The organism is Caulobacter sp. P1_D6 (assembly GCF_056406095.1).
In genome coordinates, this window is record NZ_JBFUAW010000011.1 from 112808 (window position 1) to 168783 (window position 55976).

The window sequence follows — 55976 nt, forward strand, 5'->3', positions numbered from 1 at the left end:
GGCGTCGTCGCAGAGCGGCGGGGGCAGCACGACGGCGCCGACGCCCGCGTCGATCAGCTTGGCCACCGCCCTGGCCGAGGACGGATGCGCGGCCGTGGGCTCGATCAGCAGCTGGCAGCCGATCTCGCCGGCCTTGCGAAAGGCCCCCATCAGATAGGCGCTGAGGTTCGACGAATTGGGATTGGAATACAGCACCCCGACCTGGACCACGCCCGTCCGCGTGGCGCGCGCCACCGCATTGGGTCGATAGCCCAGTTCGGCGATCGATTTGCGCACCTTGGCGCGCGCGGTCTCGCTGATGAACGCATAGTCGTTGATCACGCGCGAGACCGTCATCGAGGACACGCCAGCGTGCTTGGCCACGTCGTGAAGGGTCACGCTGGGTCGTCGTTGTCCGCTCAAGAGGGTCTCCCATGAACCGCGTTCGCACGCGCGGTTGTCGGGAACCATTCTAGCCAAGATTTGCCCGTCGCCGACTAGGCTAAATCGCCGGGCCGCCCGCCCCGACGCCGGCTCCCCGTCGACGGCTCGGGGTCAACACTGTTGATATCGATAACATAACAGCCCTAGAATGACCTCGAAACCGCCCCGCCTCGAAGGGCGAGACAGGACGCGAGGACAGCCATGGACATCCAGCACGCCGTCGCCCCGACGAGTCCGCGCGTTGGCCCCGCCCGCGCCTGGGCGCGCCGAGGATCGGTCACCCAGGACGACATCGCCCGGGCCCTGGGCGGCGAGATCCTTTCCGGAGTCCATGCGCCCGGCCAGGCCCTGCCCTCGGAAGCCACGCTTCTCGAACGCTTCGGGGTGTCCCGGACCGTCTTGCGTGAGGTGCTCAAGACCCTGGCGGCCAAGGGATTGGTCTCGTCCCGCGCGCGGGTCGGGACGTGGGTTCAGGACCCCAGTTGCTGGAACCTCCTGGATCCGTCCGTCCTGGCCTGGAAAGCCGATGACGGTCCCGAACCGCACTTCCAGCGCCAGCTGATCGAACTCCTGCAGCTCGTGGCGCCGACCGCGGCGGGACTGGCGGCCTCGCGCGCGGATTCGGCCCAGATCGCCGAAATGCGCCGTTGCCTGGAGCTGGCGCAAAGCGTCGGCGGATCGCGCCGGCTGCAACGCAAGGCCGCCGCGGACTTTCAGCGGCTTCTGGTCCGCGCGTCGGGCAACGATCTGATGGCGTCGCTGTCGGGCGTGCTCCAGGACGCCGCCGGCCTGGACGCGAGGGGCGAGGATCACGCCCGCAGAGAACGCCTGGTCGACGCCATCGAGGCTCGCGACCGCGATCTGGCGGCGCGGCTGGCCCTGGAGCTCGTCACCGGCTGAACGCGCGCTATGCCTCGGCGGCTTGGCCGCCCGGCGGGCGTGAGGGACGAGCAATGGCCAGGGGCGCCAAGCGCACCATCGACCAAGGTGCGACGGCCACGGCCGAAGGCTCGACAAAGACGCCCGCGCCGACGCGCCTGCGCAGCGGCAACCGAAGCGCCAGGGCGTCCAGGGCCGCCCGGACGGTGATGCGAGACACGCCGAACATCGCGGCGAGCTGCCGCTCGGGCGGGAGGCGCAATCGACGCTCGCCGCGCTCCGGCGCGTCGAGGACGCCCGCCTCCAGCAGGTCGGCCAACTGCAGGTAGAGCGGCGCGGCCTTCGGCGACGAACCGGGATTCGCGGGCGCCGCTCGCGCCGCCCTGGCTTCATCCGGCCGGTCTATTTGAACGACAACCCGCTCACATGGGGCCCGATCTCAAGAACTTCGGGCTTTGGCCCCGTCAGCTTGCGGCCCGCGATCGTGACGTTGTCGAAGGTCACGTTGCGCACGGGCCGATCCGCGGCGTAACCGGCGATGATCGAGGGCGCGGCCCAGCCCGATCCCGAATAGCTGACGTTCTTGAAGTGGACGCCGTCGATCAGCAGACCCGGGCTCGTGCCGTACTTGGCGTTATAGACCACGCGCAGATTGATCAGCTTGCCCTCTTCGACGTGATCGACCCGGATGTTGCTGAAGGTGACATTGCGCACGGTGTTGGTGTCGCCGGCGCTGATGGCCATCGCGCCCTGATATTCGGGATCGTCCTCGTCGAGGGACAGGACGTCGATGTCGTCGAAGACGATGTCCTCGAGGGTGTTGGGCTTGGCGCTGTCGCCGTGCAGGCCCACGAACATGGCGTGCGCGACGTCAGGCCAGAAGATCGAATGGCTGACCCGGATGCGGCGCGTATCGCCGACGCCGTTCTTGCGCGTGGCATAGACAGCGACGCTGTCGTCCGAGGTGCGGATGAATGCGCGATCGATGTCGACGTCCTGGCAGGCGAAGATGTTGATCCCGTCCGACCACGCCCCCTTGCTGAACGTCTTGATGTCGCTGAACCGCACATGGCTGGAGGAGCTGCACGCGATCGTGCCGTGCGCGGAATTGAGGAAAAGCAGGCCCTGAACCGTGACGTTCGTGGAATCGTGCACGACCAACTGATCGGCCTGCTCGTTGATGATCCCGTGGCCGATGATCTTGAGATTCTCGACCTTGGTGGGCGCGAACGTGCCCTGCATCACCGCCCCGCCGGCGATGTAGATCGTCTGGTTCGAGGCGGTCGGGAAGAACTTCGCGCCCTCGGGCGGAACGTGCAGGCCGGGGCCATAGACCACGACGTCGGGGCCCGGAGCCGGCGGCGCGATGGGCTCTCCGGCCAGGATATGCAGGTTGCTCAGGGTGTCGCCGTCGAACTCCACCGAAAGGTTCTGAGGCTTGTCGAGAGTGAAGTAGACGACGCCGCCCTTCACCGTGGTCTTGATCGCGTTCTGCTTGGGGCGGACCTCGACCCGGCTGAAGTCGCCGTTGTTCTTCTGGACGGCCACCTCGACGGCGCCGCGGAAATCGAACTGGACGACCGCGGCGTCGCGCGGGCGGTCCTGATCGAGCTTGACATTGTACTCATAGAGATCGCGCCAGGGGCCGCCCGGACGTCTCACCCGCACGGTGAAGTCGTCATTGTGCAGGGCGTAGACCAGCTTGGCCGGCGGCGTGGCGAAGATCTGCAGGTCGGGATCAGCCTGGACGGCCACGCTCTGAGCGGCGGCGACGCTCGACAGGCCCAGGAACAGGGAAGCGGCGAGCACCTTGGCCGTCGACCGGGAAACACTGTGTTCGCGCATGCTTCGCTCCCTGGGACGGCTGAAGCGCCGTCATCTTGATATCGTTGTGTCGGCCTCCTCCAAGCGCGTTCAACGGGGCCTGATCCGCCGGTTCGGAAAAGATCGGGGCGCCGGCCGTGCCTGGCGCCCCGCCTCGGAATAGGGAGGAATTGATCCGAGAATTCGCAGGAAGGAGCCATGCAGGCCCGTCAAAAGTGATATCGATATCATTGTTGGCGTGCAAGCCTTTTCCCGCGTGAGCGTGGATCGCGAATTTCGGTTGGTATCGATATCTGTTTCGATTATCACAGATTCACCCGAGCGGCTGCAGAGCCGCGCCGCCGGCTGGCGTCAATCGGGGGGAGGAGTCGCTTAAGCCATGAAAAAGAAGAACTACGCGCTGCTGAGCGCCTTCCTCTTTCTCTACTTTTTCGCCCAGGCGATGAGCATCTCCCTGCTGGCCCTGTGGCTCAAGCGCACTCTGGGCCTGAGCGGCGTCCAGACCGGCGTGGTGTTCTCGGCCAATTTCATCTTCGCCATGGCCTCCCAGCCGATCTACGGCTTCCTGTCGGACAAGGTCGGCTTCAAGAAGACCATCCTGTGGGTCATCGCCGGCATGGTGACGCTGTCGGGCGTCTTCTTCGCCTTCGTCTACGGTCCGTTGCTCAAGATCAACCTTCTGGCGGGCGCGGCCCTGGGCGGGCTCTATCTGGGCGTCACCTTCATCGCCGGCAGCTACGCCCTGGAATCCTACGTCGACCGCGTCGGCCGCAAGGACGGGTTCGAGTACAGCCGCGCGCGGCTCTGGGGCTCGCTGGGCTTCGCCTTCGCCGCGTTCTTCTCGGGCCGGCTCTACAACATCGATCCGCTGATCAACTTCTCGCTGGCCTCGCTGGCGGGCCTGCTGCTGCTGCCGATCCTGGCCATGACCCGGGTCGAGGCCAGCGTCGAGGAGCAGACCCGCTCGGAAAGCCTCAAGCCGCTGGACGCCCTGGCGATCCTGAAGCTCCCCAAGTTCTGGGGCTTCATGGTCCTGATCCTGGGCGTGACGAACCTCTACCTGGTCTTCGACCAGCAGTTCCCCGCCTACTACGCTTCGCAGTTCGCCGACCCCAAGCACGGCGCGGCGATGTTCGGCTATCTGAACTCGGCCCAGATCTTCGTCGAGGCCGGGATGCTGTTCGTGGCCCCGTTCATCGTCAACCGCACGGGCGCCAAGAACGGCCTGCTGCTGGCGGCCGCGATCATGATCTTCCGCATCGCCGGTTCGGGCCTGGTCGAAGGGCCGGTGGCGATCTCGGCGATGAAGATGCTGCACTCGCTGGAGCTGCCCATCCTGGCCGTCTCGATCTTCCGCTACATCGCCGCCCACTTCGAAACCCGGCTGGCCTCGACGCTCTACCTGGTCGGCGTCAGCTTCGGACACTCCCTGGGCCTGGCCGTGCTGTCGCCGATCGTGGGCAAGTCCTACGATCTGATCGGCTTCCCCCACACCTACCTGCTGATTGCCGTGGGCGCCGCGCTGTTCTGGGCCGCCTCGCTGTTCACCCTGTCGCCGACGCCCGGCCAGCCCCGCAACGCCGACCGGGCGCTCAAGACCGCCCTCCCCGACGCCGATCTAGCCAAGGTCGACTAGTTCATGTCCCAAGCTTCCTCCATTTCGACCGCCGGGCTAGCGGCCCGCGAGCCGCTAGCCCGGCGCAACGCCCTGCAAGGCCGCAACGCCGACCGCGCGACCCTGGACGCCATACTGGCGGCCGTGCTCGCGCGCATCGACGCCAACCTGGCGGTGTTCACCGACGCCTTCCCCGCCCCGTCGAGCGTCGACGGGGTCTATCCCGCCATCGACAACGTCGAATGGACCAATGGCTTCTGGACCGGAATGCTGTGGCTGGCCTACGAGGTCAGCGGCGAGGCGCGCTATCGGCAGGCCGCCGAGCGGCAGGTGCGAAGCTTCAAGGACCGCGTCGAGCGCAGGATCAACGTCGATCACCACGACCTGGGCTTTCTCTATTCGCTGTCCTGCGTGGCGGCCTACAAGCTGACCGGCGATCTGGATGCGCGCGACGCCGCGCTCGAGGCGGCCCGCCTGCTGCTGGCGCGCTACCTGCCGCAAGCCGGCATCATCCAGGCCTGGGGCGATCTGAGCGATCCCGACCAGGCGGGGCGGATGATCATCGACTGCAACCTCAACCTGCCCCTGCTCTACTGGGCCAGCCAGGTGACCGGCGATCGTAGTTTCGCCGACGCGGCCGACAGCCATATCAGCCAGGCCGCCCGCTACATCGTCCGACCCGACAGCTCGACCTTCCACACCTTCTTCATGGACCCGGTGACCGGCGCGCCGAGAATGGGCAAGACCCACCAGGGCTTCAGCGACAGCTCGTGCTGGGCGCGCGGCCAGGCCTGGGGGATCAGCGGATTTCCGCTGGTCCATCGCTACAAGGCCGACCCGTCGCTGCTCGACCTCAGCGCCCGCCTGGCCAACTACTATCTGAACCGCCTGCCGCCCGATTGGATCTGCTGCTGGGACCTGGTGTTCACCGGACCGCCGCACGAGCGCGACAGCTCGGCCGCCGCCATCGCCGCCTGCGGCCTGCTGGAGCTGGCCCGGGGGCTGCCCCTGACCGATCCCGATCGCGCCGCCTATGAGGGCGCCGCTCTAGCCACCGTCGAGGCTCTTGGCGCGCGCTACATGCTGCCGCCGGGCGCGGCGGGCACGGGCGTGCTGGCCCATGCGGTCTACCACATGCCCAATCGCGTCGGCGTCGATGAGGCCTGCATCTGGGGCGACTACTTCTTCCTCGAAGCTTTGGTGCGGCTGACCCGCCCGTGGGAGCCCTACTGGTGATTCAGGTCGGTATTGATTTTGGCGGCACCAAGGTCGAGGCCGCCGCCCTGGACGCACAAGGCAACTATCTGGCCCGCGTGCGCGCGCCCAATCCCGGCGCCTATGACGCGGCGATCGAGACGGTCCGCGATCTGGTCGCCCAGGTCGAACAGCAGGCCGGCGGGCGCGGCACGATCGGCGTCGGCTCGCCCGGCTCGATCTCGCCGAGCACGGGCGTGATGCGCAATTCCAACTCGGTCTATCTGAACGGCCGCACCTTCCGCGAGGACCTGACCGCCGCCCTGGGCCGCGAGGTTCGCCTGGCCAACGACGCCAACTGCCTGGCGCTGTCCGAGGCCGTCGACGGGGCGGCGGCCGGCGCGCGCGTCGCCTTCGCCATCATCCTGGGCACCGGCTGCGGCGGCGGCCTGGCCGTCGACGGCCGCCTGGTCGAAGGCCCCAACGGCATCGCCGGCGAGTGGGGCCACATCCCCCTGCCCTGGCCGGCGCCGGAGGAGAACCCCGGCCCGCAATGCTGGTGCGGTCAGCGCGGCTGCCTGGAGATGTGGGTCTCGGGGACCGGCCTGCAGCAGGACTTCGCCGCCGCCACCGGCGTTCAGGCCACGGGCGAGGCGATCATCGCCCGCTTCCGCCAGGGCGAGCCGGCCGCCGTCCAGGCCTTCGACCGCTATCTCGACCGGCTGGGCCGCGCCATCGCCGTCCTGGCCAATATCGTCGATCCCGACGTGCTGGTGCTGGGCGGCGGCCTGTCCAATGTCGACGAGATCTATGAACGCCTGCCGGGCCTGATCGCCCCCCGGGTGTTCTCGGACCGCTGGTCGGCCAGGATCGCGCCGGCCCGTTGGGGCGACGCTTCGGGCGTACGCGGCGCCGCCCGTCTCTGGAACGATGTTTCCGACGCCTCCGCCGCCTTGCGGGCGAGCGCCTAGGGCGTCCGCGCGGGTCGGCGGCGCGGGGCGGCCTTGGTCGGCGCCGGGCCCGACGAGCCTCGCTTGACGAGGGTGAACTTCATCAGATGGTGGGTCGGCGGCGGCGTCCCCCCGGCCCGCTCGGCCTTGATCTCGTCGACGATCAGGGACACCGCGGCCCGGCCCATGGCGCTGATCGGCTGGTGGATGGTCGTCAGCTCGGGCCAGACGGTGCTGGCGATCGGCGTGTCGTCGAAGCCGACCACGGTCAGCGCCTCGGGCACGGCGATCTGCAGCCCGTGGGCCACCGCCAGGGCGGCGGCGGCCATATCGTCGTTGCTGGCGAAGATGGCGGTCGGCCGCTCTTGCGGGCTCAGCAGCAGTTCGGCCGCGGCCAGGCCCGAGCGATAGGTGAACTGGCCCTGCACCACCCAGTCCGGATCGATGGGCAGCGACGCGGCCGTCATGGCGTCGACGAAGCCCTCGTAGCGAAGCTGGGTCGGGGTGTGCTGCGGATCGCCCTTGATGAAGCCGATCTTGGAATGCCCCAGCTCGATCAGGTGGCGGGTCATGGCCAGGGCGCCCTGGTAGTCGTCGATGCGCACCGACGAGACGTCATGCATGGGGCGGGCCGTGGCCAGGGCCAGGACCTTCACCCCGGCGGCGTGCAGCATGTTGATGGTCGGGCGGGAGTCGCACAGCGGCGGCGGCAGGATGACGCCGTCCACCCCCTGGTCCAGCAGCCGCCGAACGGCCGCCTTCTGGCTGGCCAGGCCGGTCGAGCGTTCCAGCACCAGCTGGGTGCCAAGCTTGGAGCTCTGCTCGATGCCGCCCAGCATCACCTCGCTGAGATACGAGGCGCTGGGGTTGCTGTAGAGCACGCCGATGCGCGGCCCGGCGCTGCCGGCGCGGGTGTTGCGGGCCGAAAGGTTGGGCGAATAGTTCAGGGCCTTGATCGCCGCCTGCACGCGCTCGCGCATGGCGTCGCTGACATAGCTGTTGCCGTTGACGACGCGGGAAACGGTCATCGATGCGACGCCGGCGTAGCGCGCCACGTCGTGAATGGTCACCGCCCGTCCCGTATCCGGCGGCTGGGGCGGTTCGATGGTGTCTTTGCCCTTCGCCAAGCCCGGCTCCCTGAGCGTTGTGGACGACAGCTCGCGGCAAGGTCCGGCCGCATCGCGCTGTCGTCACGATTTGGCTGTCCCGCGCGTCGAAGGATCGGCGGCGCGAGACCGCCAACCGATTCGAAACCCCCTCGTCGGTTATCGATAACTTCTCAGTCTGGAAAGGGATTGGCAAGGTCGTTGCGCCAACCCCGGGGCGGCTCAACGCGGCGCGGTCGATCGGCGCGCCAGCGCGACGCCGCGCTCGCAGGCCTTGGCCGCCCCGTCCACCGTGATCGATCGCGCGCCGTCGCAGGCCAGACGGATCGCATAGGTCGGCTGGCCCTCGATGTTGGCATGGACGCCCCCCACGCCCGTCGTCTTGACGACGAAGGCCTTGGACAGGGAATCCAGCTCGACCCGGCCGTCGCGCCGCAGATAGCTGCCGTCGGCGACGAACCATCGCTTGGGTTTTCCCGCGTCGCCGCCCTCGGGATAGGTCAGGGCCAGGATGTAGGCGTCGGTCTCCCAGCCGCCGAGACTGGCGTTGGCGTTGCGGTGCCGGATGCGACCGTCGGCCAGGAGGTTGAAATAGACCTCGGTCACCTCGCCCTTCTGGCGGATCCTGACCAGCAGGTAGTCCTTGGTCTCGACCCGCTCGATCCGGGGCGCGGCGCCGCCGTTCGGCGTCAGGGCGACCACGAACTTGGTGCGGTCCGTCACGCCCGGCGCCTGCAGACGCAGGTAGGGCTGGGCCTCGTCAGGGGCGTGATCCTTCAAGCCCTTGCCCTCGGCCAGGCGCAGCAGCTCGGGATAGTCGGTGGGCAGGCCCGCGTCGGGCAGGGTCTCGGGGAACAGCGGACGCACCGCGACCTCGGCCTCGCCGTTCTTGACGGTGATGACCTGGCCCTGGCGCTTGGCCTCGCCCTCGTAGTGCAGCAGCCATTCGAACTGGCCCGGCTGCCAGCCCTTGAGGTCGTCGATGACCAGGATCGTGTCGCCGACCCAAAGGAAGCTGCGGTACTTGCGCTCGAACGTGCTGGCGTTGGGGCCCGTGGCGTCGGCCCAGACGAAGCGCAGGTCCCCGGCGTCGACGAGATGATCGACCCGCCCGGGGAAGTGCGAGCCGTCATAGGTGTTGCTGGCGGGCTCGGCCTTGCCGTCCAGCGTCACGACGTTGTGGGCGACGCTCTGACGGTAGTAGCCGTCGTATTCGGGCCGGGCGTAGCTGGCGTTGCCGGAGTCGATCAGCAGCTGCTTGCCCTTGTGCCACAGGATGAAGCTGCCGGCGTCGGCGTGATTGTGGTTCCAAGCGAAGCCCGAGCGCACCGCCAGGAACGTCGCGTCCGGAGCCCAGGACGAGCGCATCGTCGCCGAGCCCAGGTCGCGGTCGATCCAGCTGGTCGCCAGCCCCGGCCCGCGCCCCGCGCCCGCCCGCGCCTTGGCGGCGGGCCACCGCACCATGTTTTCGGGCTCGTCCCAGACGTCCTGGCCCGGATTGGCTTTGACCGTGTCGAGGTACCAGAGATAGCGCGGCTGCTGGTCGCCGCTGGCCCAGAGGTTGACGATGGCGTGGGCCCCGCTAGCCGTCGGATTGCCGTCGCCGAAGTTGGTCGACAACGCCCCCGCGCCGGTCGGGTAGAGGTTCTGGATGAACAGGTCCGCGACGCCCGCCAGGCGCGGCGTCGGCGCGGGCTTTTCGGTGAAGGCGTCGAGCCAGGCGCGGCGGAACTTCAGGTAACCTTCGACGGCGAAGTCGGCGTAGTTGATGCTTTCGACGAACGCGCCGTTCGATCCGAAGTGCTGGGGCTTGGTCTCGATCGCGCTGCCGTCGTAGTTGGCCCATTCCTCGGAGGCCTCGTCGATGCGCCGGATCCAGGCGTCGGCCTGGGGCTCCTCGGTCTTGACGGCGATGGCCGCGACGCCCGCGCCGAACACGATGTGGCTGAACCAGTTGTGGCCCATGGTGTCGAGGCTGTGGATCCGCTCGGCGCCGTCGATCCAGTCGTTCAAGGTTGGTTTGATGGCGCCCTTGACCAGGGCCTGGGCCAGCCGCTGGCGCTCGGCCGGGCTGAGCGTGTCGTGGATCGCATCGAACGTCTGGCCGTAGACAAAGGCGCTGGTGCCCATGCCCAGGTCGGAGCTCCAGACGGGCGATCGGGCCAGAAGCGGCTTGTCGGTCACCCAGTTGGGCCGCGCCGCATAGATGTCGAGCAGGCCCTTGGCGCGGTCGGCGTAGCGCCGCTCGCCGGTCATGCGATAGGCCAGGGACAGATCCATCAGGGCGGCGTTGAGCTCGCGATCATTGGCGGGCTTGCGCGTCAGGGCCTCGTCGGCCTGGGCGTGGGCGCGGGTCCAGGCAGCCTTGGCGTCGGCGTCTTCGGCCACGCGCGACTTGAACTGCGCCACGTTCTTGTCGCTGAACGAGAGGTACGGATGCCCCGAACGCAGCGTCTGGGCCTGGGCCGCTCCGCCGATCAAGCATGCCGCCAGGGCCAGGCAGGAAACCCGCCGCATCAAACCACGCACCAAGCGCCTTCTCCCCGTCGTTCTCGTTGTACGCACCGTGCCGGTTCGACGATCCGGCGCGTGGTGACATGATATCGATATCAGCGATGATCGCAAGGCGCCGGCGGCGCCGCCTCAAACCAGCGACAGATTGACCGCGAAGCTCCGGCGCACCCCGGGACTCTTGAACGGATAGACGCAGTGCAGCATCCAGGAGGGCCACAGGTAGAAGTCCCCGACCACCGGCTTGACGGTGAACAGGTTGCGCACGCCCACGGCGCTGCGGCTGTCGATGAACTGCAGGCACCCAGCGGTGTTCTGCCGCGCCTTGTCGGCCAGGAATTCGGCCTCGTAGTCCGGCGGAACGCGCAGGAAGCCGACGCTGCTGAACAGACACCCCTGATGGAAGTGCGCCGGGTTGTAGTCGCCGGCCACCATGTCGTTGACCCAGCCTTCCTTGATCTGGATCTCCAGCTTCTTGTCCGCCAGCTCCTCGGTCCGCTCATAGTCGCCGTAATGCATGAGCGCGTTTTCGCAGCGGTAGCTGTAGGTGCGGGCCACGTCGTAGAGGAAGTCGGACAGGTCGCTCATCTCGCCGATCACGTCGGTGAGCCGGATCTCCGTGGTGACCACCCCGGCCAGGTGCTTGGACCAGTCGCGTGCGGCCACCTCGTCCCGTCGCGCGACGATGTCGTCCACGCGCGCGTTCAGGCGATCGACCACGCTTTGCGGCATGGTGGCCTTGATGATCGTCGGGCTGAACGGCGCGACCAGCCGCAGATCGTAGGGGTTGCTCATCGCCGCTCCCGTCGTCGAGCCTATCGCCCGGGCGAGTAGATCACGGCCGTCTGGCCGGGCGCCAGGGTCAGGACCTTCGCGTCCGTCGCGATCCGGCGCTTGGACACCAGATCGATCCGCTCCCCGTCCGCCTTCGGCAGATCCACCGCCACCGACTTTTCGGCGTCTGCGTTGATGGCGATCAGATACGGGCCGTAGCGGGCCTCGTAGTAGTCGCCGCGGCCGGCATAGGGATTGTCCTGGTCGCGATAGCGCGCCTCGGGCGGCGTCTTGGCCACGGGGAGGGCCTCGCCCGCCAAGGCGGCCGGGGCTTCGTCTGGATAGACGACGAGCGGGATCGCGCCGGCCGAGAAGTGCGGCGAGGCCGGACGTACGCACTGCTTGCCGCTGGGCGTGAAGTCCACGCGCGACGCGATCGTGGCGATCCGGTCCGTGGTCGGGGTCTGGTAGTGGAAACGGGCCAGGCGGTTGACCCCGCAATTGGCGCGCCAATAGAGCTCGGCGTAGAGGATCTCGTCGCCGTTCTTGACCGCCACGACCCCGTCCTCCGGATCGGCGAACACCACGTCGGGCTGGCCGGGCGTCATCGGCAGCCGAACGTCGGACCTGGGCCAGTCCTTCACGGCCAGCCACTCGTCATAAGCCTCGAGCAGGCCGATCGTCGTGCGCTGGCCCTTGTCCTTGAGCCGATCGCGCAGCACCGCGAAGTACTGGCCGTCGTCCAGCATCTGGCGCGCGACCGCCATCAATTGCGGGTCCTTGGTGGCCACGGCCGTATGGAACGGCGTGTTGTCCCAGCCCGACTTCTGCACGTAGGTCGTGACGCCCGGATAGACCGGGTCACGCCAGCCGATCGGCGCCTCCAGCAGCATGGTGCGCGCACCTTCGGCGTCGATGCCCGGATAGCGGAAATAGGTCCGCGCCCGAGCCATCTTCAGAAGCTGCGCGCGCAGCACGGGATCGCCCTCGGCGCCGGGCCCCGGCGCGGTCGCCAGATAGATGCCCGTCGCCCAGTCGAGGATCTCGCCATAGCTGCCGACGAAGCCCAGCTCCTTGGACAGCCCGGCCTTGGTGAAGAGCCTGTAATCGTCAGCCGACCGGAAGCTTCCCGTGTCGGTCGCCGAGCTGGAATAGGTCGGCGCGCCCTTGTCGTCGAGGCTGCCGGTCCAGGGCTGCAGGCCCATCGACTCGTACAGCAGGCCACGCATCCGAGGCTCGGGCCGGGCCTTGTCGCTGCCCAGCGCCCGCAGGCCCTCGTTGCTCCAATAGATGCCCTGCAGATCGACGATCATCGACTGGTTGGTGTAGAGCCGCCGATGGGTCAGGCCGTAGGTCAGCCCCAAATCCAGCATCCTGGCGTAGGCCTCGCGACGGCTGATCGACGCGCCCTCCCCCGCCGGGATCGGAGCGTCGAGATAGGGCGCGATATCGGCGGCGGTCAGCTTTAGCGCCTTGCCGAACGGACCCAGCGCCTCCCAGTCCGGATTGGTGCGCGAGGCGTCGACATAAACCGTCTTGGGATCGGCCAGGAACTTGGCGAAATAGGCGTCGCCGCTCTGGACGAGCTTCCGCACGGCTTGCGGGTTCCTGTAGGCCCGGGTCCAAGTCAGGCCGTAGGCGCGGGCGATGAACTGCGACTCCAGCACCTCCAGCGGTCCTGGTCGGGCGAGCTCGCGCTCGATCTCCAGGTTCACCCGCGCCTTCAGGTTCTCCAGGATCTCGGGCCCCGCCGAAGGCCCCGCCGCCGCGATCGGCGGCGCCCGGCCCGCGGCCTCGTTCGTCTCCAGGAAGGGATCGGCGTGGACATACAGCGCGTAGATCGGCCGCGACGGCTGGACCATCGGCTTCTGGAAGGCTTCGAACCGGTTGGTGTAGACCGCGTAGGGGCCGCTGGCGCGGATGGCGCAATCCAGCTGCGCGCGCCCCTTGGTCAGGGTCAGGGGCAGCGGAAACGTGCGGTAGGTGAAGCGCCCGGCGAAGGGCGGAGCCTGGGTTCCGATGTCGAGAATCTCGACGTCGCCCAGATGGCGGTAGCCGACCTGCTTGCCGTCGCAGAACAGGGTGAGCTTGTTGTCGTTGGCGTCGCCGCCCCAGAGGCGGACGGAAGCATAGTTCTGGATCGCCGGATCGACCGCGAGCTTGAACGTGAGGTCCCCGCTGAAGCGGGCGCCTGGAGACGCGGGCGGCAGACGTCGCGCAGGCGCGCCCAGACCGCCCATGACACGCTCGGAAGCCTTGGCGTCGACCGCATGCCGGGCCTCGGAATCGGCGTCGCCAAACACGATCTTGTCGATCAGCGGCGTGGCCGCCTGGGCGGACGACGCGAAGAACAACACGGCGGTCGAGACGATCAATCCCTGCCTGGTCATGCGGGCGGCCTTTTTGGGCGAAGGTCTGCTTTCAGTTGGAAGCGAGGGGGCGATCGCCCGCCCCCTCGCTCGTCATGCGGCAGGACGTTGGAGGCCGGAGGCCTAGAACTCCCGCCGGACCGTCAGCCAGACCGACCGCGGCGCGTTGCGCTTGAGCAGGTAGCCCGACTCCGGCAGCTGATCGACCACGTCATAGACCTGGACGTTGGCCGGGAGGTTGCTGCTGATCATCGGATCGTAGGCCGAGATGTACTGCGTATCGAACACGTTGCGGACATCGAGGGTCATCTTGGTCTTGGCCAGACCCTCGTACTGCACCGAGACGTCCACATTGTCCTGCTTGGGCAGGAAGCGGTGGTCCAGCGAGTTGGTGTTGAGCTTGCGCACATCCATCCAGCGGTGGCGGACGTTGAAGCGGAAGTCCTTGTACGTATAGGAAAACGTGTTGCTGACCGTCCATTTGGGCGACCGCGCCAGAAGGCCCGAGTCGACGCGGAGGACGTCGTCATCCGCGCCCTGGCCGTTGGCGCCGGTGTTGAGCCAGTTATAGGCCTCGGTCGTCTTGCCGTTCAGATAGGTCACCGACGGCGACCACTCCAGGCTCCGCGTGATCCGCCACTTGGCCCACCCCTCGACGCCGCGGGTGAAGTACTTGTTGAAGTTCTCGGGCAGCAGGTAGGTCGAGACATTGTCCTTGTCGACCGCGGTCGGGTAATCGTTCACGGCGAAGTTCTGGTAGAAGTAGGTGATCTGGCCGTTGAACTTGCGGTCGCCGAACGTATAGGCGACCTCGTGGCCCTTGATGAAGGCCGTGGGGCCCAGCGGACGCACCAGCGTCGCCGCCGTCGAGTAGCGGTTGACGACCCCCGACGAGGGCTGCTTGGCGTCGGTCCAACGGTAATAGATCTTGTGCTTGTCGTTGAAGTTGTAGCCGATCGCGACGCTGTAATCGACCAGGCCGAGATCCTTGTCGGCGCGGATGATCTTCGCCGCCGTCTGGGCCATATAGACGTTGTCATAGACGGTCAGCGGATCGCCATCGAGGCCGCCGCTGGCCAGCGACGCGGCGCCGGCGTTGCGCGTGTCCCAGGTCTCCGAATAGGTCTTGGCGTCGAAGTGCTGGTACTTGATGCTGCCGTTGAAGTCGAACTTGCCCGGTGACCAGCTGAAGCCGGCATAGGGCGAGACCTCCAGGATCTTGGCCCGCTGCGACACCGTGGTGAAGAGGCCGCTGCCGTACGAACCCCAGCCGCCGGCGTCGGTCAGCTGGTAGGTCATCCCCGTATTGGTGACGTACCGGGCGTTCAGGTTCTGCACCTGCCCGTCGGCCCAGGCCGAGACCCCCAGGCCGTTGGCCCAGTTGTCGTTGGCCTGCTCAGACCGCGAGACGTACAGGCCAAGGTTCAGGCTGTAATTGTCCCCGTGATAGGTCGTGGTGAAGTTGCCCATGAAGTCCTTGGACCCACGGTCGTTGTCCTCGGCCCGCGTCAGCAGCACCAGATCCTGCGAGCCGCTGGCGACCGGCACGACGCCGGAGTTGAAGGTGCCGTCGGCGTTGGGGATCGTGGCGGTGACCAGGCCGCCGCGCATGTCGATGTCGCGGTTGGGCAGGCTGTTGGCCACGATGCACAGGCTGTTGGCCTGGAAGGTGGTCGCCGTGACCCGCAGGCAGGCCGCGCCGGTGCGGTAGTTGGTCCCCAGTTGCGAGCCGGCCACGTTGTTGGCCACGCGCGCGACGATCTGGCCCGCCGCGTTGGTGAACTCGTAATAGCCCGGGGTCCGGTCCAGGTTGTTGATGTTGAGACCATAGCGCTCGCGCGAAGCGGCCGCCGAGGCCAACGACGCCAGGCCCTGCGGCTTGTAGGACTGCCCGCGATAGTCGGACTTTTGCACGCGAACCGCGCCCGTGAAGCCCCACGGGCCGTCCGTGTCGTGGCGCCAGTTCAGCGAAATCGCATCCTGCTGGTAGCGATAGCCGTCGGACGGATCCAGCTCGTGGCTGCCGGACTTGAAGTAGTTCGGGACGGTCTGCTGGCCGCCTTTCATGAACAGGTTCACGTCGCGGCCGAAGCCTGGGATCTCCTCGGGATCCTGGTAGCCGTAGGCCGGCTGCTGGAAGGTCGTCAGTTCGGCGTTCGTGTCGTCCAGGTGCTTCAGGATCACGTTGAACGAGCCCGACCCGCCGCCGCCCTGGTATTCCTTGTAGAGGTTCACCTTGAACTGGCCGCCATGGTTCAGGTCGTAGCCCGGGTTCACCTGGCCGTTGGAGCGGCGATAGAAGCCGCTGATCCCGATGCCGGCGTCGCCCGCCTTGTTGACCCAGCCGTACGAACCGTCGACCTGCTTCCATGACAGGTGAAGGTCTTCGCCCTCGAAGCCGACACGGGCCTGAATGACCCCGCCCGGCTTAACCGCGCCGGTGATGTAATTGAAGGTGGCGCCCACCGACGTCGTCACGCCTGTCGCCGACGAACCGCCGCGAACCGACTCCACGCGGCTGGTCGAGATATCGGCGCGATAGAAGTAGCCGTCCTGGAAGCCGCTGAACTTGAACGGCACCACCGGCAGGCCGTCTTCCAGAATGGTGGTCCAGAAGTAGCCCGAGGTGTTGGCCCCCGTGCCGATGGTCATGCCGCGGGTGAAGACCTCGTTGCGGGCCACCCCGTCGTTGGACTCGACGACGACGCCGGGCATGTCGCGCAGCATGTCGTCGGCGCTGATCGGCGTGAACTTGGACATGTCGTCTTCAGACAGGATGGAGAACGAGACATTCGCCTTCTTGGCTTGCGTCCCGGCCATGACGCCGGTGACGATAATGGTGTCGACGGCGTTGACGTCCGTCTCGGACGGCTTCGGCGTCTGCGCGGCCTGAGCGGCGGCGGGCGCCGACTGTGCGTGCGCCGCGCCCGCGGAGAGCGCGCCGGCGCCGGCCGCGATAGCCAGCACCATGTGAGAAACTTGCAGAGCGCGGCGACCGTCGCGCGCGGGGCTGTGACGACCCATTTTATCCTCCCCTCAGGACGCTTGACCGTCCTACTTGTTGGCTGCCGAGCCGAAGCCACTGTCATGGACACGCTCGATTGTTATCGATAACAGTGTCGTTCTTTGACTGTCAACGGTGTTTTGGCGCGGAGGGACAAGCGTCAAGCGTGCGTGCGGATCGGGCGACAGAGTTGCTCCGAACGGGAAGCGGGAACCACGCCTCGCCATTTGGTATCGATCTCAGCGAATCCTGCGATTCCCGACCAAGCGCCCAACGGCCCGCCCGGAGCGGGGCGCCTCCATGGACGGAATTGGACGTGGCAGGTGGGCGCCAAGAGCGGACTCGAGCACCGCTCCACGCACGCGATATTCAGCCCATCCCACCAAAGGCAGATGCCGACGCTGGTGTGGGGCGATCATGGAGAGACCCATGATGCGCCCAGTGGCGTTTCGGTGGGTCGGAGCGCGACGCGAAAATGGCCGGGATGACTTCAGCGTCTCGCACAACGTCGCGAGGCGACAGGTCTAGAACCGCGACACAAGCCGAACGCCGGTCGTGCGCGGCCGCAGAGGTGTGATGGCCTGGTCGCTGCGCGGGGCGAACGGGTTGCCGAAAGCAAAGGTGTTGGCGTGGCTGTCGAAGGGGTTGTCGACATAGGCGGCAAGGGTCCAGCGGTCGGTTTCAAGCGCCGCGCTGGCCGCCGTCGTCCAGTAGCTGTCCAGGTGTCGTCCGGTGGCCCGATCCAACCCGAGTCGCGCGCGCCCCGTGTGGGCGGTCTGGATGCGAAGTCGCAAGGTGGGGCCCCAGGCCAGAGGTCGGTGATAGTCGATATTGAGATTGGCCGATCCGCTGGAAACCCCCGCCAAGCCCGCGCTGGCGACGGACGCCGGATCCACGCTGAGTCGCGACAGACTGGGATTGTTGACCAGGAGCGCCAAACTTAGATCGAAGTGATCGCTGGCGCGCCAGGCGCCTTCGACTTCAAGGCCGGTATTGTCGCCGTCGCCGACATTGACTGTGTAGCCCAGGCCGTCCGCGAGGTACTGATCGCTCTGGATCGAATCCCACTCGGCATAGAAGGCCGCGGCGCGCATCTGCAGGCGATCATCGAAAGCCTTCAGCTTGACACCAACCTCGTGGTTCCAGAGTTGGTCGGGGCGGTACTGGCGTTGCGGGGCGCCGAAACTCCCAAATACCTGCCCCACCCTCCCGCCGGTATTGAATCCGCCGGGGCGATAGCCTTCCGAAAGCTGCAGATAGACCAACAGCGATGACTTCGGCGCATAGCTGACCAGGATCTTGGGTGAGACCCCGCGCTCGCCGTCTTCCCCTGCGAAGGCGCGGGCCTCCCCTGCCTGGATGACGCTGGATCGGACATCATAGTGGTAGTCGAACCAGCGCAGGCCGGCCGTGGCCGACAGGCTCCACGGCAGGTCCCAAGTGGCTTCGCCGTAGACGGCCGCCTCGCGGATGTCGTCGATGCGCGCTTCCTGATAGCCAGGAGCCCCGCCCGTCGTGGCCGGCGCCATGGCGCTGTCGAAGCGGGCCTCCGTGGTGGAGAAGAAGGCGCCGACAAGGCCATGCAGCCGCCGCCCGGTCGGCGTGGCGTAGGTGACCTCGCCGACCACCAGATCGGTGCTCCGCGCGTCGTCGAAGGCGGCCGGGCCCGTCGGCAGGCCAAACAGGGCCGTCTGGCTCGTGGCGTCATAGCGACTGGAGAAGTCGTGACCCAAGTGCGAAATCGAACCGGTCAACCGGCCCCAGTCTCCGTCACCCGTCAGGGTCACGGAGTACTGGTCGAAGCTGTTGGCATGGGGTTCGCGCACGGCGTTGTCGCGCATCAACGGTCCCAACCGCGCCACACCGTACTGGGTGTCGTGGTTGTGGATCACTTGGTAGTTGGTCACCGCCATGACCTGCCAGGCGGGTGACAGGACGGCCCGAAGCGACAGGCGTGCGCCGTTCCGCTCGGAGGCGTTGACGTCGTTGCGCGTCGGGCCGGCATTGTCGATGTAGCCGGGCGATGTCTCAACGTAGCCCACGGCCCGCATCGCCACCTTTCCCGCCAGCAGCGGAAGATTGATCGTACCCTCCAGCTCGCCGCCCACGCCACCGTGGCGGGTGGTGGAGGCGCCCGCCAGGACCTGACCGGAGATCTCGTCAAGATTGGGCTTGCGCGTGGCCAGTCGAACGACCCCGCCGATCGTACCGCCGCCGTAAAGCGTGCCCTGGGGGCCACGCATGACTTCGACCCGCTCAATGTCGGCCAGCCGCAGATCCGGGTCTGGCGCGTTGTAGGTGATGGGCACCTCGTCAAGATAAAGGGCGACAATCGACTGCGTCTGCCCCGTGAAAGCCCCGTCCGAAAGGCCGCGCAGCAGGATCTTGTCTCGGCCAGGGCCCAGGTTGGTGGTGGTCAGTCCAGCCACCTGAAAGCCGATGTCAGCCAAGCTGGAGGCGCGCTCGCGAGTGATCGCCTCGCCGGAGACCGCCGAGATAGCGTAGGGGGTCCGGCCCGGGAGGTTGGGAAAGCGCTGGGCGGTGATCACGACCTCTCCGAGCGCGACCTCGCCCTCCGCTTCCGCCACGACCGGCGGGGCCAGCCGCGGCGCGTAGGCGGCCGCCGGCGGGAGCTTCGGGAGGGCCCTGCGCACCACGACGGTGCGCTGATCCAGGATCGCGAAGGTGCAGCCCGACCCGGCCAGCACGCGAGAAAGGGCGGTCTCCAGCGACATAAGCCCGGCAATCGTCGGGCTCTCTCCGCGACAGACATCGAGATTGCCGCCCAGCGACACCTCGGCCTGAAGCGCCAGGTCAATCAGGGCCGCGCGCACTGGCTTGCGCGCCACCCGCAGCCGAACCTCGGGCGACGCGGCCTCAGCGGCGGGTCCAAGGCTGAGCGACGCAGCGACAAGCGCGGACAAACCTGCCCATCGCAGCGTGGGCCGACTCACGAAATCCATGACCGACAACTGGCGATCATTGCCCCTTCAGAACGATTTCGTTCGGGCGCGTGACGACAGCCACCCCGCTGAACTGCGCCAATCGCTCGACCATGGCCTGCTGTCGGTCGACGAGGAACACACCGCTGACCTTCACGTTCGCCGCGCTAGGATCGATGCGGATCGGCACGCCTCCATACCGGTTGAAGTCGGCGACCACGTCGGCCAGGGGCGTGTTGTCGTAGATCAGCCGTCCAGCGCGCCAGGCGAACACCGCGTCGGGATCGGCGCCGCGCACCTCCTGGACAGTGGTGCCTTCAGTGTGGAGAACCTGCTGGCCTCTGGTCAACCGCACCTCGCCGCCGCTCGCCTGCGCCACGGCGACGACGCCGCGACGCACGGTCACGGCGGTGCGTCCCTCATGGCGCGAGATGTTGAACTCGGTGCCGATGACTCGAACCCGCTGATCGCCCAAAGCGACCACGAACGGGTTGCCAGGCTTGTGGACGACGTCGAACGCGGCCTGGCCGTCCGCGAGGATGACGTCCCGGTGTCCGGCGCGCATCGTGACGCTGACCCGCGTGTCGGCGCCCAGGGTCAGGCGTGAGCCGTCCGCCAGGGTCACCGCCCGGACCTCGCCCTTGGCGGTGACATAGTCCGTTGGGGCCGAGGGCAGCCATCTGGGCGCCAACACCAGGGCCGCGACGCTGGCGGCGATGGCGCCGCCGGCGATCAGCCAGCGGGTCGGACGTCGTGAGCGCGGCTTGAAGGCCGTGACCGTGGATCTGGGCTCGAGCACCTTGGTGTCGGTGGGGGCGGAAGGCGTCGCCGTGGCGGTCGCCAACAGGGCTTCGGCCGCCGGGTCTTCCAGGTCGAGCCATAGCGCCTCGACCTCCTCATAGGCGAGGCGGTGGGCCGGATCGGCTTCGAGCCAGGTCTGGAAATCAGTCCAGGCGTCGAGGTCGGCGTCGTCCCGCAGGCGGGCGAACCAGTCTGTTGCGGTCTGCAGGATCGGATCGATCGGAGAAGCGGTCATGGGCGGTCACCTGAGGCTTCGCGGCCGAATGCGGGCCAGCCTCTCCGCAACGACGTCGCCGACCAACCTTCGCCTCCCCGGTTTGTCGGGGGGTGATGCAGATTAGCCGCACTCATCGGATCACCCTGGAATGAAGATGGCTCAGGGCCAAGCTGATCTGCTTTTCAACCAAGCTTTTTGAGATGCCCAAGGCGGCGGCGGTCTGGGCGTACGACAGACCGTCGATCTTGTGGAGCTTGAAAATCCGTTGGGCGCGCGGCGAAAGCGTCGTCAGGGCGGCCATGACCTTGTCCAGCCGCTGTCGCGCGATGACGGCCGATTCCGCGTCGGGCGCGTCGGCGACATCCACGGGTCCCACCGAGGTCTGGTGCGTGCTGCGCCAGTCGGCGTCACGCGCGCCGGCGCGGCGACGCTGGCGCAGGCGGTCCAGCATCAGGTTGGAGGCTAGCCGATAGAGAAAGGCCGGCGGATTGTTCACCGGCTCGTCCTGCAGGGCGATGACCTTCAGATAGAGGTCCTGCACGAGATCCTCGACATCGGCGTCGGGACCCAGCTTGGCCAGGAAGAACCGCCGCATGTCGTCGCGGCGTTCAAGATAGGACGCCAGAAGAGGCGATTGGCTCTGCACCGGCGGCTCTTCAGCAGGATGTCAATTGAGGAACGGTCCAACGCAGGGCCACGGCGAGATCCAATGAGGCTGGCGCGGTCTTGGGAGCCGCCTGTTGCGAAGCTTGTCGGGATAAGGTTCACGGCGAAATGTCACAACTATGGCCATCTGTTCCGACAAAACCGGCGCATGCGGCTGACCAGCAACCCTTAGAACGCGAACGCTTCGCGATCACCTTCCACGATCATGTTGCGAGCGCCTGCCAGGGCCGACCGGAGGGCTATGGGGCCAGACCATTGAGGTCAACGCAACCGGAAAGCCGCCGCCCCAAAGCCAAGGATGAATTCGGTGAGTGGGCGATGGCTGCGTGGCGTCATTGGGTCATGGCCTCACGGAGTATCGCTCATGAACGACGCCCTCTTCGCTCGCGGCTTCCTGACCGATGGCGATGTCGCCTATCTGATCTCCAGCAACGCGGGCCTGGCTCGGTCCAAGCTGCACCGTTCGACCAAAATCTGTGACTTGCAACTTCCGTTGGAGGCCTATTACGCGGTGCTGGTCGCGATCGAGGATCATTTCGACATCGAGATCGACGACCTGGTCGGCGCCGACTGCGACACCCTCGGAGCGCTGATGGACCGCCTCAAGGATCGCGTTGCCCGTTCCCGGAGTCCTGTCGCCCTGGCCGGATGAAGAGCAGTTGATCAATGCAGTACAAGCAGAGCCGACCGCCAGCAGCGCCACCCCGCGCATAGAATAGGCCATGCCCTAAACTGCGCTCGTCATCGGGCAGTCGGCCCGAGCGTCGACGAACTGCGCGCATTGACGTTGTCCGTGCGGTCGAGTTCGGCGGGGCGAACCTCGCCAGACGATCTGACCGCCCAGCGTCGAGCGCCCGATGGTGCGCAACGGTTTGAAGATCGCGGGGATCGTAGCGTGGGCCGCGGCCATCTCAGTGACTGTCTGGAGCAGTGTCGGCGGACGCGGCGGGCGCTTCGCCGGCCGTCGGCGCGGCGGCGGCGCCTCCTCCGCCGCCTTGTGGTCGCATAGCCGAACCGATCTGGCCGAACAGGTCGACCGCGCCCTGGATGTTCTCGATCTCGCCGCCCGGCTTGATGTCGTCGGTTGCGCCGCCAGGCGTGATCGCCACGTGGACGCTGCCCAGCAGGCTGTCGCTGGTGATCTTGGCGGTGGAGTCCGAGGGCAGCTTGATGTCCGGATCCAGGCTGAGCGTGGTCACCGCCAGATAGGTCTTGGGGTCCAGTCTGATTTCCGAAACGGTGCCGACCTCGACGCCCGCCACGGTGACGGCCGCGCCCGGCGCCAGCGATCCGACTTGGCCGAACTTGGCCGTGACGTCATAGCCGCCCGGCTTGCCGCCCACGCCGCCCACCGTCAGCGAGAAGACCAGAACCCCCACCGCGAGGACGAGGACGAGGAGACCCATCAGGGTCTCGGCCCATTGTTCGTGCAACCCCATATCCTTTCGAAATCCGGCAAGGCCGCCCGCCCGACGGCCGGCCCGTCGTTGTCTACCGCCCGGCGGGACGCTGGGCGGTGCGCCGCGGTTGGGAGATCAGCACGTCAATATTGCCGCCGGGCCTGGGCGCCGCGGGCGCAGCCGTCGCAAGGGGAAAGCGGCGTCTGTCCATGGTGAACTCTTCTATTCATGTGACGCGGCGCAGCGCCGTTCTGCCCAATGACGCCGCCGCCCCACAGCCCCCTCACACAATTGTCGCCGCGCGTCAGGCCGGCTCACGCAGGAACGCCCGGAGCGCGTTATCCCCGCCTGGCCCGGAGCGTTTCGGCGACACAGAGCGTCTCCTCACCGAGGGGCCAGCCGGCCCAACATCGCGCGCGGCATCCACTGCGCCGGAGCGGACACCCACGACGTTGGCGATGGTCGGACGGGTTCGCACCGGCGCTCACGACGAATCCGCCGCTGGGGCGCGCGTCGAAACAACCGAGCGGGCCAGCCTTCAGCGGCCCTTTTCTTCTCGACCTTTGCCGACCAGGGCCGCCGGGCTCAGGTCAGAAAGGGAAACTCGGGGAAACTTTGGGAAACCCCCGGGAACGCGGAGGGTGTGGCGCGCCCTGCTGGATTCGAACCAGCGACCGCTCGCTTAGAAGGCGAGTGCTCTATCCAGCTGAGCTAAGGGCGCGGACCCCGAGGGGAAACTTGAAGCCGAACGCCTAGTGCGTCCAGGGTTGCTTGCGGCCGGCGGCGAAGTTGTCGGCGTAGGCCTTGATGATCCGCTTGGGGGTCTTGGGCTCGAACAGCTGGAACGAGATCTCGTGACGCTGGGCGTAGGCCACGGCCTCGTCGCGGGTCTCGAAGTTCAGGCGCACCTGGCCGTTCATGTCGCTCGACTGGGTCCAGCCCATCAGCGGGTCGGAACGTCTGGCCGAGGCCGGTTCGAACTCCAGCACCCAATCCTTGGTCTTGGCCTTGCCGGACTGCATGGCGGTCTTGGCGGGGCGGTAGATGCGCGCGAGCATGAAAGCCTCTCCGGTCGATCGTCACCCCTTGTGGAAAGGGGGTCTAGGTGGTCGGAGCGGCAGGATTTGAACCTGCGACCCTCTGGTCCCAAACCAGATGCGCTACCAGGCTGCGCTACGCTCCGAAACACCGAGCGGGTGCTCTACAGGGCTTCGTCGCCGGGAGCAAACGGAACGGGCGCCCTTCAGCCCTTCGGGAAGATTTTGTTGAGCACCCGGTCGCCCGGCAGGATGCCCAGCTGGGCGGCGCGGCCGCCGGGGATTTCGAGCACGCCGCGAATGATCCCGCCCGAGGGCAGCGGCGTCTCGTCGTGCGGCACGGCGTTGCGGGCGATCGACAGCACCCGGCCGTCGGGCGCGATGTAGAGGATGTCCAGCGGGATCAGAGTGTTCTTCATCCAGAACGCCGCCCGCTGGGGCGGATTGTAGGGGAACAGCATGCCGCGGTCGGGGGCCAGCGACTTGCGGAACATCAGCCCCCGCTGCTGCTCGGCCTTGGTGACTGCCAGTTCGACGGTGAACTTGACCCGTCCCCGGCTGGTCAGGATTTCGACCGTGTCGAGCTTGGCCGAGGATGCGGCCGCGGCGGGCCTGGGCTTGGCCTGCCGGGCCTGGACCGGAGCGGCGATCAGGGCGCTCGAGATCAGGGCAAGGGCGACCAGCGCCAGGGCGTGTCGCCCGATCGTCTTCAGGCCGATCGTCGTCATCAAGCTCACGCGCGCCTCATCATCCTCGCCGCGTCCCGCGACGCGGCGATCCTACGACGTCACGCGCCGATGGCGAAAGTCAGTCTTCTCCCGGGGTGATCTCGGCCACCACCAGGCCCTTGGGGCCCTCGGCGAAGCGCACCATCACGTCGTCGCCGGGCTGCAGGTCTTCCAGCCCCCCGCGACGCAGGGTCTCGATGTGCACGAAGATGTCGCCCGGCTGGCCGTCGCGAACGACGAAGCCGTAGCCCTTGGTGCGGTTGAACCACTTGACCTTGGCGCGCTCGGCCGGCCCCACCGGCTCCAGCGTCTGGCGGCCGCTGTCGACGCCCGATCGGAAGTGGTCGCGACGCAGGCCCATGCCGCCGTCGCCGAACGACCGCTTGGGCCGCTCCATCGGCGCGCTGGCGGCGCTTTCGTCCAGATCCACGACCTCGGACACCTGCCAGCCCTTGGGACGCTTGACCACGTCGCAGACGATGATGGCGCCTTCCAGCGCGGTCTCCCGACCACAGTTGCGCAGGGACGTGACGTGCAGCAGCACGTCCTTCAGGCCCGTCTGGCCCGGATCGTCGGGGACGATGAAACCGTACCCCTTCCCCGTATCAAACCACTTCACGCGACCGCTGATACGCACGAATTCCTCATGCGATCCCGAGTCCTCGAAATCGAAACCAGACATTCCGCCCCTCTGGCTCGCCCAGACAGCCCAGGGGGCGAGCACCACAGAATAACACTGTTCTCGCGATAGGAGAGCCGTCAATAACCAATTGACGTCACAGGGCCATTGGAACCCCCGCGCGACATTTCGTCGCAGCGGCTAGACCGACATAAACCTGAAATGTCCGTGGTGGGTGGTAGTCCCTAGGGGAGTCGAACCCCTCTCTCCAGAATGAAAATCTGGCGTCCTAACCGATAGACGAAGGGACCACGGCGCCTGCATTAGGCGGGTATTCGCATGTAAAGTCTAAGTAGGCTTCGCGGTGGTAGTCCCTAGGGGAGTCGAACCCCTCTCTCCAGAATGAAAATCTGGCGTCCTAACCGATAGACGAAGGGACCACGTGGCCGCGAAGAGCAGGCGATATACAAAGCTTCCCCCCAGGGCGCAAGCGACTGAGAGCAGTTTTTTCAAGTCATTCGCATGCGGGGGTCGGCGACGTCCTCGATCTCCAGCTGCACCCCTTCACGGCCCATATAATCGTCCGGTTTCAGACGGCCCACGACGTGCAGCGCGCCGCCGCCGGCCAGCAGGCGCTCGCCCAGGGAGGTCTCGGCCGAGCGCCAGGAGATCGCCTTGATTCGGTCGCCCGACGGTCCGACCAGGTCGACGCGCACGTGGCCGCCCTTCATCGCCATCATCCGCTCGGGGCGAACGCCGGCCAGGGCGAACATCGGCTCGGGATTGCCGGGACCGAATGGCGCGAGCTGCTGGAACTCCGTCCAGAGGGCGCGATTGGCGGCCCGGGGCTGGACCAGGGCGTCGATATCCACGCCCTCGACGCCCACCGCCTCCATCTCGCCGGCCAGGCGCTCTTCCAGGAAGGCGCGGAACTCTGGGATGGAATCCGGACGGATCGACAGGCCCGCCGCCATGGCGTGGCCGCCGCCGGCCATCAGCAGGCCCGCCTCGAACGCCGCCTGGATCGCCGCGCCCAGGTTGACGCCGGGCTGCGAGCGGCCCGAGCCCTTGCCGACATTGGCGGCGCGATCGATGCCGATCACCACCACCGGCTTGCGATAGCGCTCGCGCAGGCGGCCGGCGACGATGCCGATCACCCCGGGGTGCCAGCCCTCCCCGGCCACCACGATCACCGGGGCGTCGGGATTGAAGTTGCTGCCGCGCTCCAGCATCGCGGCGGCTTCCTCGACCACGCCCGCCTCGACCGCCTTGCGCTCGGTGTTGAGGCCGTCCAGCTCCTCGGCCAGGGCCTGGGCCTCGATCGGGTCGTCCGTGGACAACAGGCGGGCGCCGAGGTCGGAACGACCGATCCGTCCGCCGGCGTTGATCCGCGGGCCTAGAATAAAGCCGGCGTGGAACACCGAGGCCGGACCGGAGCCTTTGCCCACCTCGAACAGCGCTTTCAGGCCCGGATTGCCCCAGCTGGACATGGTCCGCAGGCCCAGGGTCGTCAGGGCGCGGTTGAAGCCAACGAGCTGGGTGACGTCGCAGACCTCGCCCATGGCCACTAGGTCCAGCCATTGGCGCAGGTCCGGCTGCGGGCGGTCCTCGGTGAACAGGCCGCGCTTGCGGGCCTCGCGGTTCAGGGCGGCCAGCAGGACGAAGGTCACGCCGGCGGCGGCCAGCACCCCCTGCCCGCTCTGGCAGCCCGGACGGTTGGGATTGACCACGGCGGCGGCGGCCGGCGGGTCCTCGCGCATCAGGTGGTGGTCGATCACCACCACTTCGAGGCCGATGGTGGCGGCGCTGGCGATGGCGTCATAGGCCGCCGCCCCGCAGTCCAGGGTGACGACCAGCTCGGCGCCGGTGTCGCGGATGGTCTTGAAGGCCGCCGGGCTGGGGCCGTAGCCCTCGGTCAGGCGATCGGGAATGTAGATGGGCAGCTCGACGCCCATGTAGCGGAACCAGCGCACCAGCTGGGCGGCGCTGGTGGCGCCGTCGACGTCGTAGTCGGCGAACACCATGGTCGAGCGGCCGCTTTCAAGCGCGTCGATCAGGATCTCGGCGGCCCGGTCCATGTCGGTGAAGCTGGACGGATCGGGGAACAGCGCCTTCAGCGTCGGCCGCAGATAGTGCTCGGCCGCGTCGACGCCCACGCCGCGCGAGGCCAGGGCCCGGGCCAGGGGCTCGGACAGGCCGTGGACCTGCTGGTGGCTGCGCGCCGCCGCCGCGTCGCCCGGCCGCTCACGCCAGGCCCGGCCGCTGATCGAACGGGAGACGTCGAGGAAGTGGCCCGTCTCGAGCGGGATGTGTCCGTCGGCGGCCATGGCTCAGCCCTCCCGCGCGGGAAAGCGGCCGGAAATGCGGAGCTTGGCTGTCGTGGTCATCTCCCGAACCTACGCCTGTTGGCGGATTCGCTCCATGCGGCGCGAGCGTGGAAGATAGGGCGCGGGTGCGTCAGAAACGGACGCGCCACCGGGGGACATGCCCTTGCGGCGTGTCCCCATCGGCAGGCGCGGCGCTTGTACAGGGGACACGCCACAAGGGCATGTCCCCGGCTTAAGCCGACAACTCCGCCACCAACACCACCTCGTTGGCCGAACCCAACACCACCGGCACGCGCTGGTGCAGCTTGGTCGGCTGGATGTCGAGGATCGGGTTCACGCCGTCGGTCGACTGGCCGCCGGCTCGCTCGACGATCAGCGACATCGGGTTGGCTTCGTAGAGCAAGCGCAGCTTGCCCGGCTTATCTGGCTCGCGGGCGTCCCACGGGTACATGAAGATCCCGCCGCGCATCAGGATGCGGTGGACGTCGGCCACCATCGAGGCGACCCAGCGCATGTTGAAGTTCTTGCCGCGCGGGCCCGACTTGCCTTGCAGGCAGCCGTCGATATAGGCGCGCACCGGCGCGGCCCAGTGGCGCTGGTTGGACATGTTGATCGCGAACTCGGCGGTGTCGGCCGGGATCGACACGGTCTGGTGGGTCAGCCGCCAGGCGCCGTCGGCGTCCAGCGTGAAGCCGACCACGCCCTTGGACAGGGTCAGCACCAGCATGGTCTGGGGCCCGTAGACCGCATAGCCGGCGGCGACCTGCTGGCGGCCGGGCAGCAGGAAGTCGGCCTCGGTGGGCGCGACGCCGGCCGGCGCGGGCAGGATCGAGAAGATCGTGCCGACCGACACGTTGACGTCGATATTGCTGGAGCCGTCCAGCGGATCGAAGGTCACCAGGAAGCCGCCGACGGCCCCGGTGGTCTCGATCACCTCCAGCTCCTCGGACGCCAGACCCGCCACCAGCGGACAGTCGTTCAACGCGTCGCGCAGGATGTCGTTGGTGATGATGTCGAGCTTCTTCTGCTCTTCGTCCTGGACGTTGACCCGGCCGGCCGCGCCCAGGCTGCCGGAGATCGCGCCCGAGGCCACGACCTTGCTGATCTGGGCGCAGGCGCCGGCGATCGCGGTGACGACGGCCTTCACCTCGTCGCCAGCGGGCTCCTGGGCGAGCCATCCGGCGAGATCGGTCAGCGTGGTCATACAGGGCCTCGTAGGGAGAAAAGGATTCGCGGGCGACCTTAGCGGAAGGCCGGGGCCTTTTCCGCCGATTGATCGGAAAAGGCCTCTAAATCATGGCTTTGACGCAGTTTGACGACGACGGCGGCAGCCTCGTCGAAAAATGCCCCTAGGCTTTCCGCTTCATGCGCACTTCGCGCACCGTGCCGGTCGACGAGTTCATGACCAGCGTATGGGTGTGGACGAAACCGTCCTTGTAGGTCACCCCGTCCAGCAGGTTGCCCCAGGTGACGCCGGTGGCCGCGAAGATCGCGTCGTCGCGGACGATCTCGTGCAGGTCGTACTTCTTGTCGAGCTCGGTGATGCCCCACTTGGCCGCCCGGGCGCGCTCGTCGCCGTTGCGGAACAAGAGGCGGCCCTGGAACTGGCCCCCGACGCATTTCAGCGCCGCGCAAGCGAGCACGCCCTCGGGCGCGCCGCCGGAGCCGACATAGAGGTCGATGCCGGTCGAGGGATCGGTCGTGGCGATCACGCCGGCCACGTCGCCGTCGGTGATCAGATAGACCCGCGCGCCCACCGAGCGGACGCTGGCGATGATCTCGGCGTGACGGGGGCGGTCCAGCACGCAGACGGTGATGTGCTCGGGATCGACGCCCTTGGCGGCGGCCACGGCCCTGATGTTGTCGGCGGGCGACTTGTCCAGGTCGATCACCCCGGCCGGCAGGCCCGGTCCGCAGGCGATCTTGTCCATGTAGGTGTCGGGGGCGTTCAGCAGGCTGCCCTTGGGCGCCCAGGCCATGACGGCCAGCGCGTTGGGCATGGCCTTGGCCGTCAGGGTGGTGCCTTCCAGCGGGTCCAGGGCGATGTCGATGGCGGGGCCCTGCCCCGTGCCGACCTTCTCGCCGATATAGAGCATGGGCGCTTCGTCGCGCTCGCCCTCGCCGATCACGATCTCGCCGTCGATCGCCAGTTCGTTCAGAGCGTTGCGCATGGCGTCGACGGCGGCCTGGTCAGCCGCGATCTCGTCGCCCCGGCCCACCATCGTCCACGAGGCGATGGCGGCGGCTTCGGTCACGCGGACCGCGTCCAGGACCAGCGAACGGTCCAGGGTCTTCGAACTCATCAACGTCTCCCAGCCTATGCGAGGCTTTCCTTGCCGACCGCTTGGCGCGGTTCTCAGATGCGCGCGACGCGCAAAAGGCGGGGACGCTCTAGCACGGCGTGCAGTTTTTCGATGCGACTAATCGCGTCGAGGAGATTGGATTCGGGAGTCGCATGCGTGACGAGCACGATCGGAACGCCCCCCGCGCCCTCGACGGGTTTCTGCAGGAAGCTGTCGATCGAGACCGTGCATTCGGCCAGGGTCTCGGAGATGGCGGCGATGGCGCCGGGCTCGTCGCGGACCATGATCCGCAGATAGGCCTTGCCCACCGAACGGGCCGGATCGACGGCCACGAACGGCTTCAGCTGGCCGGCCGGAGCCTGGAACACCGGGCGCTTGGCGCCGGTCATCACGTCGGCGATGTCGGCGGCCACGGCGGCGGCGGTCGGGCCCGCGCCCGCGCCCGGCCCCTGGATGAAGATCCGGCCGATCCGCTTGCCCTCGATGAACAACGCGTTGAGCGCCCCGCCGGCCTGGGCAAGCGGATGCTCCAGCGGGACCAGCGACGGATGCACCTTCACCGACACGCCGTCGTCGCTCTTGGCGGCGCCGGCCACCAACTTGATGCGGTAGCCGAGGTCCTTGGCCAGCTTGATGTCCAGCAGTTCGACGTCGCTGATGCCCTCGATCTCGGCGGCGCCGAAGTCGGGGGCGCAGCCGAAGGCCAGGGCGGCCAGGATGCTGATCTTGTGGCCGGCGTCGAAGCCGCCGACGTCCATGGTCGGATCGGCCTCGGCATAGCCCAGGCCCTGGGCCTCGCGCAGCACGTCGGCGAAGTCGCGGCCGGTCTTCTCCATCTCGCTGAGGATGAAGTTGCAGGTGCCGTTGAGGATGCCGGCCACGCCGATCACCTCGTCGCCGACCATGGCCTCGCGCAGCATCTTAACGGCCGGCGTGCCGCCCATGACGGCCGCTTCGAACAGCAGCGGCGCGTCGTTGGCCTCGGCCAGGGCGGCCAGTTCCGCGCCATGCTCGGCGATAAGGGCCTTGTTGGCGGTGACCACCGGCTTGCCCAGCTTCAGGGCGGCCTCGACGGCGGCCTTGGCCGGGCCGTCGCTGCCGCCGACCAGTTCGACGAACAGGTCGACGTCCGGCGACGAGGCCAGGGCGACCGGATCGTCGAACCAGGTCAGGCCCGAGATGTCGACCGTGCGCGGCCGCGACTTGGAGCGGGCCGAAACCGCCGTCACCACGGCCCGATCGCCGGCGGGGGCGAAGTCCGGTTGCTCGGCCAGGAACTGCAACAGCCCTCCGCCGACGGTGCCGAGGCCGGCGACGCCGACGCGCCAGGTTTTCTGGGTCATGCTTGCATTCCTAGTTCGATCGGCCGTGCGACGCCCCTACCCTTTCGGGTCGGCGGCTCAGACCTGTTCCATCTTGTTGTGCGCCTTGGCCAGGATGGTGTCGGCGTTGGCGATGAACTTCTTGACGTTGCGGGCGGCCTGCTTGATCCGCTGCTCGTTCTCGACGAGGCCGATGCGGACATAGCCCTCGCCGTATTCGCCGAAGCCGATGCCGGGAGCCACGGCGACGCCGGCCTCCTCGATCAGCAGGCGCGAGAACAGCATCGAGCCGGCGGCTTCGAACTGCGGGGGGATCTTGGCCCAGGCGAACATCGAGGCCGGCGGATTGGGAATTTCCCAACCGGCGCGTTTCATCGACGACACCAGGGTGTCGCGACGGCCTTTATAGATGGCGCGGATCTCGTCGACGCAGTCCTGGGGGCCGTTCAGCGCGGCGGCCGCGGCCACCTGCACCGGGGTGTAGGCGCCGTAGTCCAGGTACGACTTCACCCGGGCCAGGGCCGCGCAGATGCGGGCGTTGCCGACCACCATGCCCACGCGCCAGCCGGCCATGGCGTAGGTCTTCGACAGCGAGTTGACCTCGACGGCGATGTCCTTGGCCCCGTCGACCTGCAGGATCGAGGGCGGCGGGTTGTTGTCGAAATAGATCTCGCCATAGGCCACGTCGCTGATCACCAGCAGCTCGTGCTTCTTGGCTAGGGCGACGGCGTCCTTGTAGAAGTCCAGGTCCACCCACTGGGCGGTCGGGTTGGACGGATAGGACAGGATCAGCACGCTGGCGGGCGGCACCGAGTGCTTGGCCGCGCGGCTGATGTTGGACAGGTACTGCTCAGGGCTGAGGGCCGGCACGTGGCGGATGACGCCGCCGGCCATGATGAAACCGAAGGCGTGGATCGGATAGGCCGGGTTCGGGCAGATGACCACGTCGCCCGGGGCGGTCAGGGCCTGGGCCAGGTTGGCGAAGCCTTCCTTGGACCCCAGGGTGGCGATCACCTCGGTGTCGGGGTTCAGCTTCACGCCGAACCGGCGGCCGTAGTAGCCGGCCATGGCCTTGCGCAGGCCGGCGATGCCCTTGGACGCCGAATAGCGGCCGGCCTTCGGGTCGCGCGCGGTTTCGATCAGCTTGTCGACGATGTGCTTGGGCGTGGGCATGTCGGGATTGCCCATCCCGAAGTCGATGATGTCGGTGCCCTCGGCGCGCAGGCGCGCCTTGATCTTGTTCACCTCTTCAAAGACGTAGGGCGGGAGGCGACGGATACGGTGGAAATCGGAGGTCATGGAATGCTCATTGCGCCGCAGCGGCGCGCCGGGAGCGGATGTCGGGCATGGATAGACCCCGGGCGGGGTATAGCCAAGCCAGTTACGGGAATTTTATGCCTCCGTCGCCCTATTGGGGCTTGGACGGAGGCGCAGTAGCTCGGTCGCGCGCCGCCTTTGCGAAGGCTTCGGTCGCGGCGCGGTCGGCGTCGGTGGGGATGTCGCTCGGCGGGGCCTTGCCCAGCTTGCGGGCCTTGGACGCGTAGCCTTCGGTGTCGGACAGGGTCCAGGTGCCGGGCGCGGTGTCGCGCTTCAGCTTGTCGGCGGCCACCTTTTCGGCGCCGACGGCCTTCTTGAACTCGACGGGCGTGCGCACGTCGGTCGGGATCGGCGGAATGTCGATGAAGCGCGGCAGGTCGGCGTGCTTGGAATCCTTGGCCGCGGCGTTGGCGGCGGCGGCCACGGGCGAGCTGGGATCGGCCGGCGGCGGCGAGAACGGCGACATCGAGGACATCGACGACGCGCACGCGGTCAGTCCCGCCAGCAGGCCCACAGTCAGGCTGACTTGGGCCGCGCCGCGAAAGAGTACGCCGAGACGCACGATTTTACCGGTTTCGTCGTTCATCTTGTCTCAGGTCTTATGCGATGATCGCGGCGAGCGAAAGGCCATCCACGCCGCCAAGGTGAGATGGCCCAAGACAAGACGGCGGAAGGAAGTCCATGGCCACGACCGAAACCTCCCCCAAACCGCGCAAAAAGCCCGCCGCCAAGGCGGACGCGGCGCCGAGCGCCGCCAAGGCCAAGAGCAAGGCCGCGCCGAAGGTTCCGCCGAAAGTCGATCCGCAACCGGACTCCCGCGCCCGGGCCGCCGAATCGGCGACCCGGGCCGGACGCGCCGAGCCGCCGCCGGTTTCCAGCGCCCTGCCCGACTTCGAGGCCTTCCTGTCGCCCGACCAGCGCCAGATGCTGGAGACTCTGTCGGCCAATCTGGCCCGCGCCGCCGTCACCGCCCAGGGCGCGATCGCCGAGGCCGCCCTGCGCCAGGCCGACCGTCCCGCCGCCCTCAGCCCCGATCCCTTCCACGTCGGTCCGGCCTTCAACGAGGTGATGACCAGCCTGGCCGCCCAGCCCGACCGGCTGCTGCGCGCCCAGGCCGATCTGTTCAGCCGCTACATGGATCTGTGGCAGTCCGCCGCCCGCAAGATGACCGGCGAGCCGACCCAGCCCGTGGTCTCCCCCGCCCAGGGCGACAAGCGGTTCAGCGACCCTGACTGGGCGTCCAACCCGATGTTCGACATGATGAAGCAGAGCTATCTGCTATCGTCGAACTGGCTGAACGACCTGGTCTCGCAGGCGCAGGGCGTGGATCCGAACGTCAAGCGCCGGGTCGAGTTCTTCACCAAGATGCTGACCGACGCCTTCTCGCCGTCGAACTTCCTGATTTCCAATCCCGCCGCCCTGCGCGAGGTGATGCAGAGCAAGGGCGAGAGCCTGGTGCGCGGCATGGAGAACTTCGCCGCCGACCTGGAGCGCGGCGGCGGGCAGCTGGCGATCAGCCAGACGGACCTGGCCAAGTTCAAGGTCGGCGAGAACGTCGCCACGGCGCCGGGCAAGGTGGTCTACCAGAACGACATCCTGCAGCTGCTGCAGTTCGCGCCGACCACCGAGACGGTGCACGAGATCCCGCTGCTGATCTTCCCGCCGTGGATCAACAAGTTCTACATCCTGGACCTGCGGCCCGAGAACTCGATGATCCGCTGGCTGACGGCCCAGGGCTTCACGGTGTTCGTGGCCTCGTGGGTCAATCCCGACAGCCGCCAGGCCGACAAGACCTTCGAGGACTACATGTTCGAGGGGATCTATGACGCCACCCAGCAGGTCATGACCCAGACCGGCGTCAACAAGGTCAACACCGTCGGCTACTGCATCGGCGGCACGCTGCTGTCGTGCGCCCTGGCCCACATGGCCGCCAAAGGGGATAAAAGGATAAGTTCGGCCACCTTCTTCGCCGCCCAGCAGGATTTCTCCGAGGCCGGCGACCTGCTGCTGTTCACCGACGAGGCCTGGATCAAGACCATCGAGGAGCAGATCGACCGCCAGGGCGGCTACCTGCCCAGCCAGTCCATGGCCGACACCTTCAACAGCCTGCGCGGCAACGACCTGATCTGGTCGTTCTTCATCAACAACTACCTGATGGGCAAGGAGCCGCGGCCGTTCGACCTGCTGTTCTGGAACGCCGACCAGACGCGCATGCCCAAGGCGCTGCACCTCTACTACCTGCGCAACTTCTACAAGGACAACGCCCTGACCCAGGGCCGCCTGACCCTGGGCGACGAGAAGCTTGACCTGTCGAAGGTCAAGACGCCGATCTATGTGCAGTCGTCCAAGGACGACCACATCGCCCCCTATCGCAGCGTCTATCGCGGCGCGCGGGCGTTCGGCGGGCCGGTGACCTTCACCATGGCTGGCTCGGGCCATATCGCCGGGGTGATCAACCATCCGGACGCCAACAAGTACCAGCACTGGACCAACGAGCACCTGCCCGGCTCGGTCGAGGGCTGGCGAGCCGGCGCGGTCGAGCATCCCGGCTCGTGGTGGCCGCACTGGGCGACCTGGCTGAAGGCCAAGTCGGGCAAGCAGGTCCCAGCCCGCGACCCGGCCAAGGGCGTCCTCAAGCCGATCGAGGACGCCCCCGGCAGCTATGTGCGGGTGCGGTCGAACGCGGCCAGCTAGATCAGGCCCACTTCGTAGGCCAGCTCGACCGGCATCGCCTCGGCGCGGTCGATCAGCGGCTGCACGCGTTCCAGGTGCTCGGTGAAACGCGGATCGCGGCGAAAACGCTCGGCGTCCTGGGCCGTGTCGAACGACGAGATCAGCACCACCACGCCCTTGGCCGGCGACTGCAGCATCCGGCTGCCGCGCACGCCCTGGACCTGGCCGCGCACCCGCATGAACTGATCGTGCTGCAGGGCGACGAACTCGTCGAACTTGCCGGGCTTGGTCTGGATGATGCTGACGCTGAAGACCGGCGGATCGGACAAGGCGGCGGCGACCGCGGCGCGGTCGGGGACGGTCAGAGTGGTCATGCTGGCTCCTGAAGGGCGTTGCCGTGGAAGGAGCCCCCCGTGTAAAACCTCAACCAAAGTTGAGGTCAAGCGCGAATGTCCAAGCCCGATTTCGCCGTCCCGGGCGGCACGCTGAGCGTCGGCGAAGTGGCCCGGCGCAGCGGCGTGGCGGTCTCGACCCTGCATTTCTACGAGACCAAGGGCCTGATCTTCAGCCTGCGGACCGAGGGCAACCAGCGCCGCTATCCGCGCGGAATCCTGCGCCGGGTGGCGGTGATCAAGGTCGCCCAGCGCACCGGCATCCCCCTGGCCTCGATCCAGGCGGCGCTGGCGGCCCTGCCCCAGGGTCGAGCGCCGACCGCCGAGGACTGGGCCGAGCTGTCGCGCGCGTGGCGGGCCGAACTGGACGAGCGCATCCGGAGCCTCACCCAGCTTCGCGACCAGCTGGACGACTGCATCGGCTGCGGCTGCTTGTCCCTGAAGACCTGCCCGCTGCGAAACCCGCAGGACGCCCTGGGCGCCCAGGGGGCCGGGCCGCGCCTTCTGGAGCCCGACGCGGGCTAGCGCCACGTCGTCGACCCATGTTCGCCTAAAACTCGCCGGGATTCTGGTGGAGCTTTCCGGACATGGGACTCAACCGCCGGACCGCACTAGGGATGCTGGTCGCGACGCCGATCTTCGGCGTGGGCGAGGTCTTGGCGCGTCCGGTTCCGGCGTCCGGCGGCGAACGCCTGGCCCAAGCCGCGCGTGAGCAGGTGGGCGTCACCAAGGCCTACGATCCCAGCTATCGCGCCATCCCCTACCCCAACGGCGACGTGCTGCGCTCGACCGGCGTCTGCGCCGACGTGGTTGTGCGCGCCGCGCGCGACGCCTGGCGGGCCGACCTGCAGCAGCTGATCCATGAGGACATGACTCGAAGTTTCGACGCCTACCCCTCGCGGCGCGCCTGGGGGCTGAAGGGGCCGGACTCCAACATCGACCATCGCCGGGTGCTGAACCTGGAGACCTACCTGACCCGCCAGCGCGCCCGGGTGGCGGCCGCGCCGCCCAAGGCCGCCGGCGACAGCTTCGACGACCCGCGCCCCGGCGACATCCTGACCTGGCGGGTCTGGGGCGGTCGCCCGCACATCGGCGTGGTCAGCGAAGGCCCCGAGCGGGTGCGGATCGTCCACAACATCGGCTGGGGCGCCAAGGAGGAGCCACTGTGGATGTTCAAGCTCCACACGGCGGTGGGGCACTATCGCTGGCGGGCGTGAGGCGCCCGAGACGCGGAGCCTAGAGCCCCGCGCCTTCCTTCAGGCCCAGCATCAGGTTCAGGTTCTGGACCGCTGCGCCGGACGCGCCCTTGCCCAGGTTGTCAAGCAAAGCCACCAGGCGGACCTGGCCGCTGTTTTCCGAGCCGAACACGAACAGCTTCAGGCGGTTGGTGTTGTTCAGCCCCTCGGGATCCAGCGTGACCAGGCTCTTGGCCTCGTGCAGCGACGCCACCTCGACAAAGGCTTCGCGGGCGTAGTGGTCGGCCAGGGCCTCGTGGATCTCGGTCATCGAGACGCTGCCGTTCAGCATGCCCAGATGCAGGGGCAGCTCGACCAGCATGCCCTGGGCATAGCGCCCCACGGCCGGGGTGAAGATCGGCCGGGTCAGCAGGCCGCCGTGGGCCTGGATCTCGGGCAGGTGCTTGTGGTTCAGCCCCGTGGCGTAGATCCGGTACGGAACCTTGGTGTAGTTGGGCGAGCTCTCGTCCTCGAACTCGGCGATCATCGCCTTGCCGCCGCCGCTGTAGCCCGACACGGCGTTGAACGAGATCGGCAGGTCGGCCGCGATGATGTCGGCGCTGACCAGCGGCCGGGCCAGGGCGATGGCGCCGGTCGCGTAGCAGCCGGGGTTCGACACCCGGGTCGACTTGGCGACCTTGCCGCGTTGCTCCTCGTCCAGTTCGGGGAAGCCGTAGGTCCAGCCGGCCGCGGTGCGGTGGGCGGTCGAGGCGTCGATCACCTTGACCTTCGGGTCCTCGATCAGCGCCACGGCTTCCTTGGCCGCGTCGTCAGGCAGGCACAGGATCACGGCGTCGGCGCCGTTCAGCATCGCCTTGCGAGCCTCCGGGTCCTTGCGCTTGTCAGGATCGATCGAGACCAGCTGCAGGTCCTTGCGGCCGACCAGACGCTCACGGATCTGCAACCCGGTGGTGCCTGCTTCGCCGTCGATGAAGACCTTGGGGGCCATGCGCCCTCCCGTAACCCGAACTTGAGGAGCGGACGATCTAGCCTACTCCGATGGGGAGCGAAACGGGTCTTTAAGCCACGCCTGGGCGGTTTTGTTGCGCCGCAGCGACTTAAGCGACCGCGCCGGATCCCGGAACCATCCTGGCGATGGCCTGTGACAGTATTCGCGTACCGTCTCCGAGCGCGTCCAGATTGTCGCTGTCGACGAAGAACGCGTCCTCATAGGCCTCGTCGTCATAGGCGTTGAGCACCTTGATCGGCAGGGTCCAGGGGAACAGGTCGACCGCCTCGATCAGCTCGCGGAAGAGAACGCTGGAGCGGGTGTTCAGCGTGTCTCGGTAGCGCGAGGTCACCGGCGGGATGACGACGGTCACCTGGTGCCCCAGGCGATTGGCCAGGGCCAGGATCTTCAGCAGGTAATAGTCGGCGCCGGACTCGTAGTTGTTCTTGATGTGCGACAACAGGCGGGCCTGGAACGCCGAGGCCGCGGCCGCGACCTGGTCGTTCGGCAGGAAGCCGGCGCGACCGTCCAGCTTGGCGGTCTCCTCGATCAGGGTGGCGGCCATGCCGTCCTGCAGTTGCTGGGTCAGGGCCTGCGCCAAGCGGGTCAGGGGCTCGGACTGGTATTCGACGTCCAGATCGAACAGCGCGCTGCACAACGGACCGATCTCGCTCTCGTCGGGGCTGTGCTCCAGCACGCGGCCGGGCGAGAACACCGAATAGAACAGCACCAGGTTCTTCAGGTTCGGACAGAGCGTGATCGTTCGCTGATACAGAGAATGGCAGTGCTTCAGGTCCAGCGACCGGTAGCAGAGATTGAACGAATTGGGGACGTAGGCCGGGTCGAAGCCGTGGTCGCCGTGCGACGAGCCCAGGACGATGGTCTCCAGCGTGTCGCGCGCCTGCTCCAGCATGACGCGCTTGGCGCCCAGCGGCAGGATCGACTCCCGGACGGCCTGACTGACTTCCATGACGCCCTCGAGATCCGCTGCGGGATGGAAGCGTGACCGCGGCCATCGAACGGGCGGCAAGGTACCGGCAGATTCGGGGTTTCAGGCAAAAAAAGAGGCCGCGGAAACCGCGGCCTCTTTCTTCGAGGAACTTGAAACGCTTAGCGCTTCGAGAACTGGAAGGAGCGGCGGGCCTTGGCCTTGCCGTACTTCTTACGCTCGACGACGCGGCTGTCGCGGGTCAGGAAGCCGTGCGGCTTCAGCAGGGTGCGCAGGCCGGGCTCGTAGTAGGTCAGGGCCTTGGACAGGCCGTGACGCACGGCGCCGGCTTGGCCCGACAGGCCCGAGCCTTCCACGGTGACGACGACGTCGAACTGGCCCAGGCGGTCGGTGACCTCCAGGGGCTGGGCGATCATCATGCGCAGCACGGGGCGAGCGAAATAGACTTCCTGGTCACGACCGTTGATCGTGATCGAGCCCTTGCCCGGCTTGATCCAGACGCGAGCGATCGCGTTCTTGCGCTTGCCGGTCGCGTAGGCGCGGCCTTGGGCGTCGATCTTGGGTTCGGCGGGAGCGGCAGCTTCCGGGTTGCTGGACAGGCTGGCCAGCGCGTCAAAGCCTTGAGCTTCAGACATGACTTAGGCGCTCCGGGTGTTCTTGGCGTTGCGCGAAGCGAAATCGATCACTTCAGGGCTCTGCGCTTGGTGCGGGTGCTCACCATTATTGTAGATGAGCAGGTGGGTCAGTTGCTTGCGGGCCAAGGGGCTTTCCTTGGGCAGCATGCGCTCGACGGCCTTTTCGAGGACGCGTTCCGGGAAGCGGCCTTCCAGCAGCTTGCGCGGGGTGGTCGACTTGACGCCGCCCGGGTGACCGGTGTGGCGGTAGTAAACCTTGTCGTCCAGCTTCTTGCCGGTGAACTTCACCTTGTCGGCGTTGATGACGACGACGAAGTCGCCGCAGTCAACGTGCGGGGTGTAGTCGGGACGATGCTTGCCGCGAAGACGCATGGCGATGAACGTCGCCAGACGACCGACAACGGCGTCCTGGGCGTCGACCACGATCCACTTCTTCTCGACCTCGGCGGGCTTCAGGGAAGCCGTGGTCTTTTGCATGGGATTGATCCGTATTCCTTGTGCGTCGGGGGCCAAGGAAAGCGGCTCCGTCTGCGTGAGGGGCGGCAGGTACAGGAGCGTTCGCGGCCTGTCAACAATGCGCGCGCAGAAAACTCCGCAAACCCTTACAGGACAAGGGATTTCGTGATTAGGTATTATGATACCGCATTATACCGTCCGTCATCCTCGGACTTTTCCGAGGACCCCGGCCTCAGCCGCCCCTGAAACGCAGAACGGGGCGCCGCGAACGCAGCGCCCCCTCCCTCACCTATGCGGAAGCCGACAAAGGGGTCCTCGGGACAAGCCCGAGGATGACGATCTCTATTGAGCGTCGAAGCCGTAGGCGTGGCGCATGACCTGGTAGAGGAAGCTCTCCTCGACCACGCCGTGGACCAGATAGGCGCCGGGCCCGTCGGCGAACACGCCCACGTCCTCGCCCGAGTGGGCCGAGCTGCCCAGGAACGCCGTGGCGTTCTGGTGGTAGTCGATGTCGTCGGTGTCTTCCTTGGTCGGGTCGGCGCGCAGGTTCGAGCCCTCAGGGCCGCCGGGGCCGGTGGCGAAGCTCAGCACGGTGTAGGGCTTGCCGTCGCCGGCCATGATCGGCTCGCCCTCGTTGCCGGCCAGGCCCAGGATCGGGCTGTTGCGGGCGGCGTAGCCCGAGATCACCAGGCCGTGGCTGTGGTCGGCGGTGACGATCACCAGGGTGTCGTCCAGGTTCACCTTGTCCAGAACCGCCTGGATCGCCTTGGAGAACTCGACCGTCTCGGTCAGGGTCCGCTTGGCGTTGTTCAGGTGGCTGCCCATGTCGATCTTGCCGCCCTCGACCAGCAGGAAATAGCCCTTGGGGTTCTTCGACAGCAGGTCGACGGCCTTGGTGGCCATGGCCGCCAGCGTCGGCACGCCCTCGCCCAGGATCGGCCGCTCGACCTCGTAGGGCAGGTGTTCGTTGGCGAACAGGCCCAGCACCGGACCGGTCTTGGCCGGGTCCAGCGCCGCCAGCTGGGCGTCGGTGGTGACATAGGCGGCGTTCGGGGCCTTCAGCCACTCGGCGGTCAGGTCGCGGCCGTCGGCGCGCTTGCCGTCCTTGGCCTCGGGCAGGAAGCGCGAGCGCCCTCCCCCCAGCGCAACGTCCAGGCGGATGCCGGCCGGGGCCTCGACCAGCTGGCGGGCGATGTCCGTGCAGCCGGCGGCCAGGGCGTCGGTGGGCATGTCGCCGTCGCCTTCCCAGTCGCGATAGGCGGTGTGGGCGTAGGTCCCGGCCGGAGTGGCGTGGGTGATGCGGGTGGTGGTGACCGCGCCCGCCGACAGGCCGTGGGCCTTGGCCAGTTCGGCGATGGTCTCGACGCGCTGGCCGGCCTCGGTCTCGCACTTCTCGGGGATCGTCACGCCGGTCAGGCCGATGATCTTGTTGCGGGTCTTCACGCCGGTGGTGATGGCGGTGATGCCCGCGGCGCTGTCGGTCACCTGGGTGTCGTGGCTGTAGGTCTTGGACAGGGCCGTCCAGGGCAGCTTCTCGAACGACAGCGAATTGCTCTCGCCGTCGACGCCGCGCTGCTGGCCTTCATAGATGCGGCTGGCGACCACGGTGGAGATGCCCATGCCGTCGCCCAGGAACAGGATGACGTTCTTGGCCTTGCCGGTGCGTGGATTGACCGTCAGGGCCTTGGCCAGGGCGGCCTGGCCGGCCTGGTAGTAGGCGTCGCCGGGCGCGGCGTTGGCCACGGGGGCCGGCTTCGGGGCGGGCTTGGGCGCGGCGTGGACGACGGCGGGCGCGGCGGCCAGGAGCATGGCTCCGGCGAGAAACAGGGGGGCGCGGATCACGGTAAGCTCCAGCTGGGACATCGCTCGTCCTGTGCTGTGTTTTCGTGACAGTTCGTTGTGCGCCCCTGTGGAAAGCCTCGCCCTAGGATCTTCTGACCCGCCAGGCGAAGGCCGTGGCCGTGGCCAGCAGGATCGCCGCCCCGGCCTGGTGCAGCACGCCCAGGGCCAGCGGCACGGCGGCCATCAGGGTCCAGATGCCCAGGCCCGCCTGCAGGCAGACGACGCCGACCAGCACGAAGGCCGTCAGCTTGGCCTCCTCCGGCAAACGGCGCGAACGGCTCGCGGCCACGCCGATGACGATGGCGGCGATGAACAGGGCGTAGGCCATCAGCCTGTGGTGCAGCTGCACCGCGCCCTGGCTGTGGGCGATCGTGCCCCAGAAGCCGTGGCCGGCGTATTCGGCCGGGATCAGCGCGCCGTTCATCAGCGGCCAGTCGTTGTAGACCAGACCCGCGTCGTTGCCGGCCACCAGGGCGCCCAGCAGGCTCTGGAAGAACACCGCGCCCAGGAAGCCCAGGGCCCAGCCACGCCAGTCGGTGCGTTCCTCGATGCGGGGCGAGCCGGACCAGGCGTCCAGGGCGGTCCACACCAGGGCGACGAACAGGATCAGGGCCAGGCCCAGGTGGATCATCAGCCGCTCGGGCGCCACCGAGACCCGCTCGGACAGGCCGCTGGACACCATCCACCAGCCGACCAGCCCCTGCAGGCCGCCCAGGCCGAACAGCACGGCGCAGCGCCAGATCAGGCGGCGCGGGATCATCCGGCGGACCAGGAAAAACACGAATGGGATGGCGAACGCCGCCCCGACCAGCCGGCCCAGCAACCGGTGCGCCCACTCCCACCAGAAGATGCCCTTGTAGGCCTCCAGCGTCATGCCGGCGTTGACCAGCCTGTACTGCGGGATCTTCTTGTAGAGCTCGAAATTGGCCCGCCAGGCCTCGTCCGACATCGGCGGCAGCGCGCCCATGATCGGCTTCCACTGGGTGATCGACAGGCCCGAGTCGGTCAGGCGCGTCGCGCCCCCGACCACCACCATGCCAAACACCAGGACGGCCACCACGAACAGCCAGATGGCCACGGGCCTTGAACGATCGGAACGCAAAAAGGACGTCATGACAGCCGGAAAGAACGTCAGTTGAGGGCCGAAATACGGCGAAGCCTTGCCGTACGCCTGACGCGCGGCTTCGTCCATGGCCTCATGACGCGTAAGGCCTCGCGTGCGATGATGCGGGGTCGCGGGGGTCGGAGAACATCATGAGCGGGGTTGGCGTTTTCGTGGCCGTGGTGATCGGCATCCTGGCCGGCTATGTCGCTGACCTGGTGCTGGCCCGCCGGCACGCGCTGTTCACCAAGCTCTTGATCGGCGTCGTCGGTTCGTTCATCGGAACCTTCATCGCCCAGCGGCTGGACTTCCGGTTCGACGGCTTCCTCGGCAGCCTGCTGGTCTCCAGCGTGGGCGCGATCTTCTTCCTGGCCGTTCTCGGCATTGTTTCGAGCATCTTCCGGAGACCCGCTTGAGCGCTCCCCTCATTCCCGCCCGCTTGCGCAAGCTGATCGGCGGGATCGGCATCATGGCCTTCCTGGCCGCCTGGATCTGGGCCTTCACCAGCCTCTACGACTACCTGCCGAACAATCGCGCCGTGCACCTGATCTATTTCGTGATCGCGGGCATGGGCTGGGGCTTGCCGCTGATGCCGCTGATGTCCTGGATGGGCAAGGCTGATAAGCGGATTGGTCAGTAGCTCACTGAACTTGCCCCCACCTGGCGGCTTCGCCGCCTGTCCGCCCCCATAGGGGGCGGAGGACGCCCCGCAACGCCCCTCTTCCCCCTGTGGGGGAAGACGATCGCGAAGCGATCCGTAGGGGGCAAGTGTTCGCCGCTGCGAATGCCGGAAACGAAAAAGGCCGCCCCGGAGGGCGGCCTTTCCATTCTTCCGGTCTCATTCCCCACGGGGAGGAATGGTCGGAGCGACAGGATTCGAACCTGCGACCCCTTGACCCCCAGTCAAGTGCGCTACCAGGCTGCGCCACGCTCCGATCCGGAAGGAGCGCCCTTATAGGTGCGAGCCTTGCCGGGGGCAATGGGATTTCTCGGGCAATTCCCAGGGATTTGAAGCGGCCTTCAGAGGCCCCGCAAAAGCCCGTCCAGCCGGGCTTTGACGGCCTGCAGGTCGTCCAGCGCCATGACCAGACGATCCCGCGCCTCTTCGGCCAGCTCGCCGTGCGGAGACGAATCGACGGCCGCGGCGGCCAGGACGTCCAGAGAGGCCGAGCCGTTGTCGCCCAGGCCCGCGGCGATCACATGGGTCAGGCCCTGCTCGCGGTGCAGTTTCTGCACGCCTTTGATGGTGTAGCCCTCGGCGTGCAGCAGGGCGCGCACGCCGCTCAGCACGGCGATGTCCTGCGGGCGATAGAACCGCCGCCCGCCGGCCCGCTTCATCGGGCGAATGAACGAGAACTTGGTTTCCCAGAAGCGCAGGACGTGCTGCGGCACGCCCAGCTCGTCGGCGGCTTCTGAAATCGTGCGGAAGGCGTTGGGCCCCTTCGCCACCGCATGATTTCCCTTAGCCGCCCAAGGCGCGGTCGATTCGCGCCTTCATGACTTGCGAGGCCCGGAAACCGATCACCCGGCGGGGCTCGATCTCGGCGGGCTCTCCCGTCTTGGGATTGCGGCCCATGCGGGCCCGCTTGTCGCGCACCTGGAAGACGCCGAAACCGGAAAGCTTGACCGTTTCGCCCTGTTCCAGCGCCTCGGCGACCAGATCCAGGGTGCGTTCGACCAGGCCCGCGCAATCCTGGCGGGTCAGCCCGACTTCCTCGTGGACCGCCTCGCAGAGATCGGCCCGGGTCAATGTCGCGCCTTTCATGACGCCCCCTTACGCTTGATTGACAAACCTAAAGCGCCCGCGTCCGACAAGGCGGAGCCCCGTGTTTCCGCAACGCGCCCTCATCAACTCAAGCCTGCATGCCGCGATTATCGCATGGAGTCAAAGGCTGAGCGCCAAGACTTGAGACGATAGCGCAAGCTAGCGGCCCAAAACAGCCAAGCTTGGCCTTAAAGTCGCAGAACGCAGGCGCCCCAGGTCAGTCCGCCGCCCATCGCCTCGAGCAGCAGCAGCTGGCCCGGCTTGATCCGGCCGTCGGCGATTCCTTGAGCGAAGGCCAGGGGGATCGAGGCGGCCGAGGTGTTGGCGTGCAGGGCGACCGTCGAGATCACCTTGTCCTCGTCGATGCCCACGCGATGGGCCACGCCGGCCAGGATCCGCTGGTTGGCCTGGTGCGGGATGAACCAGTCGACCTCGGGGATCGTCACGTTCGCCACCGCAGCGGCGGCGTGGATCGCCTCGGAGATGTTGATCACCGCGTGCTTGAACACCTGGTTGCCCAGCATGCGCAGCTTGCCCACCGTGCCCGTGGTCGACGGACCGCCGTCGACATAGAGCAGCTCCTGCTTGGTGCCGTCGGCGCGCAGGGCGAAGCCCAGAACGCCCTGATCGGCCGTGGTCCCCTGCCCTTCGCGCGGCTCCAGCACCACCGCCCCGGCCCCGTCGCCGAACAGCACGCAGGTGCCGCGGTCGGTCCAGTCCATAAGCCGGGTCATGGCTTCGGCGCCGATCACGATGGCGCACTTGGCGTGGCCGCGGGCCACGAAGCCGTCGGCGACGCTGAGCGCATAGACGAAGCCCGAGCACACGGCCTGGACGTCGAAGGCGATGCCCACCGGCGCGCCCAGCTTGCGCTGGACGATGGTGGCGGTGGCCGGGAAGGTCATGTCCGGCGTGGTGGTGGCGACGATGATCAGGTCGACGTCGGCGGCGGTCTTGCCGGCCCGCTCCAGCGCCTGCTGCGCGGCGCGGAAGGCCAGGTCCGAGACCGGCTGGTCGTCGGCCACCATGTGGCGCTGGCGGATGCCCGTGCGCTCGACGATCCAGGCGTCGCTGGTGTCGACGGTTTCGGCCAACTGATCGTTGGTGACGATGTTGTCCGGCAGATAGGCCCCGACGCCGGTGACGGCGCTACGAATTACGCTCACTCGGAAGCTCCCTGGCCCTCGGCGCCCGACGCGCCATCAGCCGTTTCTTCTTCTGCGCCGGCGTTGAGGCCGGTTTCGGTCAGTCGCTTCAGATTGCGGTCGATCTCGGCCGAGAAGTCGCTGCGGGCCAAGTCGACCGCCACGCGGATGGCCGAGGCGTAGCCGATGGCGTCCGCCCCGCCGTGGCTCTTGACCACGATGCCGTTGAGGCCCAGCAGCGGGCCGCCGTTGACCCGGCCGGGATCCAGGCGCCGGCGCATCTTCTTCAGCGCGCCCGAGGCGATCACCGCCCCCAGCATGGCCAGCGGGCCCGAGGTCAGGGTCGAGCGGATCTCGGCCGCGAAGAACCGGGCCAGGCCCTCGGCGGTCTTCAGGGCGACATTGCCGGTGAAGCCGTCGGTGACGACCACGTCGACCGTGCCCTTGGCGATGTCGGTGCCCTCGACGAAGCCGCGATAGTCGAAGTCCAGCTTGGTTTCCTTGAGGATGGCGTGCGCCTCGCGCACCTCCTCATGGCCCTTCTGGTCCTCGGATCCGACATTGAGCAGGCCCACGGTCGGACGCTGCGAGCCGTGCACCGCGTGGTGGAAGGCCGCGCCCATGATCGCGAACTCGATCAGTTGCTTGGCGTCGCTCTCGACATTGGCGCCGACGTCGAGCACGGCCGAGACGCCCTGCATGGTCGGCCAGCTGGCCACGATCGCCGGCCGCTCCAGATTGGCGCCCATGCGCAGGATCAGCTTGGAGATCGCCATCAGGGCGCCGGTGTTGCCGGCGGAGACGCAGGCGGCGGCCTCGTTGTTGCGGATCGCCTCGACGGCGTTCCACAGGCTGGTGCCCTTGCCCCGGCGCATGGCCTGGGCGGGCTTCTCCTCCATCGAGATGGCCTTGTCGGTGTGGCGCACCTCGCTGACGGCGCGGGCGGCCGGGGACTTGGCCAGGCAGGCGTTCAGCTGGACTTCGTCGCCATGCAGCAGGAAGCGGACGTCGGGCAGGTTCTTAGCGGCGAGCGCCACGGCGGGGACGATCACGGACGGGCCGTGATCCCCGCCCATGGCGTCGATCGAAATGACTACGGGGTGAGGCACGAGGCGCTATCGGCTCCTGTAGCGGCGCACCGCCCGTTCAAAAGGGGGCGTGGCAAGGCGGCGGGACGATACAGCCGCGAGAATATCACGCAAGCGGAAGGAATCGGCCATTTTCAGCCCTCCTCGCCCCCGGCGTCGGGGTCGCTCTTCAGCTTTTTCAGGGCGGCGAAGGGCGAAAGATCCACAGGTTCGGCCGGAGGTTGAAAAACCGCGCCCGGCTTGCGGGGGAACGGATCCAACTCCAGGGCCAGATGCTCGATCACATAGCCGGAGACGTCGATGGTCTCGCCCTCCAGCACGTCGGGGGGATCGTCGCCCTCCGGATCCAGGCCCAGTTCGCCGCCGGCGTCGTCATCCGGGGGCGCGTATTCGCTGTCGGCGGGCAGGACGTGGACGCTGAACCGCGATTCGACCGGCTCCTCGAATTCGTCGGCCGAGACGCTGCACACCTGGGTCACCCGGGCGCGGATCAGGCCCGAGACCTCGGCGCCGTCCATCCAGGGTCGCAGGAAGACTTCGGCGGTCAGCGATTCCAGCGAGACCAGGCCCAGGGTCTTGGCGATCTCGCGGCGCGCGGCTTCGTCCGGTTCGAATCGCAGATCGACTCCGCCGCGGACCCGGCCCAGGACGATGGCGCTGGGCCAGGGATCGATCACGCCTTCGGCCATTGGGCCTCTCCTTGCAGCAGGGTCTCGAGCGGCTGGGCCGCCAATCGGTCGCGCGCGGCGACCACATAGTCCGTCAGGCCGGCCAGGTCGCCCTCGCCGCGCTCCTCGAAGGCCGTGCGGGCCAGGGCGGCGCTGAGCACCGAGCGGTCGGGCAAGGCGCCGGCGGCCTCGTCGAACGCCTTGAGGCGGCCGTAAGCCGCGCCGACCAGCTTCTTCATCTTCTTGCCGACGGCGGTGTCGGACACGCCGATCTCGCGGAAGGCGTCGTCCAGGCCGCGCGTATAGGCGTTGAAGGTCTCCTGCGAGACCTCGGCCGCCGAGTCGCCCTGGGCCTTCAGCCGCTCCAGCAGCAGCGCCACGTGCAGGGTGAACAGCTCGAACCGCCCCTCCATCGAGTCGTGCACGCCCATCTGGGCGTAGAAGACGGGCGAGCGGGCCTGAGCCGCCGCCGAGGCATACAGTTTGCCCCCCGCCGCCTTGGCGGGCCTGGGTTTGAGCAGCCGGTCCAGAAACATCACACTCGCCTCGATTTCGCCGCGACACGGAACTAGTTAGCCGTTCAATCCACGCGGACCATTGAACTAAGCCCGCGCGGGCGATAGGTCAAAGTCAGCCTGCTTAGGTTCCGGAGCCTCAATGTTTCGTCCTGCCGTTCTCGCCGCCGCCGTCATCGGCCTCGCCGCCGTCGCCGGGGGCTGTACGCCGCTGACGAGCTATTCGGGCTTCCAGGCCATCGAAGCCAAGCCCGCCGACATGAAGATCGGCGAGGACAGCAAGTCGACCGTGACGGAAAAGCTGGGCTCGCCCTCGGCCACGTCCACCTTCGACCAGAACGCCTGGTACTACATCTCGCAGACCACCGACCGCGTGGCCTTCTACAAGCCGCGGGTGATCAAGCGCGACGTGGTGGCGATCAAGTTCAACCCGGCCGACGAAAAGGTCGCCTCGGTGGACACCTACACGCTGAAGGACGGCAAGGTCATCGCCTACAACGGCCATGAGACCCCGACCCGCGGTCGCGAGATGACGATCCTCGAGCAGCTGCTGGGCAACGTCGGCCGTGGCGGCATGCTGCCTCAGGACGACGACACCCCCGGCAACCGTCCGCAGGACCGCCGCTAGGCAGCTCCCCCCCCCGGGGAAGCTCCGCCGTACGGTTCGTTAAACATAAGCGGCTGAATTTCCGCGACAATTTGTCATCGCGTCAACGGTTTCTAAACGACGATCAGTACAATCTCTGGAAGCAAGGCTCCGACGGCGTATCGTGGCGCCGCGACTTCCGGGGGGATGACAGTTGAGCGCGCCCGATCTGCGTCCGTTGACGGTGCTCATCATCGACGACAACGAGCCGATGCGCGAGATCATCGCCACGGTCCTGAAGTCATTGGGCATCCGCAAGATCTTCGTGGCCAGCGACGGCGTCGAGGCGCTGAAGATCGTCACCGAGCGCGAAGTCGACATCATCTTCACCGACCTGATGATGCAGCCGGTCGACGGCCTGGCCTTCATCCGCTGGGTGCGCACCTCGCCGGCCAGCAGCAATCCCTATACGCCGATCATCATGGTCACCGGCCACGCCACCCGCGCCAGCCTCGACGAGGCCCGCATGGCCGGCGTCACCGAATTCCTGGCCAAGCCCCTCACCGCCCGCGGCGTGCTGCACCGGGTCAACGAGGTGATCAACAACCCGCGCGACTTCGTCCGGACCAGCGTCTATTTCGGCCCCTGCCGCCGCCGCAAGATCGACCACGACTACAATGGCCAGGAACGGCGCGGCGCCGCCGAGACGGCCGAAGCCCAGGTCTTCACCGACGCCGACGGCCAGGTCTCCCCGGAGCCGATCCTCAATCCCGAAGACGTCTACTGATCATCTGCCCGCGAACGGCCAGACCAGCGCGATCAGGCTGGGGGCGACCACCAGGATCAGCACGGTGAGCGGCGCGCCCAGCCGGGCGTAGTCGCCGAACCGATAGCCTCCGGGCCCCAGCACCAGCGTGTTGCACTGGTGGCCGACCGGGGTGAGGAAGTCGCAGCCCGCCCCCACCGCCACGGCCATCAGGAACGGATCCGGGCTCAGCCCCAGATGCTTGGCCAGGCCCAGGCCGATCGGGGCGACGATCAGCACCGTGGCGGCGTTGTTCAGGAACGGCGTGGCGGCCATGGCCACCGCCATCATCGCCGTCAGGGTCAGCAGCGGCGGCAGGCCGTGGAACGCCCCCGACAGCCAGCCGGCGATCAGGTCGGTGCCGCCGCTGGCCTGCACCGTATCGCTGACCGGGATCAGGGCCGCCACCAGCACCAGCACCGGCGCGTCCAGCGCCGCGTAGGCCTCGCGCATCCGCAGGGCCCCGGTGGCGACCACCACGACCGCGGCCGCGAAGAAGCCCCCGGCCACCGGCAGCACCCCGAAGGCCACCAGCAGCATGGCCACGGCCAGGACGGCGGTCGGCAGCAGGGCGTGGCGCATGCCGCCCAGGCGCACCTCCCGCTCGGCCAGCGGCAGGCAGCCCAGGGCCTGCAGGGCCGTCGGCAGCTTCTGTTCGGCGCCCTGCAGCACCAGGATGTCGCCGGCCTTCATCCGCACCGTGGCCAGGCGTCCGGCCATGCGGTAGCCGGCGCGGCTGACGCCCAGCAGGTTGACGCCGTAAGCGTGGTTCAGGGTCAGGCTCTTGGCGGTCTGACCGATCAGGTCGGACTCCGCGCCGATCACCGCCTCGACCACCCGCACCTCGTCGGTCGGCTCCTCCATGACGACGGGGCGGTCGGCGTCGGTCAGTTTCAGCCGAGCTTTGACGATCAGCTCGTTCAGCTCCTGCTGCTGGCCCTCGAGCAACAGGACGTCGCCCGGCAGGAGCTTGCGGTTGGGATGCGGCGAGGCGATCCGGCGACGGCCGCGCAGCAGCGCCACGACGGCCACCGCCCGGCCCGCCGCCTTCCTCAGGTCGGCCACCCGCGACTGCTCGAACGCCCAGCCTTCCGGAATCTCGACCTCGGTGACATAGGCGTTGGCCGCCAGGGCCGCGTCGATGTCGATGGCCGCCGCGCGCCCCTTGGGCAACAGGCGGTAGGCGAACGACAGATAGAGGATCGCCAGCACCGCCAGGGTCCCGCCCACCGGCATGAAGTCGAACATGGCGAAGGGCTTGCCCAGGGCCTCCTGCCGCACTTCCGAGACGATGATGTTGGGCGAGGTGCCGACCAGCACGGCCAGGCCGCCGACCAGCGAGCCGAACGACATCGGCATCAGCAACCGGCCGGGCGACACGCCGGTGTTGCGGGCGATGCGCAGGGCCGACGGCATCATCAGCGCCAGGGCCCCGACGTTCTTGGTGACCATCGACAGCAGGGTCGTGGCCATCGACAGCACGGGGACCTGGGTGCGCTCGTCCTTCAGGTGCGGCAGCAGCGGCGCCATCAGGGTGTCGACCAGGCCCGAACGCGAGATGGCGGCGCTCAGCACCAGGGCGCTGGCGATGATCACAACGATGTCGTTGGAAAAGCCGTCGAAGGCCGACTTGATCGGGATCAGTCCGAACACCACCCCGACGGCCAGGGCGCCCAGGGCGACCAGATCGTAGCGCCAGCGCCCCCAGATGAAGCAAAGCACAGTCGCGCCGATCAGACCGAAGGACAGTCCCTGCTGCAATGTCACGCGTCGTCGCCCCGCCCAGGCCCACAAGCTTGGCCCGGTGAGACAACGGCCGCGACCAGGTTCCGTTCACCCTTCCTGCGACCACCCGCCACATGAACGGAACATAACCGCGGGCTCGGGGAACGTTCAGGCGAGGTAGCGCTTTATGGCCTCCATCGGACGCGTCGGGCGCCCGACAGATTATCGTCGGAGACTAAACACCATGAAGCGCACTCTTCTCGCCCTGGCCGCCCTGGCCACCGTCGCCGCCGCCCCGCTGGCCGCCCAAGCCGCCCCGTGGCAGACCATCAACCAGCGCCAGGCCACCCTGGATCACCGGATCGACCAAGGCGTCCGCAACGGCTCGCTGACCCGCTCGGAAGCCATGCGCCTGCGCAGCGAGTTCCGCTCGATCAGCCGCCTGGAAGTCACCTATCGCCGGTCGAACGGCCTGTCGATGCGCGAGCGCGCCGACCTGGACGCCCGCTTCGATCGCCTGAGCCGCCAGATCAAGATCGAACGTCGCGACCGCGATGACCGCCATGATCGTCGCGACGACCGCCACGATGACCGTCACGACGGCCGCCGCAGCTAAACATACGACCTGACCCACAAATGAAAACGCCCCGGAGGGAAACCTCCGGGGCGTCGTCATGTCAGACTGGTGGTTCGATCAGACGCCGTGGGCCAGGACCGCCAGCAGCAGCAGGGCCACGATGTTGGTGATCTTGATCATCGGGTTCACGGCGGGACCCGAGGTGTCCTTGTAGGGGTCGCCGACGGTGTCGCCGGTGACGGCGGCCTTGTGGGTGTCGCCGCCCTTCTTGTGCAGGACGCCGTCCTTGTCGGTGAAGCCTTCCTCGATCACCTTCTTGGCGTTGTCCCAGGCGCCGCCGCCGCTCGTCATCGAGATGGCCACGAACAGGCCGGTGACGATCACGCCCATCAGCATGGCGCCCAGCGACGCGAACGCGTCGACCTTGCCGGCGATGGCCTTGATCACGAAGAACAGCACCACCGGCGAGACCACCGGCAGCAGCGACGGCACGATCATCTCGCGGATCGCCGCCTTGGTCAGGATGTCCACGGCCTTGCCGTATTCGGGCTTGGTCTCGTAGGTCATGATGCCCGGGTTCTCGCGGAACTGGCGGCGCACCTCGGCCACGACCGCCTCGGCCGCCCGGCCCACGGCCGTCATCGACATGCCGCCGAACAGGAAGGGCAGCAGCCCCCCGAACAGCAGGCCGACCACGACATAGGGGTTGGACAGGTCGAAGGTCACCGGACCCATGCCGTCGAAGAAGCTGCCCGCCTCGGCGTGGGCCGAGAAGAACTTCAGGTCTTCGGTGTAGGCGGCGAACAGCACCAGGGCGCCCAGGCCGGCCGAACCGATGGCGTAGCCCTTGGTGACGGCCTTGGTGGTGTTGCCCACGGCGTCCAGGGCGTCGGTGGTGACGCGGACTTCCGGCGGCAGGCCGGCCATTTCCGCGATGCCGCCGGCGTTGTCGGTGACGGGGCCGAAGGCGTCCAGGGCGACGATGAAGCCGGCCAGGGACAGCATGGTGGTGGTGGCGATGGCGATGCCGAACAGGCCCGCCAGGTTATAGGTCACCAGGATGCCGACGATGATGGTCAGGGCCGGCAGGGCCGTGGATTCCAGCGACATGGCCAGGCCCTGGATCACGTTGGTGCCGTGACCCGAGACGCTGGCCTGGGCCACCGACTTCACCGGACGGAAGTTGGTGCCGGTGTAGTATTCGGTGATCACCACGATGGCGGCGGTGACCGCCAGGCCGACCAGGCCGCAGTGGAACAGGTCGGCCGCGCCGAACGTCTTGGCGCCGACCGTGACGGCCTCGGGCACCAGTTGGAAGATCACCCAGCCCACGGCCGGGATCGACAGCGCGCCGGTGACGATCAGGCCCTGGTAGAGGGCGCCCATGATGTTCTGCTTCTTGCCCAGGCGCACGGCGAACGAGCCGATGATCGAGGTGACGATGCAGACCGCGCAGATGGCCAGCGGCAGCAGCATCATCGACGACACCGCTTCGGTGCCGCGGAAGAAGATCGCGGCCAGCACCATGGTGGCGACCGTGGTCACCGCATAGGTCTCGAACAGGTCGGCGGCCATGCCGGCGCAGTCGCCGACGTTGTCGCCGACGTTGTCGGCGATGGTCGCGGCGTTGCGGGGGTCATCTTCCGGAATGCCGGCCTCGACCTTGCCCACCAGATCGCCGCCGACGTCGGCGCCCTTGGTGAAGATGCCGCCGCCCAGACGGGCGAAGATCGAGATCAGGCTGGCGCCGAAGCCTAGCGAGACCAGCGAATCGACCACCACGCGGTCGGTGCCGGCGTGGCCCGTCTGCAGCAGGATGGCGAAGTAGCCCGCCACGCCGATCAGGGCGAAGCCCGCCACCAGCATGCCGGTCACGGCGCCGGAGGTGAAGGCCATCGACAGGCCCTTGGCCAGGCTCTCGGACGAGGCCTGGGCGGTGCGGACGTTGGCCCGGACCGAGATCAGCATGCCCGCGAAGCCGGCCGCGCCCGACAGGATCGCGCCCAGGGCGAAGCCGACCGGCTGTTCCCACGACTTGAAGAAGAAGCCCAGCAGGGCGATGACCACCACGCCGACGATGGCGATCGTCGTGTATTGGCGGTTCAGATAGGCCTGGGCCCCTTCCTGGATCGCCGCGGCGATCTCCTGCATCTTCGCATTGCCGGGCGAAGCCCGCATCAGAGACGCCGTCTGCACGGCGCCGTACAGCACCGCCAGCAGTCCGGCCCCTATGGCCACGTAAAGCCAAGAACTCATCGGTAAGTCGCCCTCTTTCGCGTTTCAATCACGAGAGGGTCGTCGCTTCGACAGGACTACGATCGAAGAGACCGCCCCCGGCCGCACGACGGGCGGGCCTATGGCCTCATGCCCCCTCGATGCTCCCTGATGGCGTCGTTAAGACGCCAAGGCGAGGACAGTGCCAAATGACCGGCGGGTGTCAACCGATTGCAGGAACGGCGTTCACCTGGGCGCGCGGACGCCCGGAGGCTGTAGAGCCGGCGCGGCGCCTAGGGAACGAGGTTGGGGTCGCCCGCCGGGGCGGTGCTGGGCGCCGGCTTGACGGGCGTCCCGGGCTTGGCGGGCGGCGGGACGAAGTTGCGCGGCGTCTGCTTGACGACCGTCACCAGCGCCACCTTGCCCGGCCCGATCAGGCCGTTGGTCTCGCGCAGGATCGAGGCCTTCAGGCGGGCCTCGTCGAGGGCGACATAGCTGTCGGAGCGCACGAACGGCTTGCTGTGGGCCTCGCGGACGATGGCGTCGCGCAGCTGCGGCTCCTTGCCCTCGAAGATCGTGGTCGGCACGCCGGGCTTCAGGGTGATGGTCGACTGCAGGAATACGTAGTTGACCAGCTTGCCGCCGGCGATCACCGGCAGGGCCATCGACTGCAGCTTGATCACCGGATCGGGCGCTTCCTCGCCCTCCCCTTCCTTGCCGCCCTTCTTCTCCTTCTTGGCCGACCGCGCCAAGGCCGGCGTCGCCAGCAGAGCCAGCGAGGCGGTCAGGAAGGCGCGGCGGGCGAGGGACGAAGGACGGATCATGCCCGCCTCTTTAACCAACAAGGCTTGAGGTTTGGTTTCCGGCGACGCCGTGCGTCCTTCGAGGCCCGCTACGCGGGCGCCTCAGGATGAGGAGCGTTTGCACGGAATTCCTCATCCTGAGGTGCGAGCCGCAGGCGAGCCTCGAAGGACGCACGGTCTAACCGTGCAGCCAGCCCAGACGTTCGGGCGTGATGTCCTTGCCCTTGAACAGGGCGCAGATCCCCTCGCCCTCCACGAACTCGCCGATGTCGCGGACGGGGACGCCGGCGGCCATGGCGGCGGCCTGGAAGGCGGCCACGTCGGTGGGATCGACGGCGCAGACGATCTCGTAGTCGTCGCCGCCCGAGGCCAACGACATCCGGGCCTCGCCGGCTTCCGGCTGGGCGCCCAGCCAGTGGCGGGCGCCGGGCGACAGCGGCAGACGGTCCAGGTCGACATTGACCCGCAGGCCGCTGGCCTTGGCCACGTGGGCCGCGTCGGCCAGCAGGCCGTCGGAGACGTCGGCGGCGGCGCGGGCGTAGGCGCGCAGGGCGTCGCGGATGGCCAGGCGCGGCGGCGGCAGGCGATAGCGCCGCACCAGGCCGCCGTCCGGATCCTCGACCTCGCCCCAGTGGGCCAGCAGGCCCAGCCAGCCGTCGCCGATCGTGCCGGAGACCATCAACCGGTCGCCGACCCGGGCGCCCTTGCGCAGCACGGCGTCGCCGCTGGGCACCCAGCCCAGGAAGGTGGCCGAGACCACCATCGGGCCCGAGGTGGTGACCGTGTCGCCGCCCAGCAGGTTGATGTCGTAGAGTTCGCCGTCCTCGGCCAGGCCGCGCGCGAAGGTCTCGCGGTCGGTCAGGGTGGTGCCCGAGGGCCAGCCCACCGCCAGGAAATAGCCGTAGGGAACCGCGCCCTTGCCCGCCAGGTCCGACAGGTTGGTGCGCAGCAGCCGCTTGGCGATGACATCCAGGTCCTCGCCGGCCAGGAAGTGCACGCCGGCCACCATGGCGTCCTTGGTGATCACCAGGTCGTAGCCGGGGCGCGAGGGCAGCACGGCCGCGTCGTCCAGCAGGTTCAGCGCCGCGGCGTCGCCACGGGTCAGCGGCCGCAGCAGCCGCTCGATCAGGCCGAATTCGTCGACGGGCGGCGCGGCGGCGGGCGTCGCGGCCTCGTCGAACCACGCATCGTCGACCGCCGGCGCTTCCGCCGTCGGCTCGTCGAACCAATCGTCGTCAGCTTCTGGCGTCACGCGCGATGGCGTCCAGGGCGCCGTTGATGAAACCGGATTCCGGTCCCTCGAAGAAGGATTTGGCGATCTCGACATATTCGTCGATCACGACCTCTTTGGGCACGTCGGGGCGATGCATCAGCTCGTAGGCTCCCGAGCGCAGCACCGCGCGGGCGGTCGCGTCCAGACGCTCCAGCTTCCAGCCCGAGGCCAGTCGCCGGACGATGGCCTGGTCGACAGCGGCCTGGTGGGCGACGACGCCCTTGGCCAGTTCGGCGAAGAAGGTCTCGTCG

Annotated in this window: 52 protein-coding genes, 5 tRNA genes and 1 pseudogene (2 of these 58 running past the window's edge); 13 read left to right on the top strand and 45 right to left on the bottom strand. The window is 67.8% G+C overall.

The genetic code is table 11. From position 1 onward, the window contains the following. Positions 1-378: the beginning of a LacI family DNA-binding transcriptional regulator gene (locus tag AC1DYP_RS08085; protein WP_477045903.1), read on the bottom strand. Its footprint begins 630 nt before the window's first position; 378 of the gene's 1008 nt are visible here — the first part of the coding sequence; it begins with the start codon at positions 376-378; the stop codon falls past the left edge of the window. 246 nt (positions 379-624) lie between these two features. Here AC1DYP_RS08085 and AC1DYP_RS08090 point away from each other — a divergent pair, with 246 nt between their 5' ends. Then, positions 625-1323 (top strand): FadR/GntR family transcriptional regulator, encoded by a 699-nt coding sequence (locus tag AC1DYP_RS08090; protein ID WP_477045904.1) that lies wholly within the window; start codon positions 625-627, stop codon positions 1321-1323. A 7-nt stretch (positions 1324-1330) separates the two neighbouring features. Here the strand turns inward: AC1DYP_RS08090 and AC1DYP_RS08095 are convergent, their stop codons facing one another. Next, entirely contained in the window at positions 1331-1621 is a 291-nt protein-coding gene (locus AC1DYP_RS08095; protein WP_477045905.1) for a GntR family transcriptional regulator, read from the bottom strand. Between the two features lie 83 nt (positions 1622-1704). Next, positions 1705-3147 carry a glycosyl hydrolase family 28 protein gene (locus AC1DYP_RS08100; RefSeq protein ID WP_477045906.1) on the bottom strand — a complete coding sequence of 481 codons (1443 nt, stop codon included), beginning with the start codon at positions 3145-3147 and terminating at the stop codon, positions 1705-1707. A gap of 358 nt (positions 3148-3505) precedes the next feature. On the opposite strand from AC1DYP_RS08100, the gene AC1DYP_RS08105 reads away from it, so the two are divergent. Genes AC1DYP_RS08105 through AC1DYP_RS08115 form a run of 3 tightly spaced genes read left to right on the top strand, consistent with a single transcriptional unit; the run spans position 3506 to position 6906 of the window. After that, complete coding sequence (locus AC1DYP_RS08105) at positions 3506-4762, top strand: oligosaccharide MFS transporter (protein ID WP_477045907.1); 1257 nt, start codon at positions 3506-3508, stop codon at positions 4760-4762. A gap of 3 nt (positions 4763-4765) precedes the next feature. Next, positions 4766-5977: a glycoside hydrolase family 88 protein gene (locus AC1DYP_RS08110; protein ID WP_477045908.1), complete on the top strand. Its 1212-nt coding sequence runs from the start codon at positions 4766-4768 to the stop codon at positions 5975-5977. Continuing rightward, positions 5974-6906 carry an ROK family protein gene (locus AC1DYP_RS08115; protein WP_477045909.1) on the top strand — a complete coding sequence of 311 codons (933 nt, stop codon included), beginning with the start codon at positions 5974-5976 and terminating at the stop codon, positions 6904-6906. The genes AC1DYP_RS08110 and AC1DYP_RS08115 overlap by 4 nt, the downstream gene beginning before the upstream one ends. Here AC1DYP_RS08115 and AC1DYP_RS08120 read toward each other — a convergent pair. From AC1DYP_RS08120 to AC1DYP_RS08155, 8 genes are all read right to left on the bottom strand, one after another. Further along, positions 6903-8012, bottom strand: a complete 1110-nt coding sequence (locus AC1DYP_RS08120; protein ID WP_477045910.1) for a LacI family DNA-binding transcriptional regulator — start codon at positions 8010-8012, stop codon at positions 6903-6905. The genes AC1DYP_RS08115 and AC1DYP_RS08120 overlap by 4 nt on opposite strands. Before the next feature lie 201 nt (positions 8013-8213). Further along, a complete protein-coding gene (locus AC1DYP_RS08125; protein WP_477045990.1) occupies positions 8214-10520 on the bottom strand; it encodes a heparinase II/III domain-containing protein in 2307 nt (768 codons plus the stop codon). 114 nt (positions 10521-10634) lie between these two features. Then, a complete protein-coding gene (locus tag AC1DYP_RS08130; RefSeq protein ID WP_477045911.1) occupies positions 10635-11297 on the bottom strand; it encodes a putative 2OG-Fe(II) oxygenase in 663 nt (220 codons plus the stop codon). Positions 11298-11317: 20 nt separating this feature from the next. Then, entirely contained in the window at positions 11318-13666 is a 2349-nt protein-coding gene (locus AC1DYP_RS08135) for a hypothetical protein (RefSeq protein WP_477045912.1), read from the bottom strand. Positions 13667-13768: 102 nt separating this feature from the next. Continuing rightward, entirely contained in the window at positions 13769-16615 is a 2847-nt protein-coding gene (locus tag AC1DYP_RS08140; RefSeq protein ID WP_477045913.1) for a TonB-dependent receptor plug domain-containing protein, read from the bottom strand. Between the two features lie 558 nt (positions 16616-17173). Next, positions 17174-19612: a TonB-dependent receptor gene (locus AC1DYP_RS08145; protein ID WP_477045991.1), complete on the bottom strand. Its 2439-nt coding sequence runs from the start codon at positions 19610-19612 to the stop codon at positions 17174-17176. A gap of 16 nt (positions 19613-19628) precedes the next feature. Beyond that, the gene (locus AC1DYP_RS08150) at positions 19629-20627 is read right to left on the bottom strand and encodes a FecR family protein (RefSeq protein WP_477045914.1); all 999 of its coding nucleotides are present in this window, start codon (positions 20625-20627) and stop codon (positions 19629-19631) included. Positions 20628-20739: 112 nt separating this feature from the next. After that, entirely contained in the window at positions 20740-21255 is a 516-nt protein-coding gene (locus tag AC1DYP_RS08155) for an RNA polymerase sigma factor (protein ID WP_477045915.1), read from the bottom strand. Positions 21256-21639: 384 nt separating this feature from the next. Between AC1DYP_RS08155 and AC1DYP_RS08160 the strand changes: the two genes are divergently transcribed. Beyond that, complete coding sequence (locus tag AC1DYP_RS08160; RefSeq protein ID WP_477045916.1) at positions 21640-21927, top strand: hypothetical protein; 288 nt, start codon at positions 21640-21642, stop codon at positions 21925-21927. 259 nt (positions 21928-22186) lie between these two features. Here the strand turns inward: AC1DYP_RS08160 and mlaD are convergent, their stop codons facing one another. The 14 genes from mlaD to AC1DYP_RS08230 all read right to left on the bottom strand — a co-directional run bounded on the left by mlaD (position 22187) and on the right by AC1DYP_RS08230 (position 32914). After that, positions 22187-22714 carry an outer membrane lipid asymmetry maintenance protein MlaD gene (gene mlaD, locus AC1DYP_RS08165; RefSeq protein ID WP_477045917.1) on the bottom strand — a complete coding sequence of 176 codons (528 nt, stop codon included), beginning with the start codon at positions 22712-22714 and terminating at the stop codon, positions 22187-22189. Between the two features lie 605 nt (positions 22715-23319). Continuing rightward, positions 23320-23396, bottom strand: a tRNA-Arg gene (locus tag AC1DYP_RS08170). Between the two features lie 31 nt (positions 23397-23427). Further along, positions 23428-23733 carry an ETC complex I subunit gene (locus AC1DYP_RS08175; protein ID WP_035079271.1) on the bottom strand — a complete coding sequence of 102 codons (306 nt, stop codon included), beginning with the start codon at positions 23731-23733 and terminating at the stop codon, positions 23428-23430. 48 nt (positions 23734-23781) lie between these two features. Then, positions 23782-23858, bottom strand: a tRNA-Pro gene (locus tag AC1DYP_RS08180). A 60-nt stretch (positions 23859-23918) separates the two neighbouring features. Continuing rightward, positions 23919-24440: a DUF192 domain-containing protein gene (locus tag AC1DYP_RS08185; RefSeq protein ID WP_477045992.1), complete on the bottom strand. Its 522-nt coding sequence runs from the start codon at positions 24438-24440 to the stop codon at positions 23919-23921. Positions 24441-24519: 79 nt separating this feature from the next. Beyond that, positions 24520-25122: a stationary phase survival cold shock domain protein CspD gene (gene cspD, locus AC1DYP_RS08190; RefSeq protein ID WP_477035822.1), complete on the bottom strand. Its 603-nt coding sequence runs from the start codon at positions 25120-25122 to the stop codon at positions 24520-24522. A 173-nt stretch (positions 25123-25295) separates the two neighbouring features. Next, a tRNA-Glu gene (locus AC1DYP_RS08195) sits at positions 25296-25370 on the bottom strand. A gap of 54 nt (positions 25371-25424) precedes the next feature. Then, positions 25425-25499, bottom strand: a tRNA-Glu gene (locus AC1DYP_RS08200). Positions 25500-25568: 69 nt separating this feature from the next. Continuing rightward, positions 25569-27386 carry a single-stranded-DNA-specific exonuclease RecJ gene (gene recJ / locus AC1DYP_RS08205; RefSeq protein ID WP_477045918.1) on the bottom strand — a complete coding sequence of 606 codons (1818 nt, stop codon included), beginning with the start codon at positions 27384-27386 and terminating at the stop codon, positions 25569-25571. 232 nt (positions 27387-27618) lie between these two features. Further along, positions 27619-28590, bottom strand: a complete 972-nt coding sequence (locus tag AC1DYP_RS08210; protein ID WP_477045919.1) for a class 1 fructose-bisphosphatase — start codon at positions 28588-28590, stop codon at positions 27619-27621. A 145-nt stretch (positions 28591-28735) separates the two neighbouring features. Next, the gene (gene glpX, locus AC1DYP_RS08215) at positions 28736-29689 is read right to left on the bottom strand and encodes a class II fructose-bisphosphatase (protein WP_477045920.1); all 954 of its coding nucleotides are present in this window, start codon (positions 29687-29689) and stop codon (positions 28736-28738) included. Positions 29690-29742: 53 nt separating this feature from the next. After that, a complete protein-coding gene (locus AC1DYP_RS08220; protein WP_056460844.1) occupies positions 29743-31032 on the bottom strand; it encodes a homoserine dehydrogenase in 1290 nt (429 codons plus the stop codon). 57 nt (positions 31033-31089) lie between these two features. Next, positions 31090-32310, bottom strand: coding sequence for an LL-diaminopimelate aminotransferase (locus tag AC1DYP_RS08225; RefSeq protein ID WP_477035827.1), 1221 nt, complete (start codon positions 32308-32310; stop codon positions 31090-31092). Positions 32311-32419: 109 nt separating this feature from the next. Further along, positions 32420-32914 (bottom strand): hypothetical protein, encoded by a 495-nt coding sequence (locus tag AC1DYP_RS08230; RefSeq protein ID WP_477045921.1) that lies wholly within the window; start codon positions 32912-32914, stop codon positions 32420-32422. A gap of 95 nt (positions 32915-33009) precedes the next feature. Here AC1DYP_RS08230 and AC1DYP_RS08235 point away from each other — a divergent pair, with 95 nt between their 5' ends. Then, entirely contained in the window at positions 33010-35022 is a 2013-nt protein-coding gene (locus AC1DYP_RS08235) for a class I poly(R)-hydroxyalkanoic acid synthase (protein WP_477045922.1), read from the top strand. Here AC1DYP_RS08235 and AC1DYP_RS08240 read toward each other — a convergent pair. After that, positions 35019-35375 (bottom strand): putative quinol monooxygenase, encoded by a 357-nt coding sequence (locus AC1DYP_RS08240; protein ID WP_477045923.1) that lies wholly within the window; start codon positions 35373-35375, stop codon positions 35019-35021. The two genes, AC1DYP_RS08235 and AC1DYP_RS08240, sit on opposite strands and share 4 nt — an antisense overlap. Before the next feature lie 75 nt (positions 35376-35450). Here AC1DYP_RS08240 and soxR point away from each other — a divergent pair, with 75 nt between their 5' ends. Beyond that, entirely contained in the window at positions 35451-35918 is a 468-nt protein-coding gene (soxR, locus tag AC1DYP_RS08245) for a redox-sensitive transcriptional activator SoxR (RefSeq protein ID WP_477045924.1), read from the top strand. Between the two features lie 92 nt (positions 35919-36010). Then, positions 36011-36610, top strand: coding sequence for a DUF1287 domain-containing protein (locus tag AC1DYP_RS08250; protein ID WP_477045925.1), 600 nt, complete (start codon positions 36011-36013; stop codon positions 36608-36610). Between the two features lie 19 nt (positions 36611-36629). Here AC1DYP_RS08250 and argC read toward each other — a convergent pair whose 3' ends face one another. The 6 genes from argC to AC1DYP_RS08280 all read right to left on the bottom strand — a co-directional run bounded on the left by argC (position 36630) and on the right by AC1DYP_RS08280 (position 42573). After that, a complete protein-coding gene (argC, locus tag AC1DYP_RS08255) occupies positions 36630-37577 on the bottom strand; it encodes an N-acetyl-gamma-glutamyl-phosphate reductase (protein ID WP_477045926.1) in 948 nt (315 codons plus the stop codon). A 109-nt stretch (positions 37578-37686) separates the two neighbouring features. Then, the gene (locus AC1DYP_RS08260) at positions 37687-38547 is read right to left on the bottom strand and encodes a hypothetical protein (protein ID WP_477045927.1); all 861 of its coding nucleotides are present in this window, start codon (positions 38545-38547) and stop codon (positions 37687-37689) included. 140 nt (positions 38548-38687) lie between these two features. Further along, positions 38688-39161 carry a 30S ribosomal protein S9 gene (gene rpsI, locus AC1DYP_RS08265; protein ID WP_035079299.1) on the bottom strand — a complete coding sequence of 158 codons (474 nt, stop codon included), beginning with the start codon at positions 39159-39161 and terminating at the stop codon, positions 38688-38690. Between the two features lie 3 nt (positions 39162-39164). After that, positions 39165-39638: a 50S ribosomal protein L13 gene (gene rplM / locus AC1DYP_RS08270; protein ID WP_028040416.1), complete on the bottom strand. Its 474-nt coding sequence runs from the start codon at positions 39636-39638 to the stop codon at positions 39165-39167. Between the two features lie 321 nt (positions 39639-39959). Next, the gene (locus tag AC1DYP_RS08275) at positions 39960-41459 is read right to left on the bottom strand and encodes an alkaline phosphatase (protein WP_477045928.1); all 1500 of its coding nucleotides are present in this window, start codon (positions 41457-41459) and stop codon (positions 39960-39962) included. An 82-nt stretch (positions 41460-41541) separates the two neighbouring features. Next, positions 41542-42573: a COX15/CtaA family protein gene (locus AC1DYP_RS08280; protein ID WP_477045929.1), complete on the bottom strand. Its 1032-nt coding sequence runs from the start codon at positions 42571-42573 to the stop codon at positions 41542-41544. 140 nt (positions 42574-42713) lie between these two features. Between AC1DYP_RS08280 and AC1DYP_RS08285 the strand changes: the two genes are divergently transcribed. Both AC1DYP_RS08285 and AC1DYP_RS08290 read left to right on the top strand, forming a co-directional pair. Continuing rightward, positions 42714-42977 (top strand): GlsB/YeaQ/YmgE family stress response membrane protein, encoded by a 264-nt coding sequence (locus tag AC1DYP_RS08285; RefSeq protein WP_477035837.1) that lies wholly within the window; start codon positions 42714-42716, stop codon positions 42975-42977. Beyond that, positions 42974-43201 (top strand): DUF2842 domain-containing protein, encoded by a 228-nt coding sequence (locus tag AC1DYP_RS08290; protein ID WP_477045930.1) that lies wholly within the window; start codon positions 42974-42976, stop codon positions 43199-43201. The genes AC1DYP_RS08285 and AC1DYP_RS08290 overlap by 4 nt, the downstream gene beginning before the upstream one ends. Before the next feature lie 218 nt (positions 43202-43419). Here the strand turns inward: AC1DYP_RS08290 and AC1DYP_RS08295 are convergent. From AC1DYP_RS08295 to AC1DYP_RS08325, 7 genes are all read right to left on the bottom strand, one after another. Further along, positions 43420-43496: transfer RNA gene (locus AC1DYP_RS08295), tRNA-Pro, on the bottom strand. Positions 43497-43581: 85 nt separating this feature from the next. Continuing rightward, on the bottom strand, positions 43582-44010 hold the full coding sequence (locus AC1DYP_RS08300; protein ID WP_477045931.1) for a MerR family transcriptional regulator: 429 nt from the start codon (positions 44008-44010) through the stop codon (positions 43582-43584). Positions 44011-44023: 13 nt separating this feature from the next. Continuing rightward, the gene (locus tag AC1DYP_RS08305) at positions 44024-44326 is read right to left on the bottom strand and encodes an integration host factor subunit alpha (protein WP_029915189.1); all 303 of its coding nucleotides are present in this window, start codon (positions 44324-44326) and stop codon (positions 44024-44026) included. Positions 44327-44514: 188 nt separating this feature from the next. Further along, positions 44515-45492, bottom strand: a complete 978-nt coding sequence (locus AC1DYP_RS08310) for a beta-ketoacyl-ACP synthase III (RefSeq protein WP_477035840.1) — start codon at positions 45490-45492, stop codon at positions 44515-44517. Continuing rightward, positions 45489-46580 carry a phosphate acyltransferase PlsX gene (gene plsX, locus AC1DYP_RS08315; protein ID WP_477045932.1) on the bottom strand — a complete coding sequence of 364 codons (1092 nt, stop codon included), beginning with the start codon at positions 46578-46580 and terminating at the stop codon, positions 45489-45491. Before plsX ends, AC1DYP_RS08310 begins: the two co-directional genes overlap by 4 nt. A 113-nt stretch (positions 46581-46693) precedes the next feature. Next, positions 46694-47248 carry a YceD family protein gene (locus tag AC1DYP_RS08320; RefSeq protein WP_477045933.1) on the bottom strand — a complete coding sequence of 185 codons (555 nt, stop codon included), beginning with the start codon at positions 47246-47248 and terminating at the stop codon, positions 46694-46696. After that, positions 47233-47763, bottom strand: a complete 531-nt coding sequence (locus AC1DYP_RS08325) for a ubiquinol-cytochrome C chaperone family protein (RefSeq protein WP_477045934.1) — start codon at positions 47761-47763, stop codon at positions 47233-47235. Before AC1DYP_RS08325 ends, AC1DYP_RS08320 begins: the two co-directional genes overlap by 16 nt. Positions 47764-47884: 121 nt before the next feature. On the opposite strand from AC1DYP_RS08325, the gene AC1DYP_RS08330 reads away from it, so the two are divergent. Then, positions 47885-48370, top strand: coding sequence for an outer membrane protein assembly factor BamE (locus AC1DYP_RS08330; protein ID WP_477035844.1), 486 nt, complete (start codon positions 47885-47887; stop codon positions 48368-48370). Between the two features lie 172 nt (positions 48371-48542). Next, positions 48543-49115 carry a response regulator gene (locus AC1DYP_RS08335; RefSeq protein WP_477035845.1) on the top strand — a complete coding sequence of 191 codons (573 nt, stop codon included), beginning with the start codon at positions 48543-48545 and terminating at the stop codon, positions 49113-49115. Here AC1DYP_RS08335 and AC1DYP_RS08340 read toward each other — a convergent pair whose 3' ends face one another. Then, positions 49116-50900 (bottom strand): SLC13 family permease, encoded by a 1785-nt coding sequence (locus AC1DYP_RS08340; RefSeq protein WP_477045935.1) that lies wholly within the window; start codon positions 50898-50900, stop codon positions 49116-49118. A 202-nt stretch (positions 50901-51102) separates the two neighbouring features. Here AC1DYP_RS08340 and AC1DYP_RS08345 point away from each other — a divergent pair, with 202 nt between their 5' ends. Continuing rightward, complete coding sequence (locus AC1DYP_RS08345; protein ID WP_477035847.1) at positions 51103-51474, top strand: hypothetical protein; 372 nt, start codon at positions 51103-51105, stop codon at positions 51472-51474. Positions 51475-51552: 78 nt separating this feature from the next. On the opposite strand, the gene AC1DYP_RS08350 is transcribed toward AC1DYP_RS08345, so the two are convergent. The 5 genes and pseudogenes from AC1DYP_RS08350 to nusB all read right to left on the bottom strand — a co-directional run. Further along, the gene (locus AC1DYP_RS08350; protein WP_477045936.1) at positions 51553-53691 is read right to left on the bottom strand and encodes a sodium-translocating pyrophosphatase; all 2139 of its coding nucleotides are present in this window, start codon (positions 53689-53691) and stop codon (positions 51553-51555) included. Positions 53692-53942: 251 nt separating this feature from the next. Then, positions 53943-54473 carry a hypothetical protein gene (locus AC1DYP_RS08355; RefSeq protein ID WP_477045937.1) on the bottom strand — a complete coding sequence of 177 codons (531 nt, stop codon included), beginning with the start codon at positions 54471-54473 and terminating at the stop codon, positions 53943-53945. 71 nt (positions 54474-54544) lie between these two features. Beyond that, positions 54545-54646, bottom strand: a pseudogene (locus tag AC1DYP_RS08360) (hypothetical protein); the annotation flags it as partial. Next, entirely contained in the window at positions 54631-55779 is a 1149-nt protein-coding gene (gene thiL / locus AC1DYP_RS08365) for a thiamine-phosphate kinase (RefSeq protein ID WP_477035850.1), read from the bottom strand. The gene thiL and the pseudogene AC1DYP_RS08360, both read right to left, overlap by 16 nt. Next, positions 55688-55976: the 3' portion of a transcription antitermination factor NusB gene (nusB, locus tag AC1DYP_RS08370; protein WP_477035851.1), read on the bottom strand. The gene runs 173 nt beyond the window's last position; the window shows 289 of its 462 coding nt (coding positions 174-462); its start codon lies beyond the right edge, outside the window; its stop codon occupies positions 55688-55690. Before nusB ends, thiL begins: the two co-directional genes overlap by 92 nt.

Coding starts and splice junctions, on each gene's coding strand:
- AC1DYP_RS08235 (WP_477045922.1), top strand. CDS start 33,010: ATGGCCACGACCGAAACCTCCCCCAAACCGCGCAAAAAGCCCGCCGCC.
- mlaD (WP_477045917.1), bottom strand. CDS start 22,714: ATGGGGTTGCACGAACAATGGGCCGAGACCCTGATGGGTCTCCTCGTC.
- AC1DYP_RS08105 (WP_477045907.1), top strand. CDS start 3,506: ATGAAAAAGAAGAACTACGCGCTGCTGAGCGCCTTCCTCTTTCTCTAC.
- AC1DYP_RS08220 (WP_056460844.1), bottom strand. CDS start 31,032: ATGACCCAGAAAACCTGGCGCGTCGGCGTCGCCGGCCTCGGCACCGTC.
- AC1DYP_RS08110 (WP_477045908.1), top strand. CDS start 4,766: ATGTCCCAAGCTTCCTCCATTTCGACCGCCGGGCTAGCGGCCCGCGAG.
- soxR (WP_477045924.1), top strand. CDS start 35,451: ATGTCCAAGCCCGATTTCGCCGTCCCGGGCGGCACGCTGAGCGTCGGC.
- AC1DYP_RS08345 (WP_477035847.1), top strand. CDS start 51,103: ATGAAGCGCACTCTTCTCGCCCTGGCCGCCCTGGCCACCGTCGCCGCC.
- AC1DYP_RS08305 (WP_029915189.1), bottom strand. CDS start 44,326: ATGAAAGGCGCGACATTGACCCGGGCCGATCTCTGCGAGGCGGTCCAC.
- AC1DYP_RS08130 (WP_477045911.1), bottom strand. CDS start 11,297: ATGAGCAACCCCTACGATCTGCGGCTGGTCGCGCCGTTCAGCCCGACG.
- AC1DYP_RS08350 (WP_477045936.1), bottom strand. CDS start 53,691: ATGAGTTCTTGGCTTTACGTGGCCATAGGGGCCGGACTGCTGGCGGTG.
- thiL (WP_477035850.1), bottom strand. CDS start 55,779: ATGTCGAGATCGCCAAATCCTTCTTCGAGGGACCGGAATCCGGTTTCA.
- cspD (WP_477035822.1), bottom strand. CDS start 25,122: ATGTCTGGTTTCGATTTCGAGGACTCGGGATCGCATGAGGAATTCGTG.
- AC1DYP_RS08260 (WP_477045927.1), bottom strand. CDS start 38,547: ATGGAAGTCAGTCAGGCCGTCCGGGAGTCGATCCTGCCGCTGGGCGCC.
- glpX (WP_477045920.1), bottom strand. CDS start 29,689: ATGAGTTCGAAGACCCTGGACCGTTCGCTGGTCCTGGACGCGGTCCGC.
- AC1DYP_RS08100 (WP_477045906.1), bottom strand. CDS start 3,147: ATGCGCGAACACAGTGTTTCCCGGTCGACGGCCAAGGTGCTCGCCGCT.
- rplM (WP_028040416.1), bottom strand. CDS start 39,638: ATGCAAAAGACCACGGCTTCCCTGAAGCCCGCCGAGGTCGAGAAGAAG.
- AC1DYP_RS08325 (WP_477045934.1), bottom strand. CDS start 47,763: ATGTTTCTGGACCGGCTGCTCAAACCCAGGCCCGCCAAGGCGGCGGGG.
- AC1DYP_RS08320 (WP_477045933.1), bottom strand. CDS start 47,248: ATGGCCGAAGGCGTGATCGATCCCTGGCCCAGCGCCATCGTCCTGGGC.
- AC1DYP_RS08355 (WP_477045937.1), bottom strand. CDS start 54,473: ATGATCCGTCCTTCGTCCCTCGCCCGCCGCGCCTTCCTGACCGCCTCG.
- AC1DYP_RS08185 (WP_477045992.1), bottom strand. CDS start 24,440: ATGACGACGATCGGCCTGAAGACGATCGGGCGACACGCCCTGGCGCTG.
- AC1DYP_RS08285 (WP_477035837.1), top strand. CDS start 42,714: ATGAGCGGGGTTGGCGTTTTCGTGGCCGTGGTGATCGGCATCCTGGCC.
- rpsI (WP_035079299.1), bottom strand. CDS start 39,161: ATGTCTGAAGCTCAAGGCTTTGACGCGCTGGCCAGCCTGTCCAGCAAC.
- AC1DYP_RS08150 (WP_477045914.1), bottom strand. CDS start 20,627: ATGACCGCTTCTCCGATCGATCCGATCCTGCAGACCGCAACAGACTGG.
- AC1DYP_RS08225 (WP_477035827.1), bottom strand. CDS start 32,310: ATGACCTCCGATTTCCACCGTATCCGTCGCCTCCCGCCCTACGTCTTT.
- AC1DYP_RS08250 (WP_477045925.1), top strand. CDS start 36,011: ATGCTGGTCGCGACGCCGATCTTCGGCGTGGGCGAGGTCTTGGCGCGT.
- recJ (WP_477045918.1), bottom strand. CDS start 27,386: ATGGCCGCCGACGGACACATCCCGCTCGAGACGGGCCACTTCCTCGAC.
- AC1DYP_RS08240 (WP_477045923.1), bottom strand. CDS start 35,375: ATGACCACTCTGACCGTCCCCGACCGCGCCGCGGTCGCCGCCGCCTTG.
- AC1DYP_RS08140 (WP_477045913.1), bottom strand. CDS start 16,615: ATGGTGCTGGCTATCGCGGCCGGCGCCGGCGCGCTCTCCGCGGGCGCG.
- AC1DYP_RS08145 (WP_477045991.1), bottom strand. CDS start 19,612: ATGGATTTCGTGAGTCGGCCCACGCTGCGATGGGCAGGTTTGTCCGCG.
- AC1DYP_RS08090 (WP_477045904.1), top strand. CDS start 625: ATGGACATCCAGCACGCCGTCGCCCCGACGAGTCCGCGCGTTGGCCCC.
- AC1DYP_RS08210 (WP_477045919.1), bottom strand. CDS start 28,590: ATGACCACGCTGACCGATCTCGCCGGATGGCTCGCCCAGGAGCCCGCT.
- argC (WP_477045926.1), bottom strand. CDS start 37,577: ATGGCCCCCAAGGTCTTCATCGACGGCGAAGCAGGCACCACCGGGTTG.
- AC1DYP_RS08280 (WP_477045929.1), bottom strand. CDS start 42,573: ATGACGTCCTTTTTGCGTTCCGATCGTTCAAGGCCCGTGGCCATCTGG.
- AC1DYP_RS08160 (WP_477045916.1), top strand. CDS start 21,640: ATGAACGACGCCCTCTTCGCTCGCGGCTTCCTGACCGATGGCGATGTC.
- AC1DYP_RS08330 (WP_477035844.1), top strand. CDS start 47,885: ATGTTTCGTCCTGCCGTTCTCGCCGCCGCCGTCATCGGCCTCGCCGCC.
- AC1DYP_RS08135 (WP_477045912.1), bottom strand. CDS start 13,666: ATGACCAGGCAGGGATTGATCGTCTCGACCGCCGTGTTGTTCTTCGCG.
- AC1DYP_RS08230 (WP_477045921.1), bottom strand. CDS start 32,914: ATGAACGACGAAACCGGTAAAATCGTGCGTCTCGGCGTACTCTTTCGC.
- AC1DYP_RS08175 (WP_035079271.1), bottom strand. CDS start 23,733: ATGCTCGCGCGCATCTACCGCCCCGCCAAGACCGCCATGCAGTCCGGC.